Genomic DNA, 51696 nt, shown 5'->3' on the forward strand with positions numbered 1-51696 from the left:
CTTGTCTATTCTGCAAAACGGTGAGTAATCTTGCTTGTTGAGCTAAACTAATATTACCAATTTCATCTAAAAATAGTGTACCACCATGGGCAGCTTCAAAACGGCCTTTTCTGTCTTCTCTAGCGTCTGTAAACGCACCTTTTTTATACCCAAATAATTCACTTTCAAATAGTGATTCAGTTAAAGCACCAACATCGACCTTTACAAACGGTTGGTGTTTTCTATTGGAGTTGTCATGAAGCGCTCGAGCAATTAAATCTTTACCTGTGCCGTTCTCACCAAGGATTAAAACGTTGGCATCTGTGGGTGCTACTTTTTTAAGTTTGGTAAAGATATCCGTCATAACATCACTATCACCAATGATTTCAACAGTATTGCTGTTAAGGTGTTTCTTTTGGGTGTTTTGGGATTTCTTTTGACTTAGAATCGTTGTAATTGTTTCTATAATTTTTTCATTCTTCCAAGGTTTCATCAAAAAGTCAGAAGCTCCTTCTTTTAATCCTCTTATCGCTAAATCAATATCAGCATAGGCAGTCATTAAAATAACTGAGGTTTCAGGTTTTTGTTTCCGGATTTTATTCAACCAAAAAATACCTTCGTTACCCGTATTGACTAAACCATTAAAGTTCATATCTAAAATGATAATGTCGTAGGAGGTACGCTCAATTTGAGACGTAATATTACTTGGGTTTTTTTCGGTAACCACTTCCTTAACCAGTGGTTTTAAAAGCAGGCGTAATGCTGTTAATACATCAACATCATCGTCTATAACTAATATTGTAGCGTTTTTTAATACCATCACTCGATAATCGAGGTTTATTTATTAGGAAGTCCCTTCAAAGCCCAACGTCATTCTTCGTTAAATTACGTATAGAGCTCATTCTAAGGTTGTGTTTACAATATTACGATTTTATCTTGGGCTTATAAAAATTACAAAACCTAAATTTTTACAGCCTTCAAAAGTGTGCGTTTTCGAACATAAAGTGTATCAAAAACGGACACTTTTAGTTTTGGATTTAAATATAAGCAGCTATAAATAAGGTTGTTATGGTTTTGGCATCATCTTCACTATATAAATGGTATAAATAAAAGATATATAATGGACGTTCCAATTCAGAAGAAGAAATTTTCAAATCAAAAACTAGGATTAGCTTTAGGGGTTTTAGCCATAGTGGCTTTAATCGTGTATGTTATTTTTCAAACCTCAGGTGGTTCAAAATTGAATGTTGAAAAAGAACGCATTTCTATCAATACCGTTTCGAAAGGTGTCTTCCAAGAAAATATTCCGGTTAATGGGATCGTGCTTCCTGTGACGACAATTTATTTAGATGCTTTAGAAGGTGGACGTGTAGAAGAAAAGTTTGTTGAAGACGGAGCGATGCTTAAAAAAGGTGAGCCTATTTTAAGATTATCGAATACAGATTTGGAATTGAGTTTAATAAATCAAGAAACATCAGTATATAATTTGTTAACGCAAATGCAGATTTCTCAAAATGCAGCGCGTCAAAATACCATTAACAGACAAAATCAATTTACAGATGTTGAAAACAATCTGATTGAAGCCGAACGTGTTTATAATTTGAATAAACGCTTATATGAAAAAGGCGCGATAGGAAGAATGGATTATGAGTCGTCTCAAAACAATTTCGACTACCAAAAAGAACGGATGAAGCTCGCCAAACAAGTCTTATCTGAAGATACTCTTTCGTCTAAATTGGAAGTGAGTCAAGCAAAAAACTCATACGCCAGAACGCAAAGTGCTTTAGAATTAATGCGAAAAAAAGTAGGGGATTTAGTGGTTAGAGCACCAATTGATGGGCAGTTAACCTCTTTAGATGCTGAAATCGGACAGTCCATTAATAAAGGCACGAGATTAGGACAAGTTGATGTGATTACTGGTTATAAAGTAAGAGTGGATATTGATGAGCACTATATTTCAAGAATCTATAATGGTCAAACTGGAACCTTTGTGTTGAATAATAAAACCTACACTTTAGAAATTAAAAAAGTATTTACCCAAGTAACAAATGGTCGTTTTCAAGTGGATATGAAATTTCAGGGTGATGTGCCTGAAGGTATTAGAAGAGGTCAAAACTTACAGATCCGTGTGGCCTTAAGTGCCGAAAAAGAAGCCTTATTAGTTTCAAAAGGTGGGTTCTTTCAAAAAACAGGAGGGAATTGGGTGTTTAAAGTGAGCGAAGATGGTAACACGGCTTATAAAGTAAATATTAGATTAGGAAGTCAGAATACAGAATACTACGAAGTGCTTGAGGGATTAAATCCAGGAGATAAAGTAGTGACATCGAGTTATGATTCTTTTGGTGATACGGAAGAGTTGATTTTGAAATAGAAGCAAGAGACAAGAGACAAGAAGCAAGAGACAAGAGACAAGAATCAAGAGGCAAGAGGCAAGAGGCAAGAGGCAAGAGGCAAGAGAAAAGATAAAAGAGTATAGATAAAAGAAATATTTTTAACCAACAACCAACAACCAACAACCAACAACCAACAACCAACAACCAACAACCAACAACTAAGGGCTAACAGCCAAAAGCCAACAGCTAAAAAATATAAATACAATGATACAAATTACGGACTTAGAGAAATTTTATAAAACCGAAGAAGTGCAAACCATAGCCTTAAACAAATTATCATTTAATGTTAAAGAAGGTGAATTTGTAGCGATCATGGGACCTTCGGGATGTGGGAAATCGACTTTATTGAATATTTTGGGATTATTAGACGATCCTGATGGAGGTAGTTTTATGTTTAACGGCACAGAAGTCGCTGGTTATAATGAGCGCAAGCGTTCAGAATTACGTAAACACAATATCGGTTTTGTATTCCAGAGCTTTAACTTAATCGATGAACTTACAGTTTTTGAAAATGTAGAATTACCATTAATCTACACAGGTGTTAAACCGGCAGAACGTAAAAAGCAAGTAGAAGCGGTTTTAGAGAAAATGCAAATTATGCATCGACGTAATCACTTTCCTCAACAATTATCTGGTGGTCAGCAGCAGCGTGTAGCTGTGGCAAGAGCTGTTGTAAATAAACCGAAATTAATTTTGGCTGATGAGCCAACAGGAAATTTAGATAGTACTAATGGTAATGAAGTTATGGATTTATTAATAGATCTTAATGAAGCAGGAACAACCATCATCATGGTAACACACAGTGAGCACGATGCAAAATACAGTCACAGAATTATAAGAATGTTAGACGGACAAAAAGTAACAGAAAATATATTGGCGTAGTCTATCCTGCAAGGTTTTTAAAACCTTGTAAGTATATAATCATCAATCAATCCATCAATCAGGCCGAAAACACTTCCGTAAATCATAAAACAACCAATCAATTACTACTGAAGTGTCGAAGCCAAATCAATCAAAAAACGAACAGTAATTCTTAGAAACTATGTTTAAAAATTATTTCAAAATAGCACTCAGAAACCTCTGGAAAAACAGAACATTCACGGCACTCAATGTCGTAGGTCTTACAGTGGCATTCGGAGTAGCACTATTATTAGGCATGTATGCCGTTTTTCAATTGTCTTTTGATCGCTTTCATGAGCATGGAGATGAAATCTATCAAGTGTATACAGAAGATAGTGGGTTAAATGGCATTGAAGCTAACATCTCAAAATCCGAACCTTTTGCTGCCGCTTTGAAAGATGAGGTTACAGGAGTAGAGAAAATTACACGTTATGTTAGTACTGGTGTCTTATTAAGTCAAGAAGACAAGCAATTCGGTTTGAGTACGGCTTATGTAGATCCTGATTTTTTCGAGATGTTTAGCTTTCCAATCATAAAAGGAGATACGAAAAATCCAATAACGTCAGAGTCTTCTGTGGTAATGACAGAGCTAGCTGCGAAACGTATATTTGGAGATGAAGAGCCCATCGGGCAAACGGTTAGTATTCTAAGAGATGAGCAGCAAGTACCGTTTACGGTTACAGCAATCGTAAAAGATTTTCCGAATACAAGTTCTATGGGATTTGATATCGTTTTAAATTTTAAAAGTCAGAATGAACATGGGTATGCCAGAACAATAGGGCGTTGGGACATGGAGAATCATGAGGTATATATGCAACTTGCAGAAAGTGTACAACCTGATCAATTTGAAAAAAACACCACTGATTTTACCCAATTACATTATAAAAACGAGATTGATAATGCTAAGCGTGATGGGTTTCAGCCTAATACAGAAGGTCTTTATAGACAACTAAAACTATTGCCTTTGGCAGATGTTCGCTTTGCTGATTTTAATCAAGGCGCAGTAACTGTAAGTCGTACAATGCCCTATTTGGTCTTGGGGATTTCAATTTTAATTCTGTTTATCGCTTGTGTGAATTTTATCAATATGAGTATTGCTAAAAGTGCGCAACGTTTGCGTGAGATTGGCATGCGAAAAACGCTAGGAGCAAACAAAAAACAGCTGTTCTTTCAATTTTGGGGTGAAAGCATTTTAGTGTTTTTAATTTCCATCGGACTAGGGATTTTATTAGCCGTGGTTTTACTACCATACTTTCAAACCTTATTTAAAACCCAAGCATCATTGGCAACGCTAATAAAGCCATCATTGTTATTGGTGCTTATTTTAAGTGTTTTGCTGATCACATTAATTGCTGGAGGTTATCCTGCGTTATTAATGAGTCGTCTTGGAACCTTACAAAGCTTAAAAGGGAAGCTCGATGTCAATGGTAAAAACCATTTGCGAAATAGTTTAATGGTCTTACAATTTGGGATTGCTATTTTACTGATTAGTGGTACGCTTGTACTTTGGGATCAGGTGGAATTTATGAGGACCAAAGACTTAGGTTTCAATAAAGATCAAGTGATTGCTTTTCCACTGAATGGCCAACTTAACGATCAACAAGCTATAGAATTACTTCGAAATACGCTTCAAGATAAACCTAATATTGTAAGTGTTACAGCATCTAATAATATTTTAGGTTTAGGAAAAGATGGCTCGCGTTCAACTAGTATTTTGGGTTTTGAACACAAAGGTAGAGGAGTAGATACACACATGGTGGTTGTAGATGCCGATTATATTGAAACCTTAGACTTGAATATTATTGAAGGTCGTTCATTTCGAAAAAACTTAGCGAGTGATAGTCTTTCGGTTATTATTAATGAAGCCATGGCAAAGCAACTCAATGAAGATGATATTTTAGCTTCTCAGATAGATTTAGATGATGCAGTATATTCTGTTGTAGGGGTTATTAAAGATTTCAATTTTCAAGAACTCGACCAGAATATTGCACCAATGACTTTATTTGCACTTCCTAACTGGAATTTACGCAACGTATACGTTAAGGTGTCATCACAAAATTTAGAACAAGCTTATACAGATGTAAAAGCAGCTTGGAAAACTATTGAGCCCAATGCCGAATTTCAAGGGTCTTTTTTAAATGAAAATATTGATAGAACCTTACGAAATGAGCGTACTATGATTACCATGATTGGTAGTGGGTCAATACTCGCTATAATCTTAAGTTGTATCGGTTTGTTTGCGATGTCATTACTCATTGTAGCACAGCGTAAAAAGGAAATAGGAGTTCGTAAAATAGTCGGTGCGAGTGTCTCGGCCATTACAATATTACTGACTAAAGACTTTTTAAAATTAGTAGTTATCGCTTTTTTAATCGCGTCGCCAATAGCATGGTGGGCAATGCGTAATTGGTTACAGAATTATGCGTATCATATAGATCTTAATATTTGGATGTTTCTATTGGCAGGCGGAATTGCAGTAGTCATAGCCATGCTCACCATAGCCGTAAAAACGATTAAAGCAGCAACCTCTAATCCTGTAGATGCATTACGAACGGAATAACCATCATCAACCTGCAAGGTATTTGAAACCTTGTAAGTTTTGCTATAAAACAATACATCATGATTAAAAATTATTTCAAAATAGCATGGAGGAACCTCATGAAGCATAAGGTGTTTTCTCTAATAAATATTATTGGATTAACCATTGGTTTAAGTGCGTCGTTTGTCATTGGATTAATGATTTATTACGATGCTACCTTCGATACATTTCATAAAGATGAGGAACGTATTTATAGAGTCGTTACAGATTTAAGTAGTCCAGAAGCTAGTTTTTCTATTCCTGGAGTCACGCTAGCATTGGAAGATGCCATTACTGAGGATTCAAATTTTGAAACCGTTAGTGGCTTTTATATTGAACGACCTTTTAAAGTTGAAAACAGAGAATTAAGTTCAGAATTTAAATGGCCCAACTTCGTCATTTTTGCAGATGCTGATTATTTTAAGATTTTCGATTATAAATTTTTAGCTGGTAATACATCTGAAATTTTAGCGAGTCCTAATAATGTTATTCTTACTGAAAATCGAGCAGCTGATTATTTTCCAAATACAAAACCTTCAGATATTATTGGAAAAACCTTAGTTTACAATGATTCACTTCATATAACGGTTACAGGAATTGTTGAGAATTTTAAAGAACGAACAGATTTTGTGTTTGAAGAATTTATCTCGCATTCTACCATTTTACAAACGCGATTAAGAGAGAATTTCCTCAATAAAAACTGGAATAACACCAACGATGCGTCTCAGCTTTTTGTAAAGGTGACGCCAAATGCCGACTTATCAGCGATACAAAATCGTTTGGATGATTTAGCAAAGGAGCACCAAGATGAGGAATCTAAAAAATATGGAGATGAACAACAATTTACGTTGCAACCATTAGGAGATATTCACTTCAACGAAAAGTATGGTATTTACGATTGGTCTAAAGGCCAGGCCAGTAAATCACTACTTACTAATCTCGCTTTGGTGGCGATATTTTTATTGGTGTTAGGTTGTATCAACTTTATAAATCTTAATACAGCGCAAGCTTCTCAACGTGCTAAAGAAATAGGAATCCGTAAAACATTAGGAAGCTCTAGAAAACAACTCATTGGTCAATTTATGGGTGAAACATTTTTATTGGTTTTGGTGTCTGCAGTATTATCACTATTACTTTCTAGATGGTTGATTAATGTATTTTCCGATTTTGTGCCAGAAGGTTTAAGTTATGAGCTGATGAAATCACCTATAATCATTCTTGGTATTACTATTCTATTACTTTTAGTGACATTTTTATCGGGTTTTTATCCCGCATTAGTACTTTCAAAATTTAACACGGTTTCCGTTTTAAAAAATCATTTAGCTGTCGGAAATAAAAAGGTGAAACTACGTAAATTCTTAACGGTTTTTCAGTTTTCTATTGCTCAAGTATTTGTAATTGCGACGTTGTTGGTTGGTCAACAAATAAATTTTCTTTTAGAAACAGATATGGGTTTTAAAACGGATGCTATTGTGTCCGTTTATAGCCCAAGAGCGGAACGCGAAATTTCTAAAAAAGAGCTTTATGCTGAGAAATTAAGAGCTATTCCTGAAATTAAAGCGATTAGTATTGGAGGTAATGCACCTGCATCTATTTCTACTAATAGTTCTTCGGTTGCCTATAACAATGGTGATAATGAGGTTAATTTTGACTTGCAATTTATTTATGGAGACGTCAATTACGCTAAGCTGTTTGAGTTAGATCTAATAGCAGGAAGAACCATCAGAAATGATACCGTAAAGGAGCTAGTGATTAATGAGATGTGTAGAAAAAGACTTGGTTTTAAAAGTCCCGACGAAGCTATTGGGAAAATAGTTTTATTAGGTGATCAAAGTGTGCCTATAGTCGGAGTTATGGCAGATTTTTTCCAACGTTCATTGCGAAGCGCTATTAAACCCATGGCATATAGAGGAGATTGGTATCAACCAGATTGGAGTCAGTTTCAAGCCGTTCATATTGCTTTTCAAAATGAATCATCAGCAGATTTTAATGGAACACTTTCAAAAATTAAAAATGCTTACAAAACAGTCTATACTGAGACCGATGATTATCGGGTAGAGTTTTTAGATGAAACCATCCAGAAGTTTTATAATCGGGAGCAAAAGATGTCTACACTTTTAAATTGGGCAACTGGCTTGTCTATTCTCATTAGCTGTTTAGGCTTATTGGGTCTTGTCATTTATACCACAAATCGACGTGTAAAAGAAATCGGAGTCCGCAAAGTTTTAGGAGCGTCATTATTTCAAATTAACATAATCTTATGTAAAGAATTCTTAATCTTGGTTGCGATTGCTTTTGTAATTGCGGCACCAATTGCTTGGTATGGCATTAATAACTGGTTGCAAGATTTTGCCTATAAAACGAGTATAAGTTTTTGGATATTCTTGATGAGCGGAATGGCTATGATTTTCTTTGCCTTATTAGTCATCAGTGTAAAGACACTTCAGGCTGCAAATGCCAATCCTGTAGATTCTTTACGTTCAGAATAAAGTGTTCGATTACGAACAAATAGTGTACTAAAAGCGAACACTATTTAATTTTGAATTAAAGCTAGTTTATTGATAAATAGTATTTTAAGGTTTTGGCATCATCTTCACTATATAATGAGTAGAAGTAATTAATTCAGTCAAAAAACAGTATGATTTTAAATTATATAAAAATAGCATTCCGGACTTTACGTAAAAATAAAGGGTATAGCTTTCTGAATATTTTCGGATTAGCCATAGGAATTACGTGTGCCAGTTTAATCTTTCTATGGGTTGAAGATGAGTTGAGTTTTGATTCTGGTTTTGCAAAACAAGACCAAGTTTACTATGTACCAACGCATCAAGAATATGATGGTGAATGGAGAACGTTCAATTCTACACCAGGACCATTTGCGGAAGCTATGAAAACGGAAATTCCAGGAATTGTTAAGGCATCGCGTACTAAACATAGAGACTTTTTATTTGCGGTACATGATAATGCCATTAATAGCGGTGGACGTTTTGTAGATGAAGATTTTATTGAGATTTTTAGTTTAAAGTTTGTAGAAGGAAATGCTAAAGACGCCTTTAAGAATCCGGAAGCTATCGTTATTACTAAAGAAACTGCTGAACAGCTTTATGGCGAAAACACCAAAGTATTAGGCAAAGTCTTAACCATAGACAATAAAGATCAATACCTCATAACTGGAGTCATTGAGAATTTTCCGAAAAACGTGACGTTTCCTGTCAACTGGATTGCGCCATTTGAGCGTTGGAGCAATGATAAAGAATGGACCAATGAATATGGTAGCTTCTTTGCAGATACTTTTTTAGAATTATCGCCAGAAGCCGATTTTAATGGCGTTGATGCTCAAGTAAGACATTTATTAGAGAAAAAAACAGGAGATAGTGACTCAAAAGCATTTTTACATTCCATAAAAGATTGGCATTTAAGAGATCATTTTGAAAATGGAAAGCAAGTTGGTGGACGCATAGATTCGGTGAGATTATTTACCATTATTGCTTTAATTATCTTACTCATTGCGTGTATTAACTTTATGAATTTATCCACAGCGCGAAGCGAAAAACGTGCCAACGAAGTTGGAGTTCGAAAAGCCATGGGCTCTGGTCGTACACGATTAATTTTTCAATTTATTTCTGAAGCTTTGATTCTCGCTTTTATGGCAACTATAGTGAATGTATTATTGCTTTTTATATTATTGCCACAATTCAATTTGCTCATAGAGAAAGATTTAGTTTTAGGATTGGCTAAGCCATTACATATTGTCTTTTTGTTAGGAATTACGCTAGTGTGCGGCATCTTTGCAGGACTGTATCCGGCTTTTTATCTATCCTCATTTAAGCCTGTTGAGGTTTTAAAAGGTTTAAAAGTCACACAAGGTTCTGCAAATTATATACGGAAAGGGCTCGTTGTTGGGCAGTTTACAATTTCAATCGTTTTTATCATTTGTACGATTCTAGTATATCAACAACTTCAACATATAAAAAACAGAGATTTAGGTTTTGATAAAGACCAGTTGATTTCATTGAATGTCAATGGGTCGATGATTGAAAAATTTGATATCATTAAACAGGATTTAATACATACAGGAGCGGTTTCAAGCGTCGGTTTAAATAATTCAGGGATTTTAAATGGAGGTAATAATGGTTCTAACTTAACATGGACAGGAGGCACAAATACAGAAGACGTCTTAATTTTCTTTAGATATGTCAGTTCCGATTTCTTGGAAACTGCAGGTATGGAAATCGTTGAAGGTCGTGGGTTTTATGAAAACATGGCAAAAGACAGTGCGAGTGTTTTAATTACAGAATCGTTTGCTAAACTAATGGGACAAGGCAGTGCTATTGGTAAAAAAATAGATAGAGGAGATGTATATACGGTTGTTGGCGTTGTAAAAGATTACCTCTTTGATGACATGTACGGGCAAAGTGATCCTGTGCTGTTTTTTAATTACCATGGTGAAGCGAGTTATATGTATTTAAAAACAAATCCTAAAATAGGAACTAGCGATGTGCTATCTAAAATTGAAGCGGTAATGAAAAAACACAATCCAGCGTTTCCTTTTGAATACAGCTTTGTAGATGATGCTTTTAATGCCAAATTTAAAAGTGAGCAGCTCGTTGGAAAGTTATCTCAACTCTTTGCTTTATTAGCCATTCTTATTTCTTGTTTGGGACTTTTTGGATTGGCGGCTTATACCGCAGAGCAGCGGAGTAAAGAAATTGGAGTTCGTAAAGTTTTAGGTGCAAGTGTTGCAGGTATTGTAAAATTATTATCTAAAGACTTTTTAAAACTCGTTGGTCTTGCCATTGTAATTGCCATTCCTATAGCTTGGTACATTATGGATAATTGGCTAGGAAATTATGCATATCGCATAGAAATGAATTGGTGGATTTTTGTTATGGCTGGTGTTGTTGCTATTGTAATTGCGATGGTAACAGTAAGCTTTCAGGCTGTAAAAGCAGCATTGGCAAATCCTGTAGATAGTTTAAAAACCGAATAAAAAACAAGTATTATGATACGTAGTTATATAAAAATTGCTTGGAGAAGTTTAAAGACGAATCGTTTATTTTCAATTGTAAATATTTTAGGGCTTTCCATTGGTTTAGCCACAACATTGGTTCTGTTTTTATTTATTTTACACGAACGTAGTTTTGATTCCATGTACGCCAACAAGGATAAAATCTATCGTGTACTTCTTAATACAACAGAAGATGATCTTGAAACTTGGACAGGTTCTCCTTCAGCAGTCGCACTAGAGTTGGAAGCAAATATTCCTGATATTGCAGAAGCAGGACGACTACTCAAACACGATTTTGGAGGGACAGCTTTTATTAAAGCCAGTAACGAGGTGTTTACTGAGAAAAAATTATTTTGGTCTGATGCTTCTGTATTAGATATGTTTGATGTTGAAATTGTTAAAGGAGAAGGTTCAGAAGTTCTCAAGACTCCAAATACGGTTTTACTTTCAGAAAGCACTGCGAAACGGTATTTTGGAAATGAAAATCCAATAGGAAAGACTTTAACCATAGATGATGTAGATGTTGTTGAGGTGAGAGGTATATTTAAGGATTTTCCTGAAAATAGTTCGTTAGATTTTAACGTGGTTGCTCCATTTTTAATGCAAAATGCAGCAAAAAATCCCACTTGGGATAATGCGAGTTTTGAAACCTTCTTGCGCTTTAATTCAGCGTCACCAAATGTGGCTAATGTTGAAGCTAAAATTCAAGATATTCTAGATAAAAATGTTAAAAAGGATGACCAATGGTACAACTTTTCGCTTCAGCCTTTAGAAGAAATTCATTTGTATTCTTCAACATATAAGGATAGTTATATTGAGCGAAATGGTGATATCAATCAGATTAGAAATTTAACGGCTTTAGCGATTTTAATTTTAATAATTGCTTGTATTAATTACATGAATTTAATTACAGCACGTTCTCAAAAACGTGCCACAGATGTCGGTATTAATAAAACGCTTGGAGCATCTGTTAGAGATATCATTGTTAGATTCTATATTGAAACAGGTTTAATTACTGCAATTGCCATGATTTTAGGAGGTGTGCTTGCGGTTGTCGCATTACCCGTCTTTAATGATATTGCAGGAAAAGAACTCGATATTTCATCACTTTTTTCTATTGAAATCATTATCTTTTTAGTCTTAATCTGGTTCGTAACAAGTCTTATTTCAGGATCCTATCCAGCATTATATTTATCACGATTCTCGCCTAAAGAAGTCCTTAAACCATCCACTAATAAAGGAGGTGTCGCAAGTGTTATAAGAAAGGGATTGGTTGTGGTTCAGTTCTCAGCATCAGTTGTTCTAATTATTGGAGTGATTGTGATTCATCAGCAACTAGAGTACATTCAGAATAAAAGTTTAGGCTATAATCCTGAAAATGTAATGGCTATTTCAACATCTGCAATTCGCGGAGGACAAGCTAATCAGGCTTTAGTAAATGCTTTTAAAAAATTACCAAATGTTTCAGTTGTAGGGAGATCTCAAGGTTATCCTGGTATGGGAGTTAGTGGGAGAAGTATTAATAAACCAAATACGGACGAAACCATGGGGATTTCAACAAATACTTCTGAGCGTGAAGTGGCGGATGTATTACAGCTTAAGCTTTTGGCAGGTCAGTTGTTGCCTAAAAATAAACAGGCAGGTGATACCTTAGTTGAGGTTGTGGTGAACAAAACTACAGTTGACTTTTTAGGATTATCGCCAGAGGAAGCTATTGGAAAAAAAGTAGCGATGCAATTAGGTAATAATGCTTATATACATGGAGTTGTAGAGGATTTTAATTTTGCGTCATTGCATAATCCAATTGGTGCTTATGCGTTTCATAACTCAAACAGAGAACCAAAATCGTACTTGTTAATTCGATTTACAAATGAAGTTTTATCTGAAACGATTTCAAATTTTGAAAACACATTTAAAAACATAGCACCAAACTCTGCCTTTGAATATACCTTTTTAGATAAGAATCTAGAATTACTATATGAGAAAGAACAACGTACAGCAAATGTCGGATTGTTATTTTCAATTTTGGCAGTCATTGTAGCTTGTTTGGGTTTATTTGGCTTAGCAGCTTATATGGCAGAACAACGTCATAAAGAAATTGGAATACGGAAAGTTTTTGGAGCAAGCGTCCCAAGAATCGTACAGTTACTCTCTATGGATTTTATGAGATTGGTATTAATTTCTTTAGTGATTAGTTTTCCGTTAGCATTCTATTTTATGAATCAATGGTTACAAGATTTTGCTTATCGTGTTACTATTAGCTGGACAGTTTTTGCAATTGCTGGTGCATTAGCGTTGATGATCACATTTGTTACGGTCGGATATCAAGCGGTTAAAGCAGCAGTGGCAAATCCTATAAAAAGTTTAAGAACAGAATAATTTTATAAAAATAAAACATGAAAAATTTAAAATATAGCTTAGTCATACTATTGGTTTGTATGAGCCAAATTACACAGGCACAAACAAAGAAGCCTGTTGAGTCCTTTAATAAGGTCATTATAAGTCCACATATAGAAACCACATTTGTTCAAGGAGATGAAGAATCTGTAACTATATTAGACAGCACAGAACCAGAAGACAAAATAAACATTGAAGTTAAAGGGGGAACACTTCGCGTGTACTTAGATGATGCGAAAGAAACTACTAAAAACGAAAGTATTACAAAAGATGGTATGAAGATGAAAGTGCCAATCTATAAAGGAAAAGTACTAACCATTCTAGTTACCTACAAAAATATTAATGCATTGTCTTTAAGAGGAGAACAACGCACGCTGTGTAAGAGTTTGATTGATGAAAAAAAGTTTACGCTGAATATTTATGGTGAATCACAAGTCACGTTTAACGATGTTAATTTTGAAACGTTTAACGTAGATATTTATGGAGAAAGTCAGTTAACAATTATTAAGGGAACTATAACAAAACAAAATATTACGGATTATGGAGCAAGTAGTATTAATCTTGTTGAGATAAATAATAAGATTTCAAAATTGAAAGCTTATGGTGAAGCTGTATTTAAAATTCAAGCTTCAGAACAGATTAAATTTACAGCTTATGGCGAAGCTACATTACGATATAAAGGAAATGCTGAGGTGAATAAAGGCTTGAGTTTTGGAGACTCAGAAATTACACGAATTGATTAAATTATAAACACTATAAGATTTTCCTAAAATAGTCTTAGTTAGATGGTCCCCTCGAGATAACTTTAGGGGTGTTTTTGAGGATAATGCATTATACACAAGTAACCAAAGAATACAATAGTTAACACATCAATAAAAATGAAAAACACACTATTAAGTCTAAACGAAGCCACCAGAACCGTAAACTCAGGAAGCAATAAAGTCACATTACTAGATAATATCAATTTTAATGTAGAGGAAGGCGAATTCATTTCACTTATGGGACCATCTGGTTCTGGGAAATCTACTTTGTTGAATTGCATTGGCCTGTTAGATCATTTCACAGATGGAGGCTATACCTTTTTGGGAGAACCTGTGCATAGCATGAAAGAAAAAACAGATCCAAATTGTATAAAGAGTATATCGGATTTGTATTTCAGGCCTATCATCTTATAGACGAATTAACAGTTTATGAAAATATTGAAACCCCTTTACTCTATAAAAACGTAAAATCTTCTGAACGCAAAGCGATGGTGGCCGATATGTTAGATCGTTTTAATATCGTTGGGAAGAAAGATTTATTCCCTATTCAATTAAGCGGTGGTCAACAGCAATTAGTTGGTATTGCGAGAGCATTAATAGGAAAGCCAAAGTTGATCTTAGCAGATGAGCCAACAGGTAATTTGAATTCGAAACAAAGCGAAGAAATTATGGAGCTCTTTGCGCAATTAAATAAAGAAGGAGTCACCATAATCCAAGCCACACATTCTGAAAGTAATGCCGCTTATGGCTCTCGAATTATTAATCTGCTAGACGGAAAAATAGTCTAATTATTCATAAACAGAAAGGCATTTCGATAACGTTGCGTCGCTTCGAGTGAAATTTTCGTTTTTTAGAAAATTTTGTATCGAGAAGTAATATGTAGATATAAGATTCTCGATACATGTCTCGCTCACTCGAAACACTCGAATTGACGATGCTGTAGGATTAATTGTTCTGCACCTAAATAATTAAAAAGAAACAAATCATGACACATAAACTTGCAATATTAATCATCATTCTAGTGATGAGCTGGGCTAGTTTTTCTCAAAGTGAAATAAACAAAAGTTATACTTTAGACGAATGCATTGCAGTCGCAATAGAGCATAATCTCGATTTAAAATCTACCAATTTACAAGCCAATTCAGCAAAAGTAAATTACCAACAGTCTAAAGCTAATTTGCTGCCAAGTCTTAATGGAAACTTTAGTTTGGGTGTTAATGATGGAAGAAGTATCGATCCATTTACCAACGCTTATATCAATCAAGAATTAACCTTTTCAAACTTAGGATTAAGTTTGGATATGACTATTTTCAATGGCTTTCGATTATTAAATTCGGCCAAACAAGAGCGATTGAATAAAAAGGCGTCTGAGTTAGAAATTGAAGCCGCGCAACAAGATTTAATATTAAATGTAACCTTAGCATATCTTCAAGTTTTAAATGCTAGAGATGTTTTAGAATTAACTAAAGCACGATTAGAAACAACGAAACAACAACTTAAAATTCAACAAGATTTTTACGACAATGAATCTGGAAATCCAGCGGATTATGCTGATATTTTAGGACAGGTTGCTAGTGATGAAACTAGTGTTTTATCTTCTGAAAGTAGCTTAAATAATGCCAAACTGAACTTAGCACAATTAATGAATTTAAAAGAAAACGTCAATCTAGCGACAGATGGATTAATTCTAGATTTTGAAAAATACAATTTAAGTTCGGATGCCGTTTTTGAAGAAGCTATTCAAAATTTAGCCACATTTAAAGCTAAGGAATTACGTATTGAAGCTGCTAAAAAAGGTGTCAGTATTGCTAAGTCTCAATTCACACCTGAAATATCGCTTTTTGGTGGTATCAATACCAATTACTCTAGTGCAGCAGAACTGTTTACTTCAACGGGGACAAGCATTGTGGGGAGGAGTGATTTTGTTACGGTTGATGGTCAAGATTTACCAATTATGACGGAGCAAACCAATTTTGCTTCAAAACGTATTGGTTACAAAGATCAATTAGATAACAATTTAAATACTGTGGTTGGTGTTGCCGTTAATGTGCCATTGTTCAATGGATTTAGAGCTAAAAATAATGTGGCATTAGAAAAAATTAGAGTAGAGGAGTCCATCATAGAATTAGAGCGTACACATGTAGATATAAAAAATGCAATTGCTCAGGTTTATTTTGATATGGAAGCTGTTTATAACCGTCATCAAAGTATAGAAAAACAAGTGAAGGCTTACCAAGAATCGTATCGAATTAATGATATACGTTTTAAAAATGGAGTGTCTAATTTCTTAAATTATATAACAAGTAAGAACAATTTAGATAATGCCAAAGTGAATCTCGCTAATGCGAAATACGAATACTTATTGCGTGTAAAAGTTCTAGATTATTACAGAGGAACTAATTTATTTTGATTAGTTGAAGTCGTTCAACTTTTTAACTTCAGACTAAAGAAGATACATTTAATGGCTTTTGAGTTAATGCGTTTGGTGTTAAAGAATTTACTTTATAATTCATTAACAGGAATGACATCATGTACTACAGAAAAAAGCATGGCAGAGGCTTTCGATATGTCGATAGCACTGATAAAACTATAAAAGATAAAGATTTAAAAGAATGGTTTAAATCGCTGGTTATTCCTCCGGCATGGACAACAGTGGAAATTGATTCCAAAAAATCAGCTAAGATTTTGGCGACAGGTAGAGACGATAAAAACAGAAAACAATACATCTATAATCCGAAATATAGAGAAAAACAAGATCAGGAAAAGTTTGACCGCATCCTAAAGTTTGCTAGCGAGCTAGAGCACATGCGACGTGTTACAGGTCAGCATCTTCGCAAGCGGAAATTGGTTAAGGAAAAAGTGCTAGCGTGTATGGTTCGCCTTTTAGAAGCGGCTTATTTTCGCCCAGGAAGTGATCGTTATTCCAAAGAAAATAGAAGTTATGGTTTAACTACGATGAGAAGTAAACACTTGCAGATTGATGGAAATGAGTTGATTTTTCATTACATCGGAAAGTCTGGTAAAGAACAAGAACGACATATTGTAGATAAAAAATTGGCGAAAATAGTACAAGAAATCGACGACTTACCGGGATACGAAATATTCAAATTTATTGATGAAGACGGTATAAAACAAGACGTGAAGAGCGATCATCTCAATGCGTATATTAGGGATGTGATGGGGGACGAATTTTCAGCCAAAGATTTTAGAACATGGGCAGGAACTGTAATTGCGGCTATGGCATTAGATGAGATTGGCTATTCTAAAGAGCAAGATCAAAAAGAACTGGATAGTAATATTCGCAATGCTGTTATAAAGGTTAGTGAAAGGTTAGGGAATACGCCTTCGGTAGCACGTAGTTCTTATATAGATCCACGTGTCATTGATGAATATATTGACGGCAAAACCATTAATTATTTTCAAAAGGAAATTTTTCGACTTTTGAAGGTCAATGAAAACCTTTCAAGAGAAGAAATCGGTGTGTTATGTATGTTGAAAAAGAAATTAAAATAAATGGTTAATTCCAACTGAGATCACTTCGTTCTTGCCAATAGTCTTTTGGATCTACAGCAAACGATTTTAGTTTTGATATGTCGTCCGCATCAAGTTTAAAATTTAAAGCTTTCAAATTTTGTTGAAGCTGATTCGTGCTCGACGCACCACTTAATATGATGCTTGGCTCTAAACTGTCCATAATAAAACGAATGGCAATAGCATCTGTGCCAACATTGTATTTTGTAGAAAGCGTTTCTAGATACGTATAGGCTTCATGGTATTCTTCAAATTTCTCATTTCTAAATATGCGTCCATTAGCTAGAGCTTCTTTGATAATAATAGTTTTTCCTTTGGCTAATAATTGTTTTAAAATTTCAAGCGTAGATTGTTCAAATATATTGAAGGTGACTTGATAGCTATCAAATAAATCTTCACCATCAAAAGTTACTTTTAGAGCATCTTCTATAATTCTTACCTGCTCAGTTCCGCTAGAAGATATTCCGATTTTAAGTTGATGCTCTTGTTTTAAGTCGTTTAATCTAGAGAGTACAGCATCATTTGTTAAAACACCACTATCCAAAGTTGCAGAATGAATTTGATAGATTTTTAAATTAGGTAATAAAGCTTTTGAAACCTCCCATTGTGCATTCAATTTCTCTATAGAATGTTCTTTAATTTCATGTTTACCTGAAAATCCGACTTCCCAATTCGCAACATAGGTATACCCAAATTTAGTAGAAAGATGAACATCTTTGTGGTTTCTAGAGTCATTCCAATCTTGTAAAAATTGTTCGCCCAAACCATAAGAAGGAGCCACATCAAAATCTCGAATTCCTAAGGCGTAGCTTTCATCTAAAACCTTTAAAGCATTTGCCTTAAAACTCTCAATAGACTTATCTATGTTTTGCTCTGGTCTTATGTTTATATAATCTGGTCTGCCCAAAGCGGCTAAGCCTAATCCAATTTTTGTGTTGCTCATCTGTTAATTATTCTGATCTCTATTGTATTGTTTTGGGAATAAAGTCTGTATCAATATGATTTGAAAAATCCTCTAATAAGAGCCTCAATTTAGGATTTATAAAGCGTTCGCAAAAAGGTTTTTCAGGATTTTTTTGATAATAATTCTGAATGGCTTCTCGAGACGCTTTAAATTCTGAAAACGGATATACTTCAGTAATTAATTTATTTTCAAATTCAGGTTGAAACGTCTGAAGTAGGGTTTTGGCTTCTGCTTTTTGAGCCTTCGAAAAATAATAGATGGCAGAACGGTATTTGTCTCGCATAGAATGTGCAGATGTACTTTGGTGAGTGCGTAAATGAATTTCAATTAAAACCTGAAGTGAAATACTCTCAGAATTATAATGTAAAATAACAGCTTCAGAAAAGGAGCTATTTTCTTCGGTAGAAGCGATAAAACCTTGTTCTACATTATATACGCCTTTCAAAGATTGAAATACAGCTTCGGTACACCAATGGCAGCCACCTCCAAATGCTATTTTAGTTGGTCTATCCATTTATTTAATTCAGCGTCTGGTGGATTTCGTAATTTTTTAGTGCCTAGTGTGATGGTTGGGAAATTAAGTTTTTTTGTGGTGTATAAGTTCCTTAATTCTTCAGCATAATCTTCATTGATGTCAACATCTAAAAACGAATACTGTAAGCCACTTTCATTCAAAACCTTTATATAATGTTGAGTTTTATGGCATCGCGATGTGCCGTATAACTTGATTTTTAAATTAGAAGACATTTTTTATTCGCGTTCTTTTCTTTGATTTAAAAAAGCAACTCTCAGAAGAAAGTAGCTCTCATTATGTGTTTTATGATTATTTCAACTTATCTGAATGAAGCGCTCTTAGCTTCGCTAGTTTTGGATCTATTACAAAACTACAATAGCCATATTCTGGATTGCTTTCATAAAAATCTTGATGCTCTTTTTCTGCTTCATAAAAAACAGGAGCAGCAGATAATTCGGTGACAATAGGTTGTTCATAATACGGCATCATCTCTTTAAGTACAAGGTCTGCAATTTCTTTCTGTTTATCACCATGGTAATAAATCACAGAACGGTATTGTGTTCCGCGATCGGCTCCTTGTTGATTAAGCGTTGTAGGATCGTGTGTGGTCATAAAAATGACTAGAATATCTTCGTAGCTAATCACGTTAGCATCAAAAGTAACTTGTACAACTTCAGCATGCCCCGTTAAACCAGAACAAATTTCTCTATATGTAGGTCTTCCAGGAACAGTTCCACCAGAATATCCAGATATGACTTCTTCTACACCTTTTACTTCCTGAAAAACAGCTTCTGTACACCAAAAACAGCCTCCGCCAACGGTTGCTATTTGTAAATTTTTAGTCGTCATTAGGCAATCTCCTTATCTAAAATCATGGATTCTGAATTCACGCAATAGCGCAATCCACTAGGTTCGGGTCCATCTGGGAATACATGTCCTAAATGTCCATCGCAAGTATTACACATCACTTCCACGCGTACCATTCCGAAAGTAGTATCTTTTTCGTATTTAATAGCGTTTTCTTTTATGGGTTGTGTAAAACTCGGCCAACCTGTGCTTGAGCTAAATTTTATGGTAGAATCAAACAAAGGAGTGTTGCAGCAAACGCAATTGTACTTGCCTTCGTCATAAGCAGTACAAAGCTCACCAGTGTGTGCGCGTTCTGTGCCTTTATGTCTCGTAATTCTGAATTGCTCAGGAGTTAATTGAGCCCTCCATTCTGCTTCTGTTTTTTCAACTCGTTTATCTGGAGTTGGATTTCCTTTTACGGAAAAGTTGATGACTTCTTTCCAAGTTAACATAGTTAATGGTCCTTTGTTATTATAATTGATTTGTCTATCTATTTTCAAGATAAAGGTAGTCGAAATGTTTTTCAATGTCTTACAGTTATAAAATTATAAGTGCGTTACCTAGGTATCTTTCTAAATTTACAGCTTACAATTAATTATTCACGTTAAGTTTTTCTTAAATACTCCGGAAATTTTCGGTTTCATTCTTTATTCTGTCTTATAAATAATAGTTTTGTAGCTTAAATAAATGAAAACAAGAAGTATGAGCTTAGTAAAAGAAAATGACACAGTAAAAGTACATTACACAGGGAAATTAAAAAACGGACAAATTTTTGACAGTTCTTTAGAGCGTGAGCCATTAGAGTTTACCTTAGGTAAAGGCATGTTGATTCCTGGTTTTGAAAGTGCAGTTATTGATATGAAAGTGAATGACAAAAAAACGGTAGATATTCCTGTAACTGAAGCTTATGGTGAGGTAAAACAAGAATTATTTCATAAAGTAGATAATGCACAACTTCCGGAAGACGTTAAGCCAGAAATTGGTTTAGGTTTAGTATCTAAAGATGCACAAGGTAACGAGCACCCTTTTAAAATTATAGAAGTTAATGATGACCATATCGTTGTAGATGGAAATCATCCATTAGCAGGACAAGAGTTAGTATTTGATCTAGAATTAGTAGAGATTAAATAAGTGTCAGTCTGAGCGCAGTCGAAGACCTGAAAATTACTTTTAGTGGTAATTCGAATGCACCCAATGTGACAAAATAAAAAAACCTGTAAAGTTCAACTTTACAGGTTTTTTATTAAAAATCAAGGGCAAAAAGGCTATTTACTTTATAATATTTGCGTCACACCAAGCATCGTATGCGGTTTGAAGTTCTTTAACTATTTCAGGATGTTGCGCTGAAACATCATGGCGTTCTCCAGGATCAGCTTCAATATCAAATAATTTGATAGTTAAATCATCTCTAATTGGAGCAATATACTGTGCCGATGGTTCACTCTTCCAGTGGTTTTCTTTGGCGTTCGTTATTTTCCATTTCCCTTGTCGTGCAGCCCAAGTTTTTTGCCATTTCCAAACTAATAAACGATCTTCGTTTGGTTCAAGTAAACTGATGCCATCAATGTGTTTATCAGTTATTGTAATTCCTGCTGCGTTTGTTAATGTCGGTAAAATATCTAATGCAGAGACGTAACGTTTTTCGATTTTACCAGCTTCCACATGCCCAGGCCAACTTACTGCCATTGGTACCCTGATGCCGCCTTCCCAAAGAGAGTATTTGCCACCTGTTAGTGGTGCGTTATTTGCTCCTGTAAGTGGAGAGCCTCCATTGTCTGAAACAAATACAACTAAGGTGTTTTTACCTAATCCGGTTTCGTTTAACGCATCTAAAACACGACCAATATTATCATCTAAACAATTCAAATTGGCTAAATAGTATTTTCGTAAGTCCTCTGTGTTTATCGCGCCAACTCTAGAGTATTTATCATAGTACGCTGAGTAACTTCCTGGTTTATGATTTCCAAACTCTTCTAAGTTATCAGGATCGTAGTTAGGAATCTCTTTAACATTAAACTTATCTAAATATTTTTTTGGTACTTCGTGAATTAAATGATGAACAGCACTGTAAGATAGTGTTAAAAAGAAAGGCTTGTCGTGTTTACGTTTTAGATACTCAATAGACTCGTCCGTTAAAATATCAGTAAGATAACCCTCTTCGTAACTTTTTTCTCCCATATTATGCATTAAAGGTCCCAGTAAAGCACTAGTGCCATAAGGATCTGGAGTGCGGTCTTTGATACTTTGAGAATTTAACCAATAATCGTGAGCGTGTGCAGAAAACCCTAAAAACTCATCATAACCATGTTGTAATGGATATTCTCTAACATCATTTTTATGAAAATTTTGACCTAAGTCATTTTTGCCAATACGCGCTGTGTGGTAGCCTGCTTCTTTTAAGTATTCAGGAATTGTTTTTACGTCGTCTGGTAACCCTGGTCCCCAACTTGCGGGTTTATCCCAACGAAACTGGTTTTTTCCTGTAATAATTCCTGCTCTAGATGGACTACAAACAGGAGCTGTAACGTAAGCCTGTGAGTAAACCGTACCAGATTTTCCTAATCGTGCGATATTTGGACTAGAAACGGAGGTGTCAAAATTGTCGAAAGGTGAAAAATCCGCATAACCTTGGTCATCAATAACAATTAAAAGAATGTTCGGTTTTTCATTCTGAATTACGATGTCTTCTGAAGAGGTTTCGCTTTTCTTCTTTTCTGAATGACATGAAAATAATAAAGCAAAAACTAGTAATGCTGCGACGTGTTTCATTTTAAAAGCTGTTTAGGTTAATTCAAGTTTATAAGCCATCTACAATCGTGACTTTGATTTCTTTTTCTTCTAATTTCTTTCTTTTTATATCAGAAATACCGCTGTCTGTGATAATTTCATCCACACGTGAAAGGTCACATATGCGAGCAAAACTCTTTTTTCCGAATTTTGAAGAATCCGCTAAAACAATCACTTTTTGAGCCGCATTTAGCATTTTCTTGTTTAATTCCGCTTCTTCTAGGTTTGTAGTAGAAAGTCCGTATTCTAAATCAATGCCATCAACACCTAAAAACAATTTACTACAAGACACATTTTGTAAAATATATTCCGCATAATTTCCAATAACAGAAGCAGAGCTGTGTCTTATATAGCCGCCAAGTTGAAGGATTTCAATATTCTTATCGTGTATAAGGTGCAGAACCACATGAAGCGAAGACGTAATTACTGTCAGTTTGTTTTTGGGTTGAATGTATTTTGAAAAGGCTTGAACGGTTGTTCCTGACGCTATTAAAATAGAGTCGTTTTCAACAATGCGACTTGCGGCCATTTGTGCAATACCATTTTTCTCTTCTACTGAGATTTTCTCTTTGTCTAAAACCGTACGTTCATTAATGTATGGGTTTTCTAAAGAAGCTCCACCATGAGTTCTGTGGAGCAAACCTTTTTGTTCTAGAAGTTTTAAATCTTTTCTAATGGTTACTGCAGAAACATTTAAAATCTCACATAAGTCTAAAACTTCAAGATGTTTTTCTTTCTCTAACCTGTCTAATATGTCTTGATGTCTCTTCATGTATTGAATTTTGATGCGATGTAATTTTTGATAATGATAAGGCTTGAAAACAAACAAATATAATAAAACGAAACAAAATGAAGTTGGTGTTATTCGATAATCTTCATTATTATCAAAATATAAGTTTCATTTTGTTTCATTTTGAATTAATTTATTTATATTTGAAACTAATTGTAATACAAATACACTATTTTGTTCAAAAGAGAAACTTTATTAGATCAGTTAAAAACGACCGAAAATTGGGATGTTATTATTATTGGAGGTGGCGCAACGGGATTAGGTGTTGCCTTAGATTGCACGACTCGTGGTTATAAAACATTGCTTTTAGAGCAGGTTGATTTTGCTAAGGGAACTTCGAGTAGAAGTACAAAATTAGTGCATGGTGGTGTTAGATATCTAGCGCAAGGAAACATTGATTTGGTTCGTGAAGCATTATATGAGAGAGGTTTAATGTTGCAAAATGCATCGCACTTAGTAAGTAATCAATCCTTTATAATTCCAAACTATAGATGGTGGGATAATTTTTTCTACACAGTCGGAATGAAAGTTTATGATTTTTTATCCGGAAAATTAAGTTTTGGAAAGTCGATAAGAATAAAGAAGAGTGAAACCATTGCTAGGTTATCAACTTTGAAAACAGATAAGTTAAAAGGTGGGGTTGTTTATCACGATGGTCAATTTGATGATTCTAGGTTAGCCGTAAACATTGCACAGAGTTGTATTGAAGAAGGTGCGACAGTTTTGAATCATGTTAAGGTAAAAAACCTTCAAAAAGACGATAATGGATTAGTTAATGGTGTCGTTGCTATAGATACCGAAACTCACACTGAATATACCTTAAATGCTAAAACAGTTATTAACGCTACAGGAGTCTTTTCTGATGAGGTCTTGCAAATGGATAATAAATCGGCAGAGAACAGTATTCGTCCAAGTCAAGGCATTCATTTGGTATTTGATAAATCATTCTTGCCAGGAAATGATGCTATAATGATTCCTAAAACGGATGATGGTCGTGTGTTGTTTTTAGTACCATGGCATAATAGAGTTGTGGTCGGTACAACAGATACTTTATTAGATAGTCATAGTTTAGAGCCAAAAGCTTTAGATAAAGAGGTCGATTTTGTTTTAGAGACAGCAAACAGGTATCTTAATAAAAAAGCGAGCAAAGCCGATGTGTTAAGTATTTATGCCGGACTAAGACCTTTGGCAGCACCAAAAGATAAATCCGAAAAAACTAAAGAAATTTCTAGAAGTCATAAAATAATAGTTTCAGATTCTGAATTGATTACGATCACTGGAGGAAAATGGACTACCTACAGAAGAATGGCTCAAGATACCGTGGATAAGGTCATAGAATTAAAAAAGTTACCAAGCGCAAAATGCAAAACACAAAACATTAAAATTCATGGTTCTAACGGAACTGTAGATCGTGAAAATCATCTTTATATTTACGGAACAGACCAAAAAGGTATTGCTCAGCTTGTTGTAGAGAATCCTGAATTAGGAGAACTTTTGCATCCAAGATTAGAGTTTACAAAAGCAGAAATAATTTGGGCTGTAAGGCATGAAATGGCCAGAACGATAGAGGATGTCTTAGCAAGGCGTGTGCGAATATTATTTTTAGACGCAAAAGCAGCTATAGAAATCGCACCACTTGTTGGCGAATTATTAAGAGTAGAATTAAATGAAACTGATGATTGGAGAGTTGAACAAATTTCAGATTTTATACAAATTGCAGATCAATACATATTAAAATAATATTAATTTATTCCGAACTCTACTTCGGTAAACTAATAAATAAACTAATAAATTATGAGTAAATATATTCTGTCCTTAGATCAGGGTACAACGAGTTCTAGGGCAATTGTTTTTGATAAAAAAGGTAGTATTGTTTCAATAGCTCAAAAAGAGTTTACTCAATATTTTCCTAAGCCAGGTTGGGTAGAGCATGATCCTATCGAAATTTGGTCTTCACAAGCCGGAGTTGCAGCAGAAGCCATTGCTAAAAATGGATTAGATGTCGAACATATAGCAGCAATTGGTATTACAAATCAACGTGAAACCGTCGTGGTTTGGGATAAAAACACAGGAAAACCTGTTTATAATGCGATTGTTTGGCAAGATAAAAGAACTTCAGATTACTGTGATCAACTTAAAAATGAAGGTAAGGCAGAGCTTATAAAGAAAAAACAGGACTAGTTATAGATTCGTACTTCTCTGGAACCAAGGTAAAATGGATTTTAGATAATGTTGAAGGAGCGCGAGCAAAAGCCGAAGCTGGAGATTTAATTTTAGGAACTATTGATTGTTGGTTAGTCTGGAATTTTACAAAAGGTAAGCAACACGTCACAGATGTTACTAATGCTTCTAGAACGTTAATGTTTAACATCAATACCATGGAATGGGATGATGAATTGTTAGAGTTACTGACTATTCCTAAAAGTATGTTGCCAGAAGTAAAAGCGTCTAGTGAAGTTTATGGTCATACCACATCCACGTTTTATGATACTAAAATTCCTATCGCAGGAATTGCAGGTGATCAACAAGCTGCATTATTTGGACAAATGTGTACCAAACCAGGCATGGTTAAAAATACCTATGGAACCGGTTGCTTTATGCTAATGAATATTGGAGACAAACCAATCGTTTCAAAAAACAACTTATTGACCACAGTCGCGTGGAAAATTAATGGAAAAACAACATACGCATTAGAAGGCAGTGTTTTTATAGCAGGAGCAGTTGTGCAGTGGCTACGCGATAGTTTAAAAATTATTAGAAATTCTTCAGATGTAGAAAAATTAGCAGCTTCAGTAGATAGTAATGATGGAGTGTATTTTGTTCCGGCTTTTGCTGGATTAGGAGCACCACATTGGAATCAGCATGCAAAAGGCACCATGTTTGGCTTAACTAGAGGAAGTACAGACGCGCATATTGCTAGAGCAGCTTTAGAGTCCATTGCATTTCAAACTATGGATATTTTAAAAGCCATGGAAGCAGATTCAGAATTGTCAATTAAAGAATTGCGTGTAGATGGTGGGGCGACGATTAATGATATGTTAATGCAATTTCAGTCAGACGTTTTAAATACGATAACAGTTAGACCAAAAGTAGTTGAAACGACAGCAATGGGGGCTGCGTTTTTAGCCGGGTTAGCTGTAGGTTATTGGGAAAATCCAGAAGAAATTCAAGATATTTGGCAGGCCGATAAAACGTTTAGTCCAAAAGAGGATAGAGCCGAAATTGAAACCAATATTAAAGGTTGGTATCGGGCTATTGATGCTTTAGAATATTGGACTAAAAACAGTTAATCATTTATTAAGACTAAGATATGACACCATTTATAGCAGAAATTATTGGTACAGCAATTTTAATTTTACTCGGTGGAGGGGTTGTGGCAAATGTCGTTCTCAATAAAACCATTGGTAATAATAGTGGATGGATTGTAATTACAACGGGTTGGGCTTTGGCAGTTTATGTTGCAGTGGTTATTGCAGGTCCATACAGTGGAGCTCACATTAATCCTGCAGTTACAGTTGCTGTGGCGATAGCGGGTGATTTTCCTTGGGCAGATGTGCCGATGTATATATTAGCTCAAATGATTGGAGCCATGATAGGATCTACTGCAGTTTGGTTAACTTATAGAAACCATTTTGACGAAACAGAAGACGCAGATTCTAAAAAAGCAGTTTTTTGTACTGCGCCAGCGATTAGAAATACGTTTTCAAACTTTTTTAGTGAAATGATAGGAACGTTTGTCTTATTATTAACCATATTTTATTTTACAGATGCAAGTATTAATGATACGGAAACAGTAGTTGGTTTAGGGTCTTTAGGTGCATTGCCTGTAGCATTTTTGGTTTGGTCTATTGGTCTGTCTTTAGGTGGTACAACAGGTTATGCTATTAATCCGGCAAGAGATTTAGGGCCACGAATTATGCATGCTATTTTGCCCATTAAAAATAAAGCAAAAAGTGATTGGTCTTATGCTTGGATTCCTGTTTTAGGACCATTAACTGGCGGAGCATTAGCAGCTTTTTTAATGCTTGCGCTGTCATAGATTAATATTTTAAGGTTATATAATTTTAATGTCAGTTCATAACGAGCTGGCATTTTGTTTGTTCATTATCTAAAACTATCTTTACGAAACAGATGAAACACTTCATATTTATATTATTTCTAAATGTATTCTTGATGCTTCCTGCGCAAGAATTACCACCTATTGAAAAATTTACAGCTTCAGATTATGGTGGTGATAATCAGAATTGGATGATTTCTCAAGGTGCGGATAATTATATTTATGCAGCAAATAATAAAGGACTTTTAGAATTTAATGGTTCTAGCTGGGTGGCGTATCCCTCGCCAAACAATACTATTTTGAGAGCTGTAAATGTTATTGGCGATAGAATTTATTCGGGTTGCTATGAAGACTTTGGGTATTGGTTGAAGGATGAAAAAGGATTACTAAATTATACATCACTAATTCCGAAACTAAAAGAAGCCAATATTAATGATGATCAAATTTGGAACATTTTAGATCTTGGTGAATGGGTGCTTTTTCAATCGAGTCATGCGTTGTATTTTTTCAATAAGGAAACAGGGGTTTTTAAAATTATTACGTCTCAGCAAATTATTTATAAGGTATTTAATCTTAATAATCACATTTACTATCATGTAGCAAATGAAGGGGTTTATCTGATTAAAGATGGGCAACCTAAATTAATAATCAGTGACGCTGTCGTTTTAGAAGATCGAGTTATTAATATGTTTTTTGTGGATGATGTTCTTAGGATACTTACCCGAAATTCTGGTTTTTTTCATGTCAAAAATAATCAGTTAGAAATATGGGATATTTCTGCAAATGAACGTTTAAAACGGTTAAATATATTTAACAGTATAAAGCTTGAAGATAACAGTTTTGTTATTGGAACAATTTCTAATGGAATTGTAAAAATCAGTAATACAGGTGACTTTGAATATGTGATAAATCAGAAATTAGGATTAAGTAATAATACTGTTTTGGCCTTATTTGAAGATGCAAATCATAATGTTTGGGCAGGACTAGACAATGGTATTAACTGTATAAACATCACATCACCAATACAAACATTTATAGATTACGAAGGGGTTTTAGGAACCGTGTATTCTACCATTATTTACAAGGATTTACTCTATGTTGGAACAAATCAAGGACTGTTTTATAGGCCGCTAAAGTCTAGAGATGAAGCGTTTAGTTTTGTAGAAGGTACAGCGGGTCAGGTATGGAGCTTATATAATCATAATAACGAAAGTTTGATATGTGGTCATCATTTAGGAACTTTTAGTGTTGATGGAAATCAGGTAGAAAAAATTAGTTCAGATTTAGGAGCTTGGAATTTTAAGAAAATTCCAAATCATGACAACCTACTGCTTCAAGGAAACTATGATGGTTTGTATGTTTTAGAACTTAAAATAAAACTTGGGAGGTCAGGAATAAAATAGAAAACTTTAAAAACTCATCGCGCTTTTTCGAAATTAATAAAGCTAGCCAAATCATGGTCAACCATGAGTATAAGGGAGTTTTTGTATTAAATATGAATTCTGATTTTACTAAGACTTTAGATGTGGTAGATGTTTCAGAATTATCCATTGGTAATAGTTCTAGTTTAGAGAGTTATCAAGGAGATATACTGTATACTTCAAAAAACGGCATATTTAATTATAATGAAGTTGAACATAAATTTGTAAAAAATAGTGCTTTAACAGATTTGATTGCGTCCAAAACTTTCACTTCAGGAAAAATGGTGGTTGATCAAACGGGTAAGCTTTGGTTATTTTTCGAAAATAATATAAGCTATATTACTAATGACAATCTTACTAATAAACCTCAGATTACAGATATCTCAATTCCTTCTAGTCTAAGAAAAGGCGTTTTAGGTTTTGAAAATATACAGCATATAGAAGGTGAAAAATATATTTTAGGAACTGTAAATGGTTATCTAACGCTCGATTTATCAAATATTGAAGCCGACACTCCGCATTCAATTCATTTTAATACCATAATGAAAAAGAATATTGATGGGAGTTCTAATTATTTGTCTTTAACAGAAAGTGGTTCATTTGAACACGAAAAAGGTATCGTTTCATTTGGGTTTTCGGTTCCTGAATACAATAAATTTCTAGATGTTAGTTATAGTTATAAAATCGAAGGACTTTCTGATAAATGGAGTGACTGGTCTCATGCATCAAATGTGCAATTTGAGAATATATCATTTGGAGATTATACTTTGGAAGTTAAAGGGAAAGTGGGAAATCAGCTTACAGAGAATACAATTGTATATCATTTTGAGGTTAACAGACCTTGGTATATTTCCAATTTAGCGATTTTGATGTATGTTTTAATTTTAATCGGAATTGCATTTTTAGTAAATAAGGTTTATAAGTTTTACTACGAACGAATTCTTAAGCATGAACACATAAAAAGTGAACGTGCACTCATTCAAATAAAGAATGAAAAACTAAATCAAGATATCGAAGGGAAAAATAGAGAGTTAGTTATTTCTACAATGAGTATCATTAAGAAGAATGAGTTACTTAATAAAATAAAGAAGGAGTTAAAAAGTAATAGAAGCAATAAAGATATTGGTAGTGCAATAGATTTAATTGATACCAACTTAAATAATAATAAGGATTGGAAATTCTTTAAAGAAGCATTTAACAATGCTGATAAAGATTTTATGGATAAAATTAAGGCTGCACATCCAGATTTAACACCCAATGATTTAAAGTTTTGTGCTTATTTACGCTTGAATTTATCCTCTAAAGAAATGGCTCCATTGCTTAATATATCCATTAAAAGTGTGGAGACTAAACGTTACAGATTAAGGAAAAGATTACATTTAAATCATGATGACAGTTTAGTTAACTATATCTTAAAATTCTAACACCTCGACAATCAAGTTTTCTACCACGACTTTACCTCGACAAGCGTGTTTTTACGCTAAATTTTTGGTTTTTTTAAGAAATTTCGAGTTCTCGATAAAGCTAATGTTTATAATACTTACCGAGATTTTTTTAATATTTATTTTTACTGAATTTTATGATGTTCGTTTTTTATCGAGGTATAGATTGTCAAATTAGCAATTATTTGAGATTAAATTTACAAAAGCTTAACATTGCATCTCATTTCTACATGTTTTGAAATGATAGTTTTGGGCTTTAATTTTTAACTAAATCAATCATTCATGAAATTAAAATTTCAAAAATCAAGAATTGAAATATTCTTCTGTCTCTTTTTATTGTGCAGTTCGTTTTCTCTGATTGCACAGACCACAGTAAAAGGAAAAGTGCTTTCTGCTTCAGATAATATGCCGTTACCAGGTGCGTCTGTAATAGAAAAAGGAACTTCTAATGGAACACAAACAGATTTTGATGGTGTGTTTACTTTAGATGTTTCAAATGAATCTGCTATTATGGTGGTATCTTATGTAGGGTTTAAATCTAAAGAGGTTGTTTATAGCTCGGGAGAGGTCACAGTAACTTTAGAAGAAGATAGCGCTTTAGAAGAAGTTGTAGTTATTGGTTATGGTACACAAAAGAAAAGTGATATTGTAAATGCGGTTGCAACTGTAGACTTAGAAGAGGCCACTTTATCACCAACCTCAGATGTTAACGAAATGCTTCGTGGTAGAATTGCGGGACTACAAGTTAATGTGGGTGGTGGAACATTAAGACCAGGTGGAACTTCCGATATTATTTTTAGAGGTCAAGGATCTATTGAAGGTAATGTAAGTGCAATCTATGTGGTTGATGGTATCGTTAGAGAGGGTGGTATTGAAGATATTGACTCAGATGATATTAAATCTATTGAGTTCTTAAAAGATGCCTCAGCTCAGGCTATTTATGGTTCTAGAGGTGCTAATGGTGTCGTTTTAATAACAACTAAACGTGGAACTTCAGGTAAAATAAGTGTTAGCTATCATGGATTTTTAACTACAAAAACAATTGAAAGGAATTTTGATGTTTATAGTGGACAGGAATTAGCACAATTAAGAAGAGAGGCTTGGAGGTCAACTAGAGCAGATGATAGTTATCCTGATGATCTTGTTGATAATGTATTTACAGCAGTTGAGTATGATAATCTGGAGAATAATCGTTTTGTAGATTGGGAAGATGAATTAATGAGAAACGGTTTCGTTAATAGTCAGGCTATTAGTGTAAGTGGTGGTACAGAAATGACTAAAGTCTTTGGTAGTATAAATTACTTTCAAGAAGATGGACTTATACCAACGTCTAGTTATTCTAGAAAAACATTACGTTTAAATGTTGATCAAAAAATATCTGAAAAATTTTCTGTTAATTTCGATTTAAACTTATTAAGCGACGATACAGATAGAGCGGCGAATGTTAATGTTATTACTAACTCACCTTTTGGTAGTGCTTATAACGCAGATGGTAGTATAACGCGTTATCCAAGTGGAGAAGAAGGATCGGGTGTAAATCCTTTATGGAATTTACGCGAACAAAATCACGAAGAAAAAGGAAATGATTATGTCATTAACGTCACTCCGATATGGAAAATTACGGATGATTTAACGTATCAATTAAAAACAAATTTAACTAGAAGAATGTCCGAAAGAGGACAGTATCAATCGTCGCTAAGTAGCGCAGGTGATAACGTTAGAGGTATTGCAAGAATTGATAATCAATTAAGAGAGTCTTATTTAGTTGAAAATATTTTAACGTACGACAAGACTTTAAATGAAAACAATAATCTTAATGTAACCTTAGTACAATCTACCCAAGAAAATGCATTCTCAAGAACATTTACGCAAGGGGAAGGATTTCCAAATGAGGATTTAGGTTTTAACGGAATATCTACAGCAATAGGTAATGTCACTGTAGAACGTGATGGAGATAAGTTTCGATATTTAGGATATTTAGCAAGAGCGCGATATACTTTATTAAATAGATATACTCTTGAAGGCATAATTAGAGCGGATGGAGCTTCATTAAATGGTGAAGGAAATAAATGGAGTTATAATCCAGCAGGTTCATTTGCTTGGAAAATACATAATGAGAGTTTTTTAGAAGATGTAAGTGCTATACAAGAGCTGAAATTTAGAGTAAGTTATGGTTCTTTAGTTAATGACTTAGGGCGTGCTTATACCTCACTTTTTACTGCTGATTTTCAACCTTATGTATTTGATGAAGAAACAGCTTCAGGATATGCACCATCTACTATTTTGCCTAATCCTAATTTAAAATTTGAAAGAATCACCACATTAAACTTTGGTTTAGATTTTTCAATTTTCAATAGAATTTTATTGGGTAATATTAACTGGTACGATGCCAGAACTACGGATTTATTATTAAAAAGAGGTGTGCCTCCGGTAACTGGTTATAATTCAACATTCTTTAATGCTGGTGAAATGCAAAATACAGGTCTCGAACTTGGATTAACAGCAAACATCTTTAATACTGAGGATTTTAGATGGTCGGTTTCTACAAATTGGTCTAAAAACAGAAACGAAATATTAGAACTTTATAACGATGGAAATGGTGATGCTATAACGGAAGATAATTCATTTAACTATTACGTTGGTCAGCCTGTTGGTGTTATTTATCAGTATGCATTTGATGGTATTTGGCAAGAGGGAGAAGATTATGCAAATTCACCTCAAGCTAATTCAGAGTCTGCATTACCACAAGAAAATATAGGACCTGGCGATATTAGAATTAAAGATATTAATGGAGTCGATGATGAAGGTAATATTATAGCTGGTCCTGATGGTAAAATTACACAAGAAGATCGTGTGTTTATAGATCCTAATCCAGATTGGTTTGGTTCGTTATCAACAACAGTTGCTTATAAAGGTTTTGATTTATTTGTAGACTTTTATGCTGTTGAAGGTGCTACGAAAATTAACCCATTCTTAAATGAGTACAATAATGGTGGTACATTAAGAGGAGATATCAATGGTGTTAAAGTCGATTATTATACACCAGAAAATCCATCAACAACATTTCCACGTCCTAATAAAGATGCCGCCGACCAATACTTAAATGCCTTAGCGGTTAAAGATGCATCGTATATTAGATTAAGAACGGTGAGTTTAGGATATACTTTATCTGATGATTTTACATCTAAATTAAATTTCGAGCAAATTAGATTTTATGTAACAGGTACCAATTTGTTTACCGATACGGATTACATAGGGTATAGTCCGGAGGTAAATATCAGATCTACCTTTTCAAATGCAGATACAGGTTATCCTGATGCCAGGTCATTCACATTTGGAGTAAGAGTTAAATTTTAATTAAAAAAAGAATAATATTATGAAAACGAAGTTTTTTTATTCAAAAATAAAAGGGAGTTTAATACTAGCCGCAGCCCTATTCTTTGTTGTTACTTCTTGTGAAGATTACTTAGAGGAACAACCTAGCACATTAATTGATGCGGATTATATTTATACAACTGAAGGAGGCTTAAAGTCTGGTGTCGTAAGTCTATATAAATTTGAAAGAGATCGCTACGATAATAGCACAGAGGATTATATGGGAGCGGTATTGATGTCTTCTAGAGGAGATTTAACCTTTTCAAGATCTGGTTATACAGGCTTAATGGGACGGTACGAAAGAGGTACCTCTCCAGTAGATCAAGGTGCTAATTTTGCGTCTTCATTATTTTGGAAACATTATTATAATATGGCCAATAAAGCGACTTCAATAATAAATGCAGCTGAAACTTTAGACGGTATAGATGAAGATACAAGAGCCCAAATTTTATCTGAAGCGAAGTTTTTTAGAGCACATTCGTACTTCTACTTATACAGAATGTACAATAATATTTATGTTAATACAGAAACAATTACTTTAGACAATGCTTTTAATGTTATTAACGATAAATCTTCAGAACAAGAAGTATTTGCACTTATAAATAGCGACCTTAATTATGCTATTGATAATTTAGATTGGACGGATACTTTTGGTCGCGTTACTAAAGGAACTGCAAAGCATGTAAAGGCTAAAGTAGCTATGTGGCAAGGTAACTGGACTGAAGCAAAAAATCAAGCTGTTTCATTAATTGATGAAGGTCCTCATAGTTTAGTGGCTAATACTGCAGCTGTTTTTGCAGGAGATAGAAACAATTCAGAAGCATTATTTGTAATACAATCTAAAGATGATGTACTTGGTGGTGGTAATGCCACCATGATGAATGCGAATTATGTGACTCAATTTTTTCAAATTTCTGGTATAGAATACAATAATGAACAGGGAGGTAGAGGATTTTCTAGAGTTTTACCAAATTTATATTTATTAAATCTTATAGCTGAAGATCCTAACGATACAAGGGATGATGATACGTATTTTAGATTAAAATATTATTACACCTCTGGAGATAGAATTGGTGAGGAGATCGATAATTATGCACCAATAACAGATTTAGATAATCCTAGTTCGACTTATGCATCTTATTACCAAAGAATGCATCCTTCTTGTATAAAGTTTGCTCAAGATGACGGTGATGAATCTTCTTATACTATTAGAGGTAATATTATGGTTTATAGGTTAGCAGAGACTTATTTGATAGCGGCAGAAGCTATTATGAGATCTTCAGGTGACCCTTTACCTTATTTGAATGCTATTAGAACTAGAGCTGGTGCCGCACCAGTTACGGCTGTAAATCAACAAACCATTTTAGATGAACGCGCAAGAGAATTAGCTTTTGAAGGGCAACGTTGGTTTACTTTAAAACGAATGGGACAATCGGTTATTGATTTTCAAATGACCAATTATGCAGGAGATGGGGAATATTTTCCAGCTAATTTAGGAGCTAAAGATCCTAGAGAAAATTGGAGATCACATTTTATTAACTGGCCAATATCTCAAAATGATTTAGACCTTTTAGGTTCAGATTATCCTCAAAATAATGGTTATAATTAATAATTATTTGAATTAGTCATTCTATAGAAACAAAAGGGCAAGTTCACTTGCCTTTTTGTTTTCTTAATATTTAGATGTTAAATATTTAAAAGACAATTACATATGAGATACTTAACTATTTTGTTGTTGTGTATAGGATTTGCTTCATGCAATTCTACAATTAAAGACACTGAAATTACCTTTACTGATAACCCTGTAATTGCGCACAGAGGCGCATGGAAAGCTAAAGATTTACCTAAAAATTCTATTGCGGCATTAAAAGAAGCAATCAGCTTAAAATGTACAGGCTCAGAATTTGATGTTCGTATGACAGCGGATGAAATCCTTGTCGTTACTCACGATGCCGATTATGAAGGTTTAGATATTGAATCCTCAACCTATCAAGAACTCGCTAAGCATAAGTTATCAAACGGAGAAACCTTACCAACTTTAAAAGATTTCATTACTGCTGGTATGACTAATAATACCACTACAGGTTTAGTTTGCGAAATAAAACCTTCAAAAATTGAAGGACGTAATATGCTTATGGCAGATAAAACAGTGGCTTTGGTAAAAGAACTCAAAGCAGAAGCGTATGTGTCTTATTACATCAGTTTTAGTTACGAGGTTATTAAACACATTAAAAGAATTGACACGAATGCTAAGGTTTTATATCTAGATGGCTCAAAATCGCCAGAAGACCTACATAAGGATGGTATTACAGGACTCGATTATTTAGTTTGGAAACTAAAAACAAACCAAATTGGATTACAGAAGCTAAAGATTTAGGTCTAAAACTAAATGCTTGGACAGCCAATAAGGAAGAGGATATTGATTGGTTGTTAAGTCATGATTTTGATTATATAACCACAGATGAACCGGAACTGGTTTTTAAAAGGCTAAAAGCGACTTCTAATAGCTCAAATTAAATCTTAATAGCAGAGCCTATTTTTATGCTATCGATAATTTATTTTGAAATACTTATTTTGCAAGTTCGAAACAACAAATAAATGAAACGAATTAATTTATTTATTATCAGTCTTATACTTTTAGGATGTAATTCCAATAAAAGTAAGCAGGAAGCTAATAATGTTCCTTTAATGCTAAAGGCAATGACTTACAATATTCGTTTAGATATTGCTTCAGATGGTGAGAATGCATGGCCAAATCGAAAAGATTTTTTGAGTTCGCAAATTTTATTTTTGAGTCCAGATGTTTTTGGAGTACAAGAAGCACGGCCGAATCAAATTGAAGATTTAAAAGCATCGTTACCAGATTATAAATTTATTGGAGAAGGAAGAGATGGTAATGGAGAAGGAGAGTTTTCTGCAATCTATTACAATTCAAAAAACTTAAAAGTTGAAAATCAACACACCTTTTGGTTATCAGATTCACCAACTATAGTTTCCAAGGGTTGGGATGCGGCTTACCCAAGAGTTTGCACGTATGGTTTATTTACTTCACTAAATACGGATAAAAAATTCTGGGTATTCAATTCACATCTAGATCATGTTGGTGGGGAAGCGCAAAAAGAAGGCATGAAACTCATTCTTAAAAAAATAGCTTCTGAAAATAACCAAAACTATCCTGTTCTGCTTATGGGTGATTTTAATGTAGAACCTAATAGTGAGGTCGTAACAGAAATTTTACCAACTATGTCAGATTCAAGACAAATAGCCACATTAAAGTTTGGACCAGAGGGAACATTTAATGCCTTTCAATATAATGAACCCGTAACACGTCGAATCGATTATATTTTCATTTCAAAATCGCCTAATATTACTGTACATAAATATGCCGTGTTTTCAAGTGCTATAGATTTTAAGTTTCCTTCCGACCATTTTCCTGTGTATACAGAAATTGAGTTAAAATGATTTTAGTATAATGATTAATACAAAAAAAACATTCCTACTTGCAGTCGTTAGTGTAAAGGCTGCTGTGATTCTACTTGTTACTTGTGCTACAGTAGATTTTGATACGTCAGTAGAGGCTAATTCTAGATTTATAAAACACACAACGTCTTTAATAGATAAGCAGATTGAACTCAAAGTAGATTCTGTATTAGCATTAATGACCATTGATGAAAAAATAGGTCAATTAGTACAGTATAGTGGTAAATGGAATGCGACAGGTCCATCAACTTCAGAAAGAGATCAGTATAAGTACAATAAACTAAAGAAAGGTGAAGTTGGTTCTATGCTGAACGTAGCTTCCGTAGCTTCAATCCGAGAAACACAACGGATTGTAATGGAGAATTCCCGATTAAAGATTCCTCTTATTTTTGCGTATGATGTCATTCATGGTTACAAAACCATATTTCCTATTCCTTTAGGTGAAAGTGCGAGTTGGGATTTGGATATTATAAAAAAATCAGCTGCAATTTCCGCTAAGGAAGCATCTGCATCTGGTTTAAACTGGACGTTTGCACCAATGATCGATGTGTCTAGAGACGCACGTTGGGGAAGAATAATGGAAGGTTCGGGTGAGGATACGTATTTAACTACTCAAATTGGAGTGGCGAGAATAAAAGGATTTCAGGGAGACGATTTATCGGCAACGCATACTATTGCGGCATGTGCAAAGCATTTTGCAGGTTATGGTTTTGGAGAGGCTGGTAGAGATTACAATACGGTGAATATTGGTGAGTACGAACTTCACAACAGTATTTTACCGCCTTTTAAAGCAGCTGCAGAAGCTGGTGTGGCCACGTTTATGAATGCCTTTAACGATATTGATGGTATACCAGCAACAGGACATAGACATTTGCAAAGAGATTTGTTGAAAAACGAGTGGAATTGGCCAGGTCTAATGGTTTCCGATTGGGGAAGTATAGGCGAAATGATTGCTCATGGGTATGCTAAAGATTTAAAGCATGCTTCAGAAATTGCTATTAATGCCGGGAGTGATATGGATATGGAATCGTATGCTTATGAAGCTTCGTTAAAAACATTGATAGAAGATGGTAAAGTTTCAATAGATGTCATAAATGATGCTGTGAGACGTGTATTGCGAATCAAATTTCAGTTAGGTTTATTTGATGATCCTTATAAATATTGTGATACAGAAAGAGAGAAAACTGAGATTTATTCTAAAGAGAATTTAGAAATTGCTAGAGATGTAGCTAAGAAATCTATTGTATTACTTAAAAATGATAATCAAGTCTTACCACTTTCAAAAGACATAAAAAGCATTGCTGTTATTGGGCCGTTAGCTGATGATAAAAATGCACCTTTAGGCAATTGGAGAGCAGAAGGCGACTATAATTCTGCTGTATCACTATTAGAAGGTGTAAAGCACGCAGTTTCAAAGTCAACAACTATACATTATGAAAAAGGAATTGAGTTAACAGTTCCAACGGTTAAGCCAGGCGAAAATCAGTTTTTAATACCTTTAGAATTTAATACAACCGATAGATCAGGAATTAAAAAAGCGGTTGAAGCTGCTAAGAAAGCTGAGGTGGTTTTATTAGCTATAGGTGAAGACGCCTACCAGACTGGAGAAGGACGAAGTCAGGTAGATATTGGATTTAAAGGGTTACAATTAGAATTGTTAGAGGCTATTCAAAAGGTGAATAAAAACATTATAATTGTGCTGATGAACGGCCGTCCAATGGATTTAACTCGTGCTTCGGAAGTGGCTCCAACTATTTTAGAATGTTGGCATTTAGGATCGGAATCTGGTAATGCCATAGCAGATGTTGTTTTTGGTGATTATAATCCTTCTGGTAAATTACCAGTGTCATTTCCGCATCATGTAGGGCAAGAGCCGTTGTATTATAATCAAAAAAACACAGGACGACCGCACGGATCAAAACAAGTAACATATTCTGCTTATAGAGATGCACCAAGATTTGCGTTGTATCCATTTGGACATGGATTGAGTTATACCACTTTTAAATATGATAACTTAACATTAGATAAAACTGAAATAAAAACGACTGACAGTATCAATGTTTCTGTGTCTATAACAAATGCTGGAGATACAGATGGAGAGGAAGTCGTGCAACTATATATTAGAGATTTAATAGGAAGTTTGGTTAGACCAATTAAAGAATTAAAAGGGTTTAAAAAGCTAATGATAAAGGCAGGAGAAACTAAAACAGTCACGTTTAAAATTAATGCTGAGACACTTCAGTTTTATACAGCAAATAAAAAATGGGAGGTAGAGCCTGGTGCATTTGAAGTTTGGGTAGGAGGGAGTTCTGTTGCGGAATTAAAGCAAAGTTTTAGTGTTGTTGAATAAGTAAGTTTTATTCAAAAGCACTTATTTGCTCGGTAATTTATTAAAGAAATTACAGATTGAGAATTTTAGGGGAATTTTGTTTTTTGATAAACAACAAATTCAGATATGTGGCTATAATTGCAGTAAATAATTAAAAACATAAAACCGTTCAAGCTTGATTGAACGGTTTTATGTTGTTGTCCCTCAAAACACAGTTGTGAGTGTTGTGGATTCGGAGAGATTAACGTCGTTGTTCTCTAGTGAATCCCATCCTGTAAATACAACTTTTTGTACTTTCAGCCCAAGCGCTTTTAAACAACAAAGCTCAATCAAGTAAAACTTGTTGAGCTTTTTATGCTTAAAATCACAACAAAGTTGTGCTTAATTGTGGAGTCGGAGAGAATCGAACTCTCGTCCAAACAAGTAACCAAAAGGCTTTCTACACGTTTATTCTTTTCTTAGGTTTTCGACTTAAAGCTGGTTAAAGACAACCCACTTTTAGCTTAGCTCCTTAATCTCGAAAAGGTATCAGAGCACTACCTAATCTAAGTCAATTTTTACGATGCCTAATAAAGAACGCCATTAACTAAGGCTTTCTCGAGACATTTAGCACTCCTACCTAGTAGGACGAGGCTTAATCTTACTGTAATTCAGATTATGCAGCTAAAGCGTAGTTATTCTCGCCGTTTAAAATTTGGTCTAGCCTTTTACGTGTATCAATGCCATTACACGACGTGCTTACAATCTAATTAATCTCGCTGTCAAAACCAGTCGACCCCATTTTCCTGCAAAGGCAGAAATCTCATCAAATTGATAACCTGAATGAGGGCTGCAAAATTACTAAAAATAGTAATGCAAAAGCTATACCAATCTTGTTTTATAGTGTTATTCGGTACTATTGTCAGATTGTATGGCATCTAATAGTCGTAATGATGTCCTTCTTTTTCTGTTTTTTGTAAGAATTTAGATTAAATTTTATACTTCATAAATAAAAATTCTTAAGTAAAAGTTTATCAAATTATAAAGCTCATTTAAGAATGTATATAATCATCAATCAGTATTTTACAGCATTGCTGATTTGCTTTTTAGAAGTGCACCTTAACAATTAGAATACATTATTAACATTGTCATGGTGATCATTTAAAGCAATCTTAATAGAGTGCTTTAAGTTGTTTGTTGTTAGGTTTTTACAATAATTTAAAAAACACAAAAAATCACTTAATCGGCGTTTTATGTGTTTTGACGAGTGTGTTGGTTAACGACAAAGAGCTAACTTCTCTGATAATTTCTACATTTGTTTTGAACTTAAAAAGAACTTCCGTTGAAAAAGAAATTACGCATCAAACGATTAAATCATACTGTATTTTTTAGTACAGTTTTATTAAAAATAATAGTATTTGCTGTTGTCTTTACGTGTTTGTCTACAAAAGCATTTGCTCATGGAGATTTAACCAAACAAATATTAAAAAAGACAGAAGAAATTTCAAAAAGTCCAAACAATTTTGAACTCTATTACCAAAGAGGATTGTTATACCAGCAGCATGTTGAATATCCAAAGGCAATGGAAGATTATTTAAAATCTCAAGCATTAGGAAATACTGATAGCGTATTACAATACAGAATTGCGGAACTCAATTATCTATCTGAAGATTATAATAATGCTTTAAATAGTATAACTGTTTATTTAGACATCATTCCTACAGATGTTAAGGCTAAAAAGCTAGAAGCCCAAATATTATTCCATTTAAAATCTTATCAAGAATCTTTAAGTGCCTATCAATATGTTATTGAACATATGGAGGATATACGGCCAGAAGATATATTAGAGTTTACAGATATAATTTTAGCTGAAAATAATGAAAATTATGCCCAAGCTATAGAGACAATAGAGGTTGGTTTAGGTAAGCTTGGCTCTAATACGATAGCCCTTCAGCTTAAAAAATTAGAGTATCTAAAAGAAAGTGACGACATAGAGAAAGCATTACAGCAGTACGATTATTTCATTGTAGAATATAAAAGAAAGGAATTTTGGTATTACAAAAAAGCAAATTATTTAGTAGAACAAAACAGAACTGAAGAGGCTAATATAGCTTTAAAACAAGCTACAATTGCTATTGATCAATTGGATGCTAAGTTTAAAAAAATGGAATCGATTATAGAGTTAGAAGACAAAATAAAACATTTAGAAAATTCACTTAACAACTAAACAATCATGATTAAAAAAAGTACTTTTATGTTAATGATGTTGCTGATTACGGCATATTCATTTTCTCAAACCGTAACGGTAGATATTCCCATAAATGGCAGTGCAGGTTCTGCAGAAGAAAATTTTAGCGGCAGTGGTGAAGTCTATACAGGTAGTTCGGATTTAGAATTATATCACGACGGAACAGATGAACAAGTTATTGGTCTCTATTTTCAAAATATTGGGCTTCCTCAAAATGCTGTAATAACAAATGCTTATATTCAATTTCAAGTAGATGAAAATGGAGCAGGTGATGTAACTGTAAATATTACAGGAGACGATACGGATAATGCCTCAAGTTTTGTTGGTAACGCAGCTTTCGGTGTGTCTTCAAGACCCTCAACTACAGCAAATGTAGATTGGGCTATTGCAAGTTGGGAAGGGCAAATAGGTCTGGCATCAACAAATCAAAGAACGCCAGATATTAGTGCTATACTTTCAGAAATAACCTCAAGAAGTGGTTGGACTGAAGGTAATAGTATGGTTTTTAAATTTACAGGAGTTTCAAGATCAGATGGCGCTTGGAGAGAAGCTGAAAATAATTCAGGAGGCACACCTTCATTACATATTGAATACACAGCTGAGCCTTCAGACGTTGTTACTTCTACAGTAAATATTACAGCTAATGAAGATGATGGTACGGCTGAAGAGGCGTTTAGTGGTAGTGGTTTTGTAAGTACTATTAGTTCCGATTTAGAATTGTACTATGATGGAACTACAGAACAAGTTGTAGGGGTCCGTTTTGAAAATATTAATCTTCCACAAAATGCTGTGGTAACCAATGCTTATGTTCAGTTTGAAGTGGATGAAAATGGAAATGGAGATGTCACTGTAAATGTTACAGGAGACAATAGTGACGATGCTTCTGTGCTCGGATCTAATGGTAATTTTGGCCTTTCAACCAGAATGGCAACTACAGCAAATGTAGATTGGGCTATAGCGAGTTGGGTTGGACAAATAGGTCAGGCTTCAACAGCGCAGAGAACACCAGATATCAGTGCTATTCTTTCTGAAATTACAGCAAGAAGTGGTTGGGAACCAGGGAATAGTATGGCATTTATGTTTACAGGAGTTTCGAGATCTGATGGAGCTTACAGAGAAGCTTCTAGTGCATCAGTTTTGTTACATATTGAATATGAAACACCACCAGTTGAAATCGATATTACAGGAAACTCTATTTCTATTGAAAATGGAGATACAACACCAGATCTTTCAGATTTTACACAATTTGAAAACACAGGAATTAATGAAACATTAACCAGAACGTTTTCTATTACTAATTTAGGTGAGCAAGATTTAAACTTAACAGGCACACCGTTAGTTTATATAACTGGTGATGCTGAGTTTACAATACTTACACAGCCTAGTGCTTCAATAGTATCTTCAAATCAAAGTTTAGAGTTTGTAGTGCAATATGCACCAACTGCAGCAGTAACTAATACAGCAATGATTTCAGTTGCTAGTGATGATGCAGATGAAAATCCTTACACATTTAATCTTCAAGGTACAGGAGAAACTGCGATTATAGATTTAGATGTTTTAGGGAATGGTACATTAATTTCTAATGGAGATACTACACCAGATGTTTTAGATCATACAGATTTTGGCCCTGCATTTATTTCTGTAGGAAAAACAAAATCATTTACAATAGCAAATACAGGAAATAGTGTGATTACAATCGCTTCTATAATTAGTGATAACCCAGAGTTTGTGATTACTAATTCAGAGTCGACTATTAATGGCGGAATGTCTTCAATTTTTACTATCACTTTTGTACCTACAAGTTCAGCTTTATCTACAGCAACTATTACTATTGAAAGTAATGATACGGATGAAAATCCATTCACATTTAATGTGCAAGGCGAAGGTGCAGAGGCTTCTTTTCCTGCAACAATTAATGCGGGAGATGATTGGTTTTACTTAAATGATGGTAGTGATCAAGGTACAGCATGGAGAACTTTAACTTTTGACCAAAGTAATTGGGAAGAAGCAGCTACGGAAATTGGTTATGGAGACGGAGATGAGGTTACCGATTTAGGAGTGCCAGCAACACCAAGACCTATTACGACTTATTTTAGAAAGTACATTGATATGGAAAATATAGCAATGTATAATAGTCTAGATTTAGAAGCTGTTAGAGATGATGGGATTGTGGTTTATGTAAACAATGTTGAGGTTTGGAGAAATAACATGCCAACTGAAGGTCCTATTGCATTCGATGATGATGCAATCACAGGGATTAGTGGGTCTGATGAAGATTTTTGGAATACACAAAATGTAAATTCTTTCCCGTTAGTTGAAGGTATTAATATAATAGCTGTAGAAATTCACCAGAGTAGTGTAAATAGTGGAGATATTAGTTTTAATTTCAAATTAACACCAAGCACATCTATTGCACCAACTATTGAAGTAGAAAGAGGTCCTTATTTACAAAGTGGAACACCTACAAGTGTGGTTGTAAAATGGAGAACAGCAGTAGCAACACAATCTGCTGTTAAATACGGAACAGCTTTAGATATGTTAACTTCAGTAGTTTCTAATTCAGAATTAACTACGGAACATGAAGTGACTTTAACGGGGTTAGATCCTAATACAAAATATTACTATAATATAGGTAATGCCGATGAAGTACTAGCACAAAGCGAAACTGGAGATATGTTTGTTAAAACAGCACCAATTGCAGGAACAGATCAATTTGTAAGAGCATGGATTTTAGGAGATCCTGGAACAGGAAGTATTAATCAAAGAAATGTAAGAGATGCTTATTACAATTATGTGTCTACGGTAGAAACAAATACTGGTCAGACGGATATGATGTTGTTTTTAGGAGACAACGCTTATAGTAATGGTACAGACGCACAACACCAAAGTTATTTCTTTAATGTCTATGACGAAATGTTGAAAAAGGCAGTAGCTTGGTCTTGTTTAGGAAATCATGATGGTTTTACATCTGATTTAGAAACTCAGTCTGGTCCTTATTATGACATATTTACGTTTCCAACGGCTGCTGAGGCTGGTGGTGTGGCGTCAGGTACAGAAGCTTATTATTCTTTCGATTATGCAAATATTCACTTTATTGTATTAGACTCTCATCAATCGGGTAGAGAAGTAGGAGGTAGTCAATATCTTTGGGCTCAAAATGATATTCAGAATACAACACAAGATTGGATCGTCACTTTATTTCATCACCCAGCATATTCTAAAGGATCTCACGATTCGGATTGGGAAGGTAGATTGATTGAAATGAGAGAAAATTTTATGCCAATATTAGAAGCTAACGGTGTAGATTTAGTACTAAATGGACATAGTCATTCTTATGAGCGTTCTTACTTTATAAATGGACATCAAGGATTTGCAAATACTTTTAACATCGATAATATAACTAATGGAGGTCATACTGTTGGAGAAACAGGAGATGGTGATGGTAAAGTTGATGGCGATGGTGCATACCAAAAAACTAGCGATGCCGCAGAAGGAGCTGTTTACATTACTGCTGGTTCATCAGGACAAATATCAGGAGGAGATTTAGATCATGAAGCCATGTTTTTATCTTTAAATCAACTTGGATCTTGTGTGATGGAAATTGAAAGTGATGGTAATGGTGGACAAAACTTAACGGTTAAGTTTGTAAGGGATACTGGTGCTATTGATGATTATTTTACCATCAGTAAAACAGGAGTAACACTTAGTGTAGATGATAACGAAACAGTAGAGAAAACGATAAAAGTTTTCCCTGTACCAGCTAACGATTTACTTAATATTAAAGTAAACCTTAATGAGCATGTTACAAATGTTAAATTTTATAACAGCACAGGAAAGTTAGTTAAGGAAAGTGATAACGAAACTATCAATGTAAGTAATATGGCAACAGGAATGTATGTTATTGAAATTGCTACAGATAAGAATACGTATTACAAGTCTATAATTATTGAATAATTTACCTAACTAAATTATTTATTAAACCTCAACACAATGCTGTTAATAGCAGATTGTAGTTGGGGTTTTTAATTTATCTATAAGTTGATAAAATTTAAAGGATTTCTAAGTTGAAAATCTAAGTACACAATGAAAAAAATAATCTTTTTAATCATCACTGTTTTAATTTGTTCTTTAGCATTGTCTGGAAAAGAAGGAACGGAACCTTTTGAAACCAATGCTATTACAGAAAAGGTAGGGGTCTTATATGCTTCTAACTTTTATAAATTTCAAGAAGAAGTCAACACCTTGGTTAAGCTAACTGATAATTCTACAACATTAAGTGAATTAAAAGCAATTAAAAGGCAAATTGAAAAGACAAGATTAGTCTATAAAAAAATCGAATTTATTTTTGATTATTACCAAACCTTCTACAACGGTACTTATATAAATGGAGCGCCATTACCTAAAGTTAGTGAGTATTACGAAGGAGATAAAATTATTGAACCTTCTGGATTACAAGCTTTAGATGAAGCTGTGAATGAAGAGGCTTCAATTGAAAATATAGATTACATAAAAAATTTAGCAAACGAACTTAAAGCTCATGTAGATTATGCTTCTAATATTCATTTGCCAATTCGTTTAAAACCGAGTCAGCTTATAGAATGTATGCGTTCTGGTATGGTTAGGCTTTTTACATTAGGCGTTACAGGTTTTGATACACCAGGTTCTGTAAATGCTTTAGCAGAGAGTTATGAGAGTTTACAAAGTATGGAAACTACGTTTATGTATTTTGAAGAAGACATGCAATCGGAAGCTAAATCTAAATTTAAGGAGATTAAAAAACACTTTAAAAAAGGGAAAAAGATACTTAGTGCTAATGTTAGCTTTAATGATTTTGATAGAATGACATTTCTAAAAGAAGTAATTAATCCGTTGTATGCCGATTTGTTAGAGTTTCAAACTTTAAATAAAATTAAGCTTGAGCCTTATAAAAAACACGCTCAAAATTATGAAGCAGTTAATCTTTTTCAATCTGATTTTTTAAACACTAAATTTTATTCAGAGTTGGTGTATTTGCCTTTAGATAATCCTAAAACTATTCAATTAGGAGCATTACTATTTAAGGATTCTAAACTTTCTAATGGTAATGTAATGTCTTGTGTAAGTTGCCATGATCCTAATAAAGGTTTTACCGATGGTTTACCTAAAAGCTTAGCCAACAAGAAAGGATTTTATACATCTCGAAATTCACCTACCGTTATTAATTCGGGTTATGCTTCGCGTTATTTTTGGGATTTACGCGCTTATGATTTAGAACGACAAGTCGGTCATGTTATCGATAATGATTTAGAGTTCAATACCAATTTTAAAGCTATAGCAAAGAAACTGAAAACAGATCCTAATTATTTAAAGTTATTTAAAGACGCTTACGGCGGTATTGATAAGCAAGATATTAATGAGCGTTCTATTAGTAATGCAATTGCAGCTTATGTAAATTCTCTAAAATCTTTTGATAGTCCATTCGATAAATATGTTAGAAACGAGAGTAATGATTATCCTAAAGATGCCTTACGTGGATTTAATTTATTTATGGGAAAAGCAGCTTGTGGTACCTGTCATTTTGCACCGATGTTTAACGGTACTGTTCCTCCTTTTTATATAGAAACAGAATCTGAAGTTTTAGGTATTACGCAAGGTTTTGATACCATTAACCCTACTTTAGATACAGATATTGGTCGTTTAGGGAATGGCTTAAATATAGATAAACAACCTTTCTTTAGAAACTCTTTTAAAACGGTTTCTGTTAGAAATATAGCTTTAACAGCGCCATATATGCATAATGGCTCTTTTAAGACTTTAGAAGACGTATTAGAGTTTTATAATTTAGGAGGTGGTGCAGGTATGGGCTTAGAGGTTGAAAATCAGACTTTATCTGATGCTCCGTTAAATTTAACAAAGCAAGAAATTAAAGATATTATAGCCTTTATGGAATCTCTTACGGATACTTCTAGTTTTTTAAATGAGGAAGATTAATAAATCATTTTTAGTAACCTTTTAAAACAAAAAACAGGAAGCTTTCACTTCCTGTTTTTTTATAAATATATTTTGTGTTAATCCTTTGTAACCCTTAAAGTCTGTATGTTATTTCCTGAAGAAACTTTTACTAAATAAAGCCCTTTAGATAACTCAGATAAGTCAATTGAAGAATTTGTGATAGTATCGTTATCAAAATGAGCTACCGTTTGCCCTAATAAGTTAAATACAGTAACGTTGTCAATATCTTGAGCTGATTTAATGTTTAAAATTCCAGAAGTCGGGTTTGGATAAACACTTGTAATTTCAAATACATTATCTGTTATAGACAATGTACTATCTGTTGTAAAACTCCAAACAGTACCAGTCGTGGATCCCATGCAATTAGTAGCATCTACACTCCAATAATATGTTGTGTTTGCTTCTAAATCGGGCATAGAATCACCATTTTCAAAATCAGTATAAGATTGCGTAGGAGGATTTACGGTATCTAAATAGAATACACTTGTATCTTCAGTAGTAGAAGCTGTCCAATTAAAAGACATAGAAGCATCACTAGATTGAAGAACAACATTAGAAGCTGTATCAGCAGGACTAGGTGCGGTTGCTAATACAGGAGCAGCGTCAGCAGGACAACAAGTTACGCATTGAATAGTCGTAAACGTAGATGTGTCATCATTACCACAATCAGCGTCTATATGCCAATAAATAGTAATTTCTGTAACTCCAGCCGGTGCTGTAAAAACTAATGGATTCATGCCGTGAGCAATTACAGTGTCATCATTCTCTGTAGCTGTTATATGTATGGGATTGTCTCCAGAAATAGAATATTCATAGCCAGGTGTAAGATTTCCAATTAAAGAATACTCAGAATTTGGCCAAGTATCAAATACAATAGTTTCAGCATAACCGGTATTTTCCATAGCAACAGTTCCGCCTGGCCAATGTCCGCCAGAACCATCAAAACATTGTGCATTTGTAGTCATAGTCATTACAACACATGCGATAAGTAATAAAGTAATTTTTTTCATTTTTTTTGTTTTAGTTAATGAGCTTAAAACTACAATTAGCAACAGGTAAACAGGTTATTGTATTATTATATAACTGTTACTTTAAAGCCTGACTATGACTAGGTTTTATGGATGTGTTAAGAAATAATATTTTATATTAAGCAGATGATATAGTCCTTTTTTCTAATTCAAAAATTAATTTAAAAATTAGCAATAAGTTTTGATTTATTTCCATGTACTTGATACACAAATAAGAAACTATTCTAGTTCTCTATTTTAAAATTTTTCTTGTTTTTTTACTTACTCAAAATAGGGGTCGCAAGACGAATGGTTCTAGAAATAGAATATGTTAATTAGCATAAGATGCTAAATGATATTAATTTGCTGATAAATATTAGCCACATTGTTTTTGGCAATTCGACCTATATTAAAAAAATAAAAATAAAAACTCCAATTTTACATGATACTTGCCATCATTAAAGCACATAAAAACTAAAAAGATAAGCCTGTGGTCTTTTGATCAGAATATTTAGCAGAAGCGAGAATAAAAGTCACAGAAACAGTGTCAGTACCTATTTTTTCATACAAAAAGAATCAGTAAGCAGAGGTTAAAAGAAGAAATTAAGACGTTTCTTGTCCTAATACTATACCGTTTAGTGATGTAAATTCTAATAATAATTCAAGATTAGAAATAGCAGTCTATAATTTAATTAAGCAGTCATTTTAAAGCTTACTTTTGTCGGCTTCAAACTAAACCATGTACTCATGACAAAACCAAGAATAGCACTTGCGGTTGGCATTATTTGTATTTCAATATTTCCCATTTTGGTGAAGTTAAATCTAACGCCAGGACTTGTTTCAGCATTTTACAGAATGGCTATTGCTTCTGTTTTTATTGTGCCCTACGTATTGATCACAAAACAGTTTAAGGTAACGTCTAAAAAAGCAGTCCTATTTTCAATAATTTGTGGAGTTGTATTTGGTTTAGACGTTGGTGTTTGGAATATTGCTATTCAACAATCTACTGCCACACAAGCAACTTTGCTAACTAACTTATCACCAGTTTGGGTAGGTGTTGGTGCCTTTTTATTTCTAAGAGATAAACCGAAACAGAATTTTTGGATGGGTACCATTGTGGCTATTATTGGCATGGTGCTCTTGGTAGGTTTTGATTTGTTCCTCAATTTTGATTTCAATCTCGCCTTTATTTTTGGTGTATTATCAGGCATGCTCTATGCTATTTATATGTTGCTGAGTAAAAATGTTTTAGAAGATATGGAGGTCATGACCTTTGTGACGATTAGTCTCGTGTCTTCAACCATAGCATTGGGTGCGCTTAGTTATGCTTTTAATGAGCCTTTTACTGGGTTTTCAGATGCAGGCTGGTTGGTATTAGTTGTTCAAGGTATAGTATGTCAGCTTTTGGCGTGGTTACTTATTAGCTATGCAACAAAGCATATGCGCGCCACAAGAGTTTCTGTGAGTCTGTTAGGGCAAGCTGTATTGGCTTCCATTTTAGCTTGGTGGTTATTAAATGAGCAAGTGTCTTTGCAAATGGTTATTGGAGGTATTGTATTACTATTTGGCATTAGACTTACATTTTATGAAAAGCCTGTACTGAAGTCTAAAGTTTAAATTTACCTTGAGTTCGTTTCTCTTGGAGTAATAGAGCCTATAAAAAATGCAGATGAATCTTGTCTTAAACCAGATTTCTGTAATATTTAATTGATGGTGTTTCATACCATAATATCATGTAAATATTTTAACCGAAGAATGTTTGCTAAAACATGCAATTCCACTTATTTTCGTGAAAACATTTTTCTAAATTAAATGCATTTATTGACGTTTTCTTACAGAAATCAATAAGGTGTATAATATGAAAGTTTATGGGCGTTCCCTTATCAGGTCGGGCTGTACGCTATATCTTTTGCTAAAAAAAAGCAAAAGGATGCCGCTTCCATCCCTAACGCGCTAAACCCAGAAACTGTATTGGTGTTTCAAGGGGTGCAAAGTCACAAAAAATAATTACGTAAAAGTTATACCAATCTTGTTTTATACGTATTTACAGAATTTATGTCAGAAGCTGTACATCATCATAGCAGGTAGGATAATAAACTTTAATGATGTTTAAAACTTTATTAGTTATACTTAGTTTTTTTAATCCATCTAAGAATGAAAAACACTGAGATTTATTATTTTTTAAGGTAGTTTTTTGATTTGTATTTGGTTATCTAAAATATACCTAATAGAGGGTATTGTTTTGCTTTAAACTATTATATAATATCGCATGAAACATTCTTTACCAACCAATTCAACACACATCATGAAAAAAAAAGTTCTGTTTACACTTGCCTTAATCGTATCTACAGTTTTTTTCACCCTTAAAGCTCAAAATTGGAACGAAATCATTAATGCCACAGCTTCCGATACTGCTGCTGACGACTGGTTTGGCTATTCCGTTGCTATTGATGGCGATTATGCCATTGTTGGAGCGCCTTATAATGATGATGCTAGTCTTAATTCAGGTTCAGCCTATATTTTTGTGCGTTCAGGAGGTAGTTGGATAGAGCAAGTAAAACTCACGGCGTCCGATGCTGCTGCAAATGATCAATTTGGCCGTTCCGTTGCTATTGATGGCGATTATGCCATTGTTGGTGCTTACTATAATGACGATAATGGTAGTGGGTCAGGTTCAGCTTATGTGTTTATGCGTTCAGGAGGTAGTTGGACAGAACAAGCAAAACTCACGGCGTCCGATGCTGCTGTTAATATGTTTAGCGTTTCCGTTGCTATTGATGGCGATTATGCCATTATTGGAGCGCTTATTAATGATGATAGTTGGTAATAATTCAGGGCGTCTAGGCCTATATTTTCGGGTACGTTTCGAGGAGGTAGTTGGACAGAACAAGCAAAACTCACGGCGTCCGATGCTGC

The 51696-nt window shown here is 34.1% G+C and carries 34 protein-coding genes, 1 other RNA gene and 2 pseudogenes (1 of these 37 cut by a window edge); 27 read left to right on the forward strand and 10 right to left on the reverse strand.

All coding sequences use genetic code 11. The features are described 5' to 3' along the window. On the reverse strand, positions 1 to 799 hold the 5' portion of the coding sequence (locus tag ADIWIN_RS05240; RefSeq protein WP_020895460.1) for a sigma-54-dependent transcriptional regulator. Its footprint begins 554 nt before the window's first position; the window shows 799 of its 1353 coding nt (coding positions 1-799); it begins with the start codon at positions 797 to 799; its stop codon lies beyond the left edge, outside the window. A gap of 300 nt (positions 800 to 1099) precedes the next feature. Here ADIWIN_RS05240 and ADIWIN_RS05245 point away from each other — a divergent pair, with 300 nt between their 5' ends. The 10 genes and pseudogenes from ADIWIN_RS05245 (at position 1100) to ADIWIN_RS05290 (ending at position 17529) form a co-directional block, all read left to right on the forward strand. Then, positions 1100 to 2350, forward strand: a complete 1251-nt coding sequence (locus tag ADIWIN_RS05245) for an efflux RND transporter periplasmic adaptor subunit (protein WP_020895461.1) — start codon at positions 1100 to 1102, stop codon at positions 2348 to 2350. Positions 2351 to 2576: 226 nt separating this feature from the next. Next, positions 2577 to 3254, forward strand: a complete 678-nt coding sequence (locus ADIWIN_RS05250) for an ABC transporter ATP-binding protein (RefSeq protein WP_020895462.1) — start codon at positions 2577 to 2579, stop codon at positions 3252 to 3254. Positions 3255 to 3414: 160 nt separating this feature from the next. Continuing rightward, the gene (locus tag ADIWIN_RS05255) at positions 3415 to 5832 is read left to right on the forward strand and encodes an ABC transporter permease (protein WP_020895463.1); all 2418 of its coding nucleotides are present in this window, start codon (positions 3415 to 3417) and stop codon (positions 5830 to 5832) included. Positions 5833 to 5891: 59 nt separating this feature from the next. After that, positions 5892 to 8339, forward strand: coding sequence for an ABC transporter permease (locus ADIWIN_RS05260; RefSeq protein WP_020895464.1), 2448 nt, complete (start codon positions 5892 to 5894; stop codon positions 8337 to 8339). Positions 8340 to 8488: 149 nt separating this feature from the next. Then, a complete protein-coding gene (locus ADIWIN_RS05265) occupies positions 8489 to 10840 on the forward strand; it encodes an ABC transporter permease (RefSeq protein ID WP_020895465.1) in 2352 nt (783 codons plus the stop codon). 12 nt (positions 10841 to 10852) lie between these two features. Beyond that, on the forward strand, positions 10853 to 13237 hold the full coding sequence (locus ADIWIN_RS05270) for an ABC transporter permease (protein ID WP_020895466.1): 2385 nt from the start codon (positions 10853 to 10855) through the stop codon (positions 13235 to 13237). Positions 13238 to 13254: 17 nt separating this feature from the next. Further along, positions 13255 to 13998, forward strand: coding sequence for a head GIN domain-containing protein (locus ADIWIN_RS05275; protein ID WP_040756597.1), 744 nt, complete (start codon positions 13255 to 13257; stop codon positions 13996 to 13998). Between the two features lie 135 nt (positions 13999 to 14133). After that, positions 14134 to 14804 (forward strand): annotated as a pseudogene (locus tag ADIWIN_RS05280) (ABC transporter ATP-binding protein). Between the two features lie 197 nt (positions 14805 to 15001). Then, on the forward strand, positions 15002 to 16426 hold the full coding sequence (locus ADIWIN_RS05285; RefSeq protein WP_020895470.1) for a TolC family protein: 1425 nt from the start codon (positions 15002 to 15004) through the stop codon (positions 16424 to 16426). A gap of 119 nt (positions 16427 to 16545) precedes the next feature. Next, positions 16546 to 17529 (forward strand): DNA topoisomerase IB, encoded by a 984-nt coding sequence (locus ADIWIN_RS05290; protein WP_040756598.1) that lies wholly within the window; start codon positions 16546 to 16548, stop codon positions 17527 to 17529. 4 nt (positions 17530 to 17533) lie between these two features. Here the strand turns inward: ADIWIN_RS05290 and ADIWIN_RS05295 are convergent, their stop codons facing one another. From ADIWIN_RS05295 to msrB, 5 genes are all read right to left on the reverse strand, one after another. Next, entirely contained in the window at positions 17534 to 18490 is a 957-nt protein-coding gene (locus ADIWIN_RS05295; RefSeq protein WP_020895473.1) for an aldo/keto reductase, read from the reverse strand. A 19-nt stretch (positions 18491 to 18509) separates the two neighbouring features. After that, positions 18510 to 19025 carry a peptide-methionine (S)-S-oxide reductase gene (locus ADIWIN_RS05300; protein ID WP_020895474.1) on the reverse strand — a complete coding sequence of 172 codons (516 nt, stop codon included), beginning with the start codon at positions 19023 to 19025 and terminating at the stop codon, positions 18510 to 18512. After that, positions 19004 to 19258 carry a glutaredoxin family protein gene (locus ADIWIN_RS05305; RefSeq protein ID WP_040756599.1) on the reverse strand — a complete coding sequence of 85 codons (255 nt, stop codon included), beginning with the start codon at positions 19256 to 19258 and terminating at the stop codon, positions 19004 to 19006. The genes ADIWIN_RS05300 and ADIWIN_RS05305 overlap by 22 nt, the downstream gene beginning before the upstream one ends. A gap of 76 nt (positions 19259 to 19334) precedes the next feature. Then, positions 19335 to 19874, reverse strand: coding sequence for a peptide-methionine (S)-S-oxide reductase MsrA (gene msrA, locus ADIWIN_RS05310; protein WP_020895476.1), 540 nt, complete (start codon positions 19872 to 19874; stop codon positions 19335 to 19337). Then, complete coding sequence (gene msrB / locus ADIWIN_RS05315) at positions 19874 to 20326, reverse strand: peptide-methionine (R)-S-oxide reductase MsrB (protein WP_020895477.1); 453 nt, start codon at positions 20324 to 20326, stop codon at positions 19874 to 19876. The genes msrA and msrB overlap by 1 nt, the downstream gene beginning before the upstream one ends. Positions 20327 to 20576: 250 nt before the next feature. Between msrB and ADIWIN_RS05320 the strand changes: the two genes are divergently transcribed. Beyond that, entirely contained in the window at positions 20577 to 21005 is a 429-nt protein-coding gene (locus ADIWIN_RS05320; RefSeq protein ID WP_020895478.1) for an FKBP-type peptidyl-prolyl cis-trans isomerase, read from the forward strand. Positions 21006 to 21143: 138 nt separating this feature from the next. Here the strand turns inward: ADIWIN_RS05320 and ADIWIN_RS05325 are convergent, their stop codons facing one another. Both ADIWIN_RS05325 and ADIWIN_RS05330 read right to left on the reverse strand, forming a co-directional pair. Then, entirely contained in the window at positions 21144 to 22643 is a 1500-nt protein-coding gene (locus ADIWIN_RS05325; protein WP_020895479.1) for a sulfatase family protein, read from the reverse strand. 28 nt (positions 22644 to 22671) lie between these two features. Then, entirely contained in the window at positions 22672 to 23433 is a 762-nt protein-coding gene (locus ADIWIN_RS05330; protein ID WP_020895480.1) for a DeoR/GlpR family DNA-binding transcription regulator, read from the reverse strand. A 192-nt stretch (positions 23434 to 23625) separates the two neighbouring features. Here ADIWIN_RS05330 and ADIWIN_RS05335 point away from each other — a divergent pair, with 192 nt between their 5' ends. From ADIWIN_RS05335 to bglX, 11 genes and pseudogenes are all read left to right on the forward strand, one after another. After that, positions 23626 to 25191 carry a glycerol-3-phosphate dehydrogenase/oxidase gene (locus tag ADIWIN_RS05335; protein WP_020895481.1) on the forward strand — a complete coding sequence of 522 codons (1566 nt, stop codon included), beginning with the start codon at positions 23626 to 23628 and terminating at the stop codon, positions 25189 to 25191. 54 nt (positions 25192 to 25245) lie between these two features. Then, positions 25246 to 26741: pseudogene (gene glpK, locus ADIWIN_RS05340) on the forward strand (glycerol kinase GlpK). 20 nt (positions 26742 to 26761) lie between these two features. Then, positions 26762 to 27490, forward strand: a complete 729-nt coding sequence (locus ADIWIN_RS05345; protein ID WP_020895484.1) for an MIP/aquaporin family protein — start codon at positions 26762 to 26764, stop codon at positions 27488 to 27490. 92 nt (positions 27491 to 27582) lie between these two features. Further along, a complete protein-coding gene (locus ADIWIN_RS19445; protein ID WP_152487217.1) occupies positions 27583 to 28911 on the forward strand; it encodes a ligand-binding sensor domain-containing protein in 1329 nt (442 codons plus the stop codon). A gap of 53 nt (positions 28912 to 28964) precedes the next feature. Further along, positions 28965 to 30353 (forward strand): triple tyrosine motif-containing protein, encoded by a 1389-nt coding sequence (locus tag ADIWIN_RS19450; RefSeq protein ID WP_020895486.1) that lies wholly within the window; start codon positions 28965 to 28967, stop codon positions 30351 to 30353. Between the two features lie 300 nt (positions 30354 to 30653). Next, a complete protein-coding gene (locus tag ADIWIN_RS05355; protein WP_020895487.1) occupies positions 30654 to 33728 on the forward strand; it encodes a SusC/RagA family TonB-linked outer membrane protein in 3075 nt (1024 codons plus the stop codon). Positions 33729 to 33747: 19 nt separating this feature from the next. Next, the gene (locus tag ADIWIN_RS05360; RefSeq protein WP_020895488.1) at positions 33748 to 35355 is read left to right on the forward strand and encodes a RagB/SusD family nutrient uptake outer membrane protein; all 1608 of its coding nucleotides are present in this window, start codon (positions 33748 to 33750) and stop codon (positions 35353 to 35355) included. Between the two features lie 102 nt (positions 35356 to 35457). Further along, on the forward strand, positions 35458 to 36123 hold the full coding sequence (locus ADIWIN_RS05365) for a glycerophosphodiester phosphodiesterase (protein WP_020895489.1): 666 nt from the start codon (positions 35458 to 35460) through the stop codon (positions 36121 to 36123). Continuing rightward, complete coding sequence (locus tag ADIWIN_RS21195) at positions 36075 to 36263, forward strand: glycerophosphodiester phosphodiesterase family protein (protein WP_020895490.1); 189 nt, start codon at positions 36075 to 36077, stop codon at positions 36261 to 36263. Before ADIWIN_RS05365 ends, ADIWIN_RS21195 begins: the two co-directional genes overlap by 49 nt. Before the next feature lie 81 nt (positions 36264 to 36344). Then, a complete protein-coding gene (locus ADIWIN_RS05370; protein ID WP_020895491.1) occupies positions 36345 to 37208 on the forward strand; it encodes an endonuclease/exonuclease/phosphatase family protein in 864 nt (287 codons plus the stop codon). Positions 37209 to 37218: 10 nt separating this feature from the next. Next, positions 37219 to 39576, forward strand: a complete 2358-nt coding sequence (bglX, locus tag ADIWIN_RS05375) for a beta-glucosidase BglX (RefSeq protein WP_020895492.1) — start codon at positions 37219 to 37221, stop codon at positions 39574 to 39576. Positions 39577 to 39940: 364 nt separating this feature from the next. Here the strand turns inward: bglX and ssrA are convergent. Next, positions 39941 to 40334, reverse strand: a transfer-messenger RNA (tmRNA) gene (gene ssrA, locus ADIWIN_RS19960). Between the two features lie 542 nt (positions 40335 to 40876). On the opposite strand from ssrA, the gene ADIWIN_RS05380 reads away from it, so the two are divergent. The 3 genes from ADIWIN_RS05380 (at position 40877) to ADIWIN_RS05390 (ending at position 47752) form a co-directional block, all read left to right on the forward strand. Beyond that, positions 40877 to 41761, forward strand: coding sequence for a tetratricopeptide repeat protein (locus ADIWIN_RS05380; protein ID WP_020895493.1), 885 nt, complete (start codon positions 40877 to 40879; stop codon positions 41759 to 41761). A gap of 6 nt (positions 41762 to 41767) precedes the next feature. Then, on the forward strand, positions 41768 to 45736 hold the full coding sequence (locus ADIWIN_RS19460) for a choice-of-anchor D domain-containing protein (RefSeq protein ID WP_051155415.1): 3969 nt from the start codon (positions 41768 to 41770) through the stop codon (positions 45734 to 45736). Between the two features lie 129 nt (positions 45737 to 45865). After that, positions 45866 to 47752 (forward strand): cytochrome-c peroxidase, encoded by a 1887-nt coding sequence (locus ADIWIN_RS05390; protein WP_020895495.1) that lies wholly within the window; start codon positions 45866 to 45868, stop codon positions 47750 to 47752. A 77-nt stretch (positions 47753 to 47829) separates the two neighbouring features. Here the strand turns inward: ADIWIN_RS05390 and ADIWIN_RS05395 are convergent, their stop codons facing one another. Continuing rightward, positions 47830 to 48783: a T9SS type A sorting domain-containing protein gene (locus ADIWIN_RS05395; protein ID WP_040756602.1), complete on the reverse strand. Its 954-nt coding sequence runs from the start codon at positions 48781 to 48783 to the stop codon at positions 47830 to 47832. Between the two features lie 744 nt (positions 48784 to 49527). Here ADIWIN_RS05395 and ADIWIN_RS05400 point away from each other — a divergent pair. Then, positions 49528 to 50397 (forward strand): DMT family transporter, encoded by an 870-nt coding sequence (locus tag ADIWIN_RS05400; RefSeq protein WP_040756603.1) that lies wholly within the window; start codon positions 49528 to 49530, stop codon positions 50395 to 50397. A gap of 688 nt (positions 50398 to 51085) precedes the next feature. Continuing rightward, on the forward strand, positions 51086 to 51607 hold the full coding sequence (locus ADIWIN_RS05405) for an FG-GAP repeat protein (protein WP_020895499.1): 522 nt from the start codon (positions 51086 to 51088) through the stop codon (positions 51605 to 51607). The last annotated feature ends 89 nt before the right edge of the window (positions 51608 to 51696 follow it).

Source organism: Winogradskyella psychrotolerans RS-3, from assembly GCF_000427335.1.
In the GTDB taxonomy this organism is placed as follows: domain Bacteria; phylum Bacteroidota; class Bacteroidia; order Flavobacteriales; family Flavobacteriaceae; genus Winogradskyella; species Winogradskyella psychrotolerans.

Excerpts from the sequence above, each read along its gene's own strand:
- ADIWIN_RS05245 (WP_020895461.1), top strand. The coding sequence starts at position 1,100 with ATGGACGTTCCAATTCAGAAGAAGAAATTTTCAAATCAAAAACTAGGA.
- ADIWIN_RS05250 (WP_020895462.1), top strand. The coding sequence starts at position 2,577 with ATGATACAAATTACGGACTTAGAGAAATTTTATAAAACCGAAGAAGTG.
- ADIWIN_RS05255 (WP_020895463.1), top strand. The coding sequence starts at position 3,415 with ATGTTTAAAAATTATTTCAAAATAGCACTCAGAAACCTCTGGAAAAAC.
- ADIWIN_RS05260 (WP_020895464.1), top strand. The coding sequence starts at position 5,892 with ATGATTAAAAATTATTTCAAAATAGCATGGAGGAACCTCATGAAGCAT.
- ADIWIN_RS05265 (WP_020895465.1), top strand. The coding sequence starts at position 8,489 with ATGATTTTAAATTATATAAAAATAGCATTCCGGACTTTACGTAAAAAT.
- ADIWIN_RS05270 (WP_020895466.1), top strand. The coding sequence starts at position 10,853 with ATGATACGTAGTTATATAAAAATTGCTTGGAGAAGTTTAAAGACGAAT.
- ADIWIN_RS05275 (WP_040756597.1), top strand. The coding sequence starts at position 13,255 with ATGAAAAATTTAAAATATAGCTTAGTCATACTATTGGTTTGTATGAGC.
- ADIWIN_RS05285 (WP_020895470.1), top strand. The coding sequence starts at position 15,002 with ATGACACATAAACTTGCAATATTAATCATCATTCTAGTGATGAGCTGG.
- ADIWIN_RS05290 (WP_040756598.1), top strand. The coding sequence starts at position 16,546 with ATGTACTACAGAAAAAAGCATGGCAGAGGCTTTCGATATGTCGATAGC.
- ADIWIN_RS05295 (WP_020895473.1), bottom strand. The coding sequence starts at position 18,490 with ATGAGCAACACAAAAATTGGATTAGGCTTAGCCGCTTTGGGCAGACCA.
- ADIWIN_RS05300 (WP_020895474.1), bottom strand. The coding sequence starts at position 19,025 with ATGGATAGACCAACTAAAATAGCATTTGGAGGTGGCTGCCATTGGTGT.
- ADIWIN_RS05305 (WP_040756599.1), bottom strand. The coding sequence starts at position 19,258 with ATGTCTTCTAATTTAAAAATCAAGTTATACGGCACATCGCGATGCCAT.
- msrA (WP_020895476.1), bottom strand. The coding sequence starts at position 19,874 with ATGACGACTAAAAATTTACAAATAGCAACCGTTGGCGGAGGCTGTTTT.
- msrB (WP_020895477.1), bottom strand. The coding sequence starts at position 20,326 with ATGTTAACTTGGAAAGAAGTCATCAACTTTTCCGTAAAAGGAAATCCA.
- ADIWIN_RS05320 (WP_020895478.1), top strand. The coding sequence starts at position 20,577 with ATGAGCTTAGTAAAAGAAAATGACACAGTAAAAGTACATTACACAGGG.
- ADIWIN_RS05325 (WP_020895479.1), bottom strand. The coding sequence starts at position 22,643 with ATGAAACACGTCGCAGCATTACTAGTTTTTGCTTTATTATTTTCATGT.
- ADIWIN_RS05330 (WP_020895480.1), bottom strand. The coding sequence starts at position 23,433 with ATGAAGAGACATCAAGACATATTAGACAGGTTAGAGAAAGAAAAACAT.
- ADIWIN_RS05345 (WP_020895484.1), top strand. The coding sequence starts at position 26,762 with ATGACACCATTTATAGCAGAAATTATTGGTACAGCAATTTTAATTTTA.
- ADIWIN_RS19445 (WP_152487217.1), top strand. The coding sequence starts at position 27,583 with ATGAAACACTTCATATTTATATTATTTCTAAATGTATTCTTGATGCTT.
- ADIWIN_RS19450 (WP_020895486.1), top strand. The coding sequence starts at position 28,965 with ATGGTCAACCATGAGTATAAGGGAGTTTTTGTATTAAATATGAATTCT.
- ADIWIN_RS05355 (WP_020895487.1), top strand. The coding sequence starts at position 30,654 with ATGAAATTAAAATTTCAAAAATCAAGAATTGAAATATTCTTCTGTCTC.
- ADIWIN_RS05360 (WP_020895488.1), top strand. The coding sequence starts at position 33,748 with ATGAAAACGAAGTTTTTTTATTCAAAAATAAAAGGGAGTTTAATACTA.
- ADIWIN_RS05365 (WP_020895489.1), top strand. The coding sequence starts at position 35,458 with ATGAGATACTTAACTATTTTGTTGTTGTGTATAGGATTTGCTTCATGC.
- ADIWIN_RS05370 (WP_020895491.1), top strand. The coding sequence starts at position 36,345 with ATGAAACGAATTAATTTATTTATTATCAGTCTTATACTTTTAGGATGT.
- bglX (WP_020895492.1), top strand. The coding sequence starts at position 37,219 with ATGATTAATACAAAAAAAACATTCCTACTTGCAGTCGTTAGTGTAAAG.
- ADIWIN_RS19460 (WP_051155415.1), top strand. The coding sequence starts at position 41,768 with ATGATTAAAAAAAGTACTTTTATGTTAATGATGTTGCTGATTACGGCA.
- ADIWIN_RS05390 (WP_020895495.1), top strand. The coding sequence starts at position 45,866 with ATGAAAAAAATAATCTTTTTAATCATCACTGTTTTAATTTGTTCTTTA.
- ADIWIN_RS05395 (WP_040756602.1), bottom strand. The coding sequence starts at position 48,783 with ATGAAAAAAATTACTTTATTACTTATCGCATGTGTTGTAATGACTATG.
- ADIWIN_RS05400 (WP_040756603.1), top strand. The coding sequence starts at position 49,528 with ATGACAAAACCAAGAATAGCACTTGCGGTTGGCATTATTTGTATTTCA.
- ADIWIN_RS05405 (WP_020895499.1), top strand. The coding sequence starts at position 51,086 with ATGAAAAAAAAAGTTCTGTTTACACTTGCCTTAATCGTATCTACAGTT.